General features: G+C 47.7%; 58 protein-coding genes, 1 other RNA gene and 2 other annotated features (1 of these 61 running past the window's edge). Of the genes, 44 read left to right on the top strand and 15 right to left on the bottom strand.

The features are described 5' to 3' along the window. From ruvB to aspS, 14 genes are all read left to right on the top strand, one after another. Window positions 1-926, top strand: the 3' portion of a protein-coding gene (gene ruvB / locus ACTRXF_RS12345; protein ID WP_298788075.1) for a Holliday junction branch migration DNA helicase RuvB. The gene continues 82 nt to the left of window position 1, outside the view; 926 of the gene's 1,008 nt are visible here — the last part of the coding sequence; the start codon falls outside the window, past its left edge; the stop codon is at window positions 924-926. Window positions 927-1,041: 115 nt separating this feature from the next. Then, window positions 1,042-2,085 (top strand): tRNA preQ1(34) S-adenosylmethionine ribosyltransferase-isomerase QueA, encoded by a 1,044-nt coding sequence (gene queA, locus ACTRXF_RS12340; protein WP_474279279.1) that lies wholly within the window; start codon window positions 1,042-1,044, stop codon window positions 2,083-2,085. Continuing rightward, window positions 2,082-3,221 (top strand): tRNA guanosine(34) transglycosylase Tgt, encoded by a 1,140-nt coding sequence (tgt, locus tag ACTRXF_RS12335; RefSeq protein ID WP_022793795.1) that lies wholly within the window; start codon window positions 2,082-2,084, stop codon window positions 3,219-3,221. The genes queA and tgt overlap by 4 nt, the downstream gene beginning before the upstream one ends. A 33-nt stretch (window positions 3,222-3,254) precedes the next feature. After that, window positions 3,255-3,506: a preprotein translocase subunit YajC gene (yajC, locus tag ACTRXF_RS12330; RefSeq protein WP_474261721.1), complete on the top strand. Its 252-nt coding sequence runs from the start codon at window positions 3,255-3,257 to the stop codon at window positions 3,504-3,506. Between the two features lie 110 nt (window positions 3,507-3,616). Continuing rightward, window positions 3,617-3,937, top strand: a complete 321-nt coding sequence (locus ACTRXF_RS12325; protein WP_474279277.1) for a post-transcriptional regulator — start codon at window positions 3,617-3,619, stop codon at window positions 3,935-3,937. A gap of 160 nt (window positions 3,938-4,097) precedes the next feature. After that, entirely contained in the window at window positions 4,098-5,399 is a 1,302-nt protein-coding gene (secD, locus tag ACTRXF_RS12320; protein WP_474279275.1) for a protein translocase subunit SecD, read from the top strand. After that, window positions 5,389-6,339 carry a protein translocase subunit SecF gene (secF, locus tag ACTRXF_RS12315; protein ID WP_474279273.1) on the top strand — a complete coding sequence of 317 codons (951 nt, stop codon included), beginning with the start codon at window positions 5,389-5,391 and terminating at the stop codon, window positions 6,337-6,339. The genes secD and secF overlap by 11 nt, the downstream gene beginning before the upstream one ends. Window positions 6,340-6,438: 99 nt before the next feature. Then, window positions 6,439-6,759, top strand: a complete 321-nt coding sequence (locus tag ACTRXF_RS12310; protein WP_474261725.1) for a LapA family protein — start codon at window positions 6,439-6,441, stop codon at window positions 6,757-6,759. A 163-nt stretch (window positions 6,760-6,922) separates the two neighbouring features. Further along, window positions 6,923-9,286 (top strand): single-stranded-DNA-specific exonuclease RecJ, encoded by a 2,364-nt coding sequence (gene recJ / locus ACTRXF_RS12305; RefSeq protein WP_474261726.1) that lies wholly within the window; start codon window positions 6,923-6,925, stop codon window positions 9,284-9,286. Further along, window positions 9,276-9,797: an adenine phosphoribosyltransferase gene (locus ACTRXF_RS12300; protein WP_474261727.1), complete on the top strand. Its 522-nt coding sequence runs from the start codon at window positions 9,276-9,278 to the stop codon at window positions 9,795-9,797. Before recJ ends, ACTRXF_RS12300 begins: the two co-directional genes overlap by 11 nt. A 200-nt stretch (window positions 9,798-9,997) precedes the next feature. Then, a complete protein-coding gene (locus tag ACTRXF_RS12295) occupies window positions 9,998-12,178 on the top strand; it encodes a RelA/SpoT family protein (RefSeq protein WP_322525709.1) in 2,181 nt (726 codons plus the stop codon). A gap of 30 nt (window positions 12,179-12,208) precedes the next feature. Further along, window positions 12,209-12,667, top strand: coding sequence for a D-aminoacyl-tRNA deacylase (gene dtd / locus ACTRXF_RS12290; RefSeq protein WP_474279271.1), 459 nt, complete (start codon window positions 12,209-12,211; stop codon window positions 12,665-12,667). 43 nt (window positions 12,668-12,710) lie between these two features. Further along, window positions 12,711-12,936: a binding site (T-box leader), on the top strand. 60 nt (window positions 12,937-12,996) lie between these two features. Beyond that, window positions 12,997-14,280, top strand: coding sequence for a histidine--tRNA ligase (hisS, locus tag ACTRXF_RS12285; RefSeq protein ID WP_474279269.1), 1,284 nt, complete (start codon window positions 12,997-12,999; stop codon window positions 14,278-14,280). Continuing rightward, the gene (aspS, locus tag ACTRXF_RS12280) at window positions 14,277-16,064 is read left to right on the top strand and encodes an aspartate--tRNA ligase (protein WP_474261731.1); all 1,788 of its coding nucleotides are present in this window, start codon (window positions 14,277-14,279) and stop codon (window positions 16,062-16,064) included. The genes hisS and aspS overlap by 4 nt, the downstream gene beginning before the upstream one ends. A gap of 4 nt (window positions 16,065-16,068) precedes the next feature. Here the strand turns inward: aspS and ACTRXF_RS12275 are convergent, their stop codons facing one another. After that, the gene (locus tag ACTRXF_RS12275) at window positions 16,069-16,365 is read right to left on the bottom strand and encodes a hypothetical protein (protein WP_474261732.1); all 297 of its coding nucleotides are present in this window, start codon (window positions 16,363-16,365) and stop codon (window positions 16,069-16,071) included. A 97-nt stretch (window positions 16,366-16,462) separates the two neighbouring features. On the opposite strand from ACTRXF_RS12275, the gene ssrS reads away from it, so the two are divergent. After that, window positions 16,463-16,645: non-coding RNA, 6S RNA (gene ssrS, locus ACTRXF_RS12270), on the top strand. Window positions 16,646-16,768: 123 nt separating this feature from the next. Beyond that, entirely contained in the window at window positions 16,769-18,952 is a 2,184-nt protein-coding gene (locus tag ACTRXF_RS12265; protein WP_474279267.1) for an ATP-binding protein, read from the top strand. Window positions 18,953-19,018: 66 nt separating this feature from the next. On the opposite strand, the gene ACTRXF_RS12260 is transcribed toward ACTRXF_RS12265, so the two are convergent. Continuing rightward, window positions 19,019-20,302 (bottom strand): replication-associated recombination protein A, encoded by a 1,284-nt coding sequence (locus ACTRXF_RS12260; protein ID WP_474279264.1) that lies wholly within the window; start codon window positions 20,300-20,302, stop codon window positions 19,019-19,021. Window positions 20,303-20,523: 221 nt separating this feature from the next. Between ACTRXF_RS12260 and cymR the strand changes: the two genes are divergently transcribed. Next, window positions 20,524-20,943, top strand: coding sequence for a cysteine metabolism transcriptional regulator CymR (gene cymR, locus ACTRXF_RS12255; RefSeq protein WP_027847299.1), 420 nt, complete (start codon window positions 20,524-20,526; stop codon window positions 20,941-20,943). A 92-nt stretch (window positions 20,944-21,035) separates the two neighbouring features. Then, window positions 21,036-21,758: a hypothetical protein gene (locus ACTRXF_RS12250; RefSeq protein ID WP_474261735.1), complete on the top strand. Its 723-nt coding sequence runs from the start codon at window positions 21,036-21,038 to the stop codon at window positions 21,756-21,758. Between the two features lie 34 nt (window positions 21,759-21,792). Here ACTRXF_RS12250 and ACTRXF_RS12245 read toward each other — a convergent pair whose 3' ends face one another. Beyond that, window positions 21,793-22,392 (bottom strand): hypothetical protein, encoded by a 600-nt coding sequence (locus ACTRXF_RS12245; RefSeq protein WP_474261736.1) that lies wholly within the window; start codon window positions 22,390-22,392, stop codon window positions 21,793-21,795. Window positions 22,393-22,554: 162 nt separating this feature from the next. On the opposite strand from ACTRXF_RS12245, the gene ACTRXF_RS12240 reads away from it, so the two are divergent. From ACTRXF_RS12240 to ACTRXF_RS12185, 12 genes are all read left to right on the top strand, one after another. Next, a complete protein-coding gene (locus ACTRXF_RS12240; protein ID WP_474261737.1) occupies window positions 22,555-23,709 on the top strand; it encodes a cysteine desulfurase family protein in 1,155 nt (384 codons plus the stop codon). Then, window positions 23,706-24,803: a tRNA 2-thiouridine(34) synthase MnmA gene (gene mnmA, locus ACTRXF_RS12235; RefSeq protein ID WP_474261738.1), complete on the top strand. Its 1,098-nt coding sequence runs from the start codon at window positions 23,706-23,708 to the stop codon at window positions 24,801-24,803. Before ACTRXF_RS12240 ends, mnmA begins: the two co-directional genes overlap by 4 nt. Before the next feature lie 100 nt (window positions 24,804-24,903). Further along, on the top strand, window positions 24,904-25,566 hold the full coding sequence (locus tag ACTRXF_RS12230) for a tetratricopeptide repeat protein (RefSeq protein WP_474261739.1): 663 nt from the start codon (window positions 24,904-24,906) through the stop codon (window positions 25,564-25,566). Window positions 25,567-25,575: 9 nt separating this feature from the next. After that, window positions 25,576-27,870 (top strand): SF1B family DNA helicase RecD2, encoded by a 2,295-nt coding sequence (recD2, locus tag ACTRXF_RS12225; protein WP_474261740.1) that lies wholly within the window; start codon window positions 25,576-25,578, stop codon window positions 27,868-27,870. Window positions 27,871-27,907: 37 nt separating this feature from the next. Next, window positions 27,908-28,112, top strand: a binding site (T-box leader). 64 nt (window positions 28,113-28,176) lie between these two features. Further along, entirely contained in the window at window positions 28,177-30,819 is a 2,643-nt protein-coding gene (gene alaS / locus ACTRXF_RS12220; RefSeq protein ID WP_474261741.1) for an alanine--tRNA ligase, read from the top strand. 138 nt (window positions 30,820-30,957) lie between these two features. Continuing rightward, on the top strand, window positions 30,958-31,227 hold the full coding sequence (locus ACTRXF_RS12215; protein WP_322525937.1) for an IreB family regulatory phosphoprotein: 270 nt from the start codon (window positions 30,958-30,960) through the stop codon (window positions 31,225-31,227). Next, the gene (ruvX, locus tag ACTRXF_RS12210; RefSeq protein ID WP_474261743.1) at window positions 31,224-31,649 is read left to right on the top strand and encodes a Holliday junction resolvase RuvX; all 426 of its coding nucleotides are present in this window, start codon (window positions 31,224-31,226) and stop codon (window positions 31,647-31,649) included. The genes ACTRXF_RS12215 and ruvX overlap by 4 nt, the downstream gene beginning before the upstream one ends. A 17-nt stretch (window positions 31,650-31,666) precedes the next feature. Continuing rightward, window positions 31,667-31,957: a DUF1292 domain-containing protein gene (locus ACTRXF_RS12205; RefSeq protein ID WP_091611995.1), complete on the top strand. Its 291-nt coding sequence runs from the start codon at window positions 31,667-31,669 to the stop codon at window positions 31,955-31,957. Window positions 31,958-32,067: 110 nt separating this feature from the next. Further along, on the top strand, window positions 32,068-33,168 hold the full coding sequence (gene mltG, locus ACTRXF_RS12200) for an endolytic transglycosylase MltG (RefSeq protein WP_474261744.1): 1,101 nt from the start codon (window positions 32,068-32,070) through the stop codon (window positions 33,166-33,168). Further along, window positions 33,153-33,860, top strand: coding sequence for an O-methyltransferase (locus ACTRXF_RS12195; protein ID WP_474279261.1), 708 nt, complete (start codon window positions 33,153-33,155; stop codon window positions 33,858-33,860). Before mltG ends, ACTRXF_RS12195 begins: the two co-directional genes overlap by 16 nt. Window positions 33,861-33,920: 60 nt before the next feature. Further along, complete coding sequence (gene greA / locus ACTRXF_RS12190; protein WP_474261746.1) at window positions 33,921-34,397, top strand: transcription elongation factor GreA; 477 nt, start codon at window positions 33,921-33,923, stop codon at window positions 34,395-34,397. A 184-nt stretch (window positions 34,398-34,581) separates the two neighbouring features. After that, complete coding sequence (locus ACTRXF_RS12185; protein ID WP_474261747.1) at window positions 34,582-35,400, top strand: YrrS family protein; 819 nt, start codon at window positions 34,582-34,584, stop codon at window positions 35,398-35,400. A gap of 56 nt (window positions 35,401-35,456) precedes the next feature. On the opposite strand, the gene ACTRXF_RS12180 is transcribed toward ACTRXF_RS12185, so the two are convergent. After that, on the bottom strand, window positions 35,457-35,672 hold the full coding sequence (locus tag ACTRXF_RS12180) for a DUF2536 family protein (protein ID WP_322525725.1): 216 nt from the start codon (window positions 35,670-35,672) through the stop codon (window positions 35,457-35,459). 80 nt (window positions 35,673-35,752) lie between these two features. Here ACTRXF_RS12180 and mtnN point away from each other — a divergent pair, with 80 nt between their 5' ends. Continuing rightward, on the top strand, window positions 35,753-36,442 hold the full coding sequence (mtnN, locus tag ACTRXF_RS12175) for a 5'-methylthioadenosine/S-adenosylhomocysteine nucleosidase (protein ID WP_474279259.1): 690 nt from the start codon (window positions 35,753-35,755) through the stop codon (window positions 36,440-36,442). A gap of 17 nt (window positions 36,443-36,459) precedes the next feature. On the opposite strand, the gene ACTRXF_RS12170 is transcribed toward mtnN, so the two are convergent. Next, window positions 36,460-37,077, bottom strand: a complete 618-nt coding sequence (locus ACTRXF_RS12170) for an NUDIX hydrolase (protein ID WP_474279257.1) — start codon at window positions 37,075-37,077, stop codon at window positions 36,460-36,462. An 88-nt stretch (window positions 37,078-37,165) separates the two neighbouring features. Here ACTRXF_RS12170 and ACTRXF_RS12165 point away from each other — a divergent pair, with 88 nt between their 5' ends. Next, window positions 37,166-37,363: a hypothetical protein gene (locus ACTRXF_RS12165; protein ID WP_462869288.1), complete on the top strand. Its 198-nt coding sequence runs from the start codon at window positions 37,166-37,168 to the stop codon at window positions 37,361-37,363. Window positions 37,364-37,444: 81 nt separating this feature from the next. Here ACTRXF_RS12165 and ACTRXF_RS12160 read toward each other — a convergent pair whose 3' ends face one another. The 10 genes from ACTRXF_RS12160 to ACTRXF_RS12115 form a co-directional block, all read right to left on the bottom strand. Then, window positions 37,445-39,427 (bottom strand): S9 family peptidase, encoded by a 1,983-nt coding sequence (locus ACTRXF_RS12160; protein WP_474279336.1) that lies wholly within the window; start codon window positions 39,425-39,427, stop codon window positions 37,445-37,447. Window positions 39,428-39,876: 449 nt separating this feature from the next. Further along, window positions 39,877-40,182, bottom strand: coding sequence for a HesB/YadR/YfhF family protein (locus ACTRXF_RS12155; protein ID WP_474261750.1), 306 nt, complete (start codon window positions 40,180-40,182; stop codon window positions 39,877-39,879). A gap of 121 nt (window positions 40,183-40,303) precedes the next feature. Then, the gene (locus tag ACTRXF_RS12150; RefSeq protein WP_022793829.1) at window positions 40,304-40,576 is read right to left on the bottom strand and encodes an HU family DNA-binding protein; all 273 of its coding nucleotides are present in this window, start codon (window positions 40,574-40,576) and stop codon (window positions 40,304-40,306) included. Between the two features lie 268 nt (window positions 40,577-40,844). After that, window positions 40,845-41,228 carry a monovalent cation/H(+) antiporter subunit G gene (gene mnhG / locus ACTRXF_RS12145; protein WP_474279255.1) on the bottom strand — a complete coding sequence of 128 codons (384 nt, stop codon included), beginning with the start codon at window positions 41,226-41,228 and terminating at the stop codon, window positions 40,845-40,847. Then, window positions 41,212-41,436: a Na(+)/H(+) antiporter subunit F1 gene (locus ACTRXF_RS12140; protein WP_474261874.1), complete on the bottom strand. Its 225-nt coding sequence runs from the start codon at window positions 41,434-41,436 to the stop codon at window positions 41,212-41,214. Before ACTRXF_RS12140 ends, mnhG begins: the two co-directional genes overlap by 17 nt. Window positions 41,437-41,498: 62 nt before the next feature. Continuing rightward, window positions 41,499-41,975, bottom strand: coding sequence for a Na+/H+ antiporter subunit E (locus tag ACTRXF_RS12135; RefSeq protein WP_474261752.1), 477 nt, complete (start codon window positions 41,973-41,975; stop codon window positions 41,499-41,501). After that, the gene (locus ACTRXF_RS12130; RefSeq protein ID WP_474261753.1) at window positions 41,975-43,462 is read right to left on the bottom strand and encodes a Na+/H+ antiporter subunit D; all 1,488 of its coding nucleotides are present in this window, start codon (window positions 43,460-43,462) and stop codon (window positions 41,975-41,977) included. Before ACTRXF_RS12130 ends, ACTRXF_RS12135 begins: the two co-directional genes overlap by 1 nt. Beyond that, window positions 43,455-43,796, bottom strand: coding sequence for a Na(+)/H(+) antiporter subunit C (locus ACTRXF_RS12125; protein ID WP_022793834.1), 342 nt, complete (start codon window positions 43,794-43,796; stop codon window positions 43,455-43,457). Before ACTRXF_RS12125 ends, ACTRXF_RS12130 begins: the two co-directional genes overlap by 8 nt. Next, entirely contained in the window at window positions 43,796-44,218 is a 423-nt protein-coding gene (locus tag ACTRXF_RS12120) for a Na(+)/H(+) antiporter subunit B (protein ID WP_474261754.1), read from the bottom strand. Before ACTRXF_RS12120 ends, ACTRXF_RS12125 begins: the two co-directional genes overlap by 1 nt. Further along, a complete protein-coding gene (locus tag ACTRXF_RS12115) occupies window positions 44,215-46,620 on the bottom strand; it encodes a Na+/H+ antiporter subunit A (RefSeq protein WP_474279253.1) in 2,406 nt (801 codons plus the stop codon). Before ACTRXF_RS12115 ends, ACTRXF_RS12120 begins: the two co-directional genes overlap by 4 nt. 365 nt (window positions 46,621-46,985) lie before the next feature. Between ACTRXF_RS12115 and ACTRXF_RS12110 the strand changes: the two genes are divergently transcribed. The 12 genes from ACTRXF_RS12110 to holA all read left to right on the top strand — a co-directional run. Continuing rightward, window positions 46,986-47,504, top strand: coding sequence for a YqeG family HAD IIIA-type phosphatase (locus ACTRXF_RS12110; protein ID WP_474279334.1), 519 nt, complete (start codon window positions 46,986-46,988; stop codon window positions 47,502-47,504). Then, window positions 47,501-48,604 (top strand): ribosome biogenesis GTPase YqeH, encoded by a 1,104-nt coding sequence (gene yqeH / locus ACTRXF_RS12105; protein ID WP_474279251.1) that lies wholly within the window; start codon window positions 47,501-47,503, stop codon window positions 48,602-48,604. Before ACTRXF_RS12110 ends, yqeH begins: the two co-directional genes overlap by 4 nt. Then, window positions 48,605-49,456 carry a shikimate dehydrogenase gene (aroE, locus tag ACTRXF_RS12100; RefSeq protein WP_474261757.1) on the top strand — a complete coding sequence of 284 codons (852 nt, stop codon included), beginning with the start codon at window positions 48,605-48,607 and terminating at the stop codon, window positions 49,454-49,456. After that, window positions 49,449-49,742 (top strand): ribosome assembly RNA-binding protein YhbY, encoded by a 294-nt coding sequence (gene yhbY, locus ACTRXF_RS12095; RefSeq protein WP_322525738.1) that lies wholly within the window; start codon window positions 49,449-49,451, stop codon window positions 49,740-49,742. The genes aroE and yhbY overlap by 8 nt, the downstream gene beginning before the upstream one ends. A 16-nt stretch (window positions 49,743-49,758) precedes the next feature. Next, a complete protein-coding gene (locus ACTRXF_RS12090; RefSeq protein ID WP_474261758.1) occupies window positions 49,759-50,334 on the top strand; it encodes a nicotinate-nucleotide adenylyltransferase in 576 nt (191 codons plus the stop codon). Next, window positions 50,321-50,884, top strand: coding sequence for a bis(5'-nucleosyl)-tetraphosphatase (symmetrical) YqeK (yqeK, locus tag ACTRXF_RS12085; RefSeq protein ID WP_474261759.1), 564 nt, complete (start codon window positions 50,321-50,323; stop codon window positions 50,882-50,884). The genes ACTRXF_RS12090 and yqeK overlap by 14 nt, the downstream gene beginning before the upstream one ends. 13 nt (window positions 50,885-50,897) lie before the next feature. Next, window positions 50,898-51,254 carry a ribosome silencing factor gene (gene rsfS / locus ACTRXF_RS12080; protein WP_474261760.1) on the top strand — a complete coding sequence of 119 codons (357 nt, stop codon included), beginning with the start codon at window positions 50,898-50,900 and terminating at the stop codon, window positions 51,252-51,254. A 67-nt stretch (window positions 51,255-51,321) separates the two neighbouring features. Further along, window positions 51,322-52,071, top strand: a complete 750-nt coding sequence (locus ACTRXF_RS12075) for a class I SAM-dependent DNA methyltransferase (protein ID WP_474261761.1) — start codon at window positions 51,322-51,324, stop codon at window positions 52,069-52,071. A 126-nt stretch (window positions 52,072-52,197) separates the two neighbouring features. Then, window positions 52,198-52,821: a helix-hairpin-helix domain-containing protein gene (locus ACTRXF_RS12070; RefSeq protein WP_474261762.1), complete on the top strand. Its 624-nt coding sequence runs from the start codon at window positions 52,198-52,200 to the stop codon at window positions 52,819-52,821. Window positions 52,822-52,893: 72 nt separating this feature from the next. Then, a complete protein-coding gene (locus ACTRXF_RS12065) occupies window positions 52,894-54,183 on the top strand; it encodes a homocysteine synthase (RefSeq protein WP_474261763.1) in 1,290 nt (429 codons plus the stop codon). A gap of 114 nt (window positions 54,184-54,297) precedes the next feature. After that, window positions 54,298-56,595 carry a DNA internalization-related competence protein ComEC/Rec2 gene (locus tag ACTRXF_RS12060; RefSeq protein WP_474261764.1) on the top strand — a complete coding sequence of 766 codons (2,298 nt, stop codon included), beginning with the start codon at window positions 54,298-54,300 and terminating at the stop codon, window positions 56,593-56,595. A 90-nt stretch (window positions 56,596-56,685) separates the two neighbouring features. Then, window positions 56,686-57,671, top strand: a 986-nt coding sequence (gene holA / locus ACTRXF_RS12055; RefSeq protein WP_474279249.1) for a DNA polymerase III subunit delta, incomplete at its 3' end; no start/stop codon positions are given.

Genomic DNA, 57,671 nt, shown 5'->3' with positions numbered 1-57,671 from the left:
AATATATCGGCCAGCGGAAAGTAAAGGAAAACCTCGAAGTGTTTATTGAAGCGGCGAAGCTTCGGGAAGAGCCGCTTGATCATACGCTGCTTTACGGGCCCCCTGGGCTTGGGAAAACGACGCTCGCCATGATTATCGCCCGTGAGATGGATGTGAACATCCGGACGACGAGCGGCCCTGCTATTGAAAGGCCCGGAGATCTGGCCGCGGTCATGACAGCTCTTGAGCCCGGTGATGTACTTTTTATCGATGAGATACACCGGCTCCCACGGGCGGTGGAGGAAGTCCTCTACCCGGCGATGGAGGATTTTTGTATCGATATCGTAATTGGCAAGGACAGCTCTGCTCGTTCTGTCCGCCTTGATCTTCCCCCGTTCACGCTGATTGGAGCCACTACGAGGGCGGGCCTGCTCTCCGCTCCGCTCAGAGACCGTTTCGGGGTGCACGCGCGCCTGGAGTACTACGTGGAGGAGGACCTGGCTGAAATCGTCCGGCGTTCGGGGGATTTGTTCCAGCTCAATATTGATAAAGGAGCAGCCTACGAGCTCGCCAGAAGATCCCGTGGAACGCCCCGGGTGGTGAACCGGTTGCTGCGCCGGGTACGTGATTTTGCGCAGGTGCAGGGAGACGGAAGCATCACGATGGAGCTGGCGAATCATGCACTCGAGCGGCTGCAGGTGGATAAGCTCGGTCTTGACCACATTGACCACAAATACCTGCTCGGCTTGATTGAAACTTTCCGGGGCGGTCCGGCTGGCGTAGAGGCAATAGCGGCGAAGATCGGGGAGGAGGCCCATACGCTTGAAGACGTGTATGAGCCGTATTTAATGCAGATCGGATTTTTACAGCGGACCCCGCGAGGAAGAAAAGCAGCTCCGCTTGCGTACGAGCATTTCGGTTATCCGTATCAGGAAGAAAATACATGAGATTTTTTAAGGAGCCAGCACTCTGCGGTGCTGGATTTCTTTCGTGCATAAAACAGTAAACTCCTATATAATAGCTTTTGGTTTTACGTGATTGAACGAATAGGAAGGGTTAGTCATGAATATAAATGAATTTGATTTTGAACTGCCGGAAGAGCTGATTGCACAGCAGCCGCTGAAAGAACGGGATCAGTCGCGGCTGCTTGTGATGAATACGAAGGAAGAGACAATTGCGCATGAACGCTTTCATCAAATTGAAGATCACCTTGAGGCCGGGGACTGTTTAGTGCTCAATAACACAAAAGTATGGCCCGCAAGACTAATCGGGGAAAAGAAAGAGACCGGTGCCGGGATTGAAGTGCTGCTGCTGCAGCAGGAGGGTGACACGTGGGAGACGCTTGTGAAGCCGGCGAAACGAGTGAAGCCTGGAACCGTAGTCACCTTCGGGGACGGACGTTTGACTGCAGAATGCACGAAGGTGCTTGAGCACGGGGGCCGGGAGATGGTGTTTACCTATGACGGTATTTTTCTTGAGATTCTTCAGGAGCTTGGTGAAATGCCGCTGCCTCCGTATATCAAAGAAAGGCTTGAAGACCAGGATCGGTACCAGACTGTGTATGCCGAGCATTACGGATCCGCTGCAGCCCCTACGGCAGGCCTTCACTTTACGTCGGAGCTGCTTGAACGGCTGAAAGCAAGAGGTATTCGTACGGCGCATGTAACACTGCATGTCGGACTAGGGACGTTTCGCCCGGTATCCGCCGAAACGGTGGAGGAGCATGATATGCATGCGGAATTTTATCATCTGCCGCAGGAAACAGCCGAAATTTTAAATGAAACGAAATCAGCGGGCAAACGTATAGTTGCAGTGGGGACGACGTCAGCGCGTACGCTCGAAACCGTGGCAGGCAAACAGGAAAATAAATTTATGGAAGCGAGAGGCTGGACGGATATTTTCATTTATCCAGGCTACACGTTCCGGGGAATTGACGCGCTTTTGACGAATTTCCATCTGCCAAAATCTACACTGGTGATGCTTGTGAGCGCTCTTGCCGGGAAAGAATTTCTTTTCCGGGCCTACGGGGAAGCCATACGCGAAAGGTACCGCTTTTTCAGTTTTGGGGATGCAATGCTTATACACTCGGGAGGAAATAACGAATGACCGCAGTAACATACGAACATATTAAGACGTGCCGGCAGTCAGGAGCGCGGCTCGGCAAAGTGCACACACCGCACGGGTCGTTTGACACTCCTGCCTTTATGCCGGTGGGGACGCTTGCCACCGTAAAAACATTAAGCCCGGAGGAACTGGAGTCGATGGGTGCAGGGATGATTTTAAGCAACACGTATCATTTATGGATACGGCCCGGCGAAGATATTGTGGAAGAAGCCGGCGGCCTGCATAAATTCATGAACTGGAATAAGCCAATTCTCACCGATTCCGGAGGGTTTCAGGTCTTCAGTCTAAGCAAGCTGCGGGATATTAAAGAAGAAGGCGTTCATTTCCGGAACCATATTTCCGGAGCCAAATTATTTCTCTCTCCGGAAAAAGCGATGCAGATCCAAAATTCTCTTGGTGCCGACGTGATGATGGCATTTGACGAATGTCCGCCTTATCCGGCCGAGGAAGAATACATGAAAGCATCTGTTGAGCGGACGACCAGATGGGCTGAACGGTGTCTTGAGGCACATGCCCGTCCAGAGGATCAGGCGTTATTTGGAATCGTACAGGGCGGGGATTACCGGCATTTGCGTGAAAAATCTGCAAAAGAGTTGATTTCAATGGACTTTCCGGGTTACGCTATAGGCGGATTATCTGTTGGAGAGCCTAAGGAAACGATGAACCGAGTGTTGGAATATACGGCCCCGCTTCTCCCTCAAAACAAACCACGCTATTTGATGGGAGTCGGGTCGGCAGATGCGTTAATTGACGGATCTATCCGTGGGATAGACATGTTTGATTGCGTTCTTCCAACAAGAATCGGCCGAAACGGAACGTGTATGACAAGCAAAGGCAGGCTGGTCGTAAGAAACGCTTCAAATGCCAGAGACTTCCGCCCGATCGATGAAGCGTGCGGGTGCTATACCTGCCGCAATTACTCGAGGGCTTACATCCGGCATCTGATCAAAAGTGAAGAAACGTTCGGCGTCCGGCTTACTTCGTACCATAACCTGTATTTCCTACTGTCTTTAATGCAGCAAGTACGCGAGGCTATCCAGCAAGATCGTCTGCTCGATTTTCGGGAAACTTTTTTCGAACAATACGGCTTTAACCGTCCGGATGCTAAAAATTTCTAGATCGGGGAAGCTAAAGGGACAAGGGGTGAAACAGTGAGTACAATTATCGTATTGGTTTTGATGTTTCTCATATTCTATTTCCTTTTGATTCGTCCGCAGCAAAAGCAGCAGAAGCGGATCAAGGAAATGCATGCGAATCTGCAGAAGGGTGACCGTATCGTTACTATCGGCGGTATACACGGCACCATCGATGCTATTGATGAAAACAAACTTATCGTGGAAGTAGACGGCAACATGAAATTGACGTTTGACCGTAATGCGGTCCGCGAAACAGTAAATGAATAGTTTGTACAGAATTCCCGTTTATGAATAAACGGGGATTTTTTCATCCTGTGAAAAAAGTATGTTTGCCACATCTTCATGGTTAAGTATAATGAAAAGCAGGAGGTGTTCTAATGGAAAAAGCCTGGGAAGAATGGAAGCTTGTTGTTTATCCGGTACTTGAGAGCAAAGTGAAGGAGTTTGAAACTCTGGGATACAAAAACATACATATAGACGAAATCTGGGAAATGAGCATAAGCAAAATGAAAAAGCGTCAGGCAGAGCCGGCATTACATACAATTGTGCAAACAATACTGCATATGAAAATGCACGATTACATGCAGCAGAAAACGATCGAATCGTATAAAAAGATTGAACAAAAGAAAAACTATGATGAAGCACTGGAGGAAATACTGGCCCAGGTCAGCGGTAATATAGCAGAAAAGGTCGATTGACATTTAATTCTGCGCATACGTATAATTGCTTTTGTTTGAGAAACACTGAACGGCACGGATACAAAAGAGATGGACCAGGCGGCACGCTCCGCTCTGGTTTATTTATGGGAGCGGAAGTATCATATAACGGCGGATCGAAGCACGGAAGGATGAACCTGTAATGGTAAAGAAATCAAGGATTGTTTATTTCTTTTTAATTATTTTTGCGCTGGCGGCGTTAATGATCCCAACGTCGGAGAAAATTGTGAACGGTATCGACCTCGGGCTTGATCTTCAGGGCGGATTTGAAGTGCTCTATGAAGTGGAGCCTCAGGAAGAAGGACAGGAAATTACAGATGAAACTTTGCAGAACACGGTAGCTGCGCTGACGCAGCGGGTGGACATTTTAGGTGTCTCCGAACCGAATATTACCATTGAAGGTGACAACCGTATACGGGTGCAGCTCGCTGGTGTTGAAGATCAGCAGTCCGCACGGGAGCTGCTTTCTACAGAAGCGAACCTGAGCATCAGGGACGTGGATGATAATGAACGGCTCTCCGGAAGTGATATCCAGGAAGAAAGTGCTTCGGTAAACTTTGACGATTCAAACAACCCAATCGTCACAGTTTCCTTAAGAGACGGGGACCAGTTTGGACAAGTAACGGAAAATATTATTAATGAATACCAGCCTCCAAACAACCGGCTGGTCATCTGGCTGGATTACGAAGAAGGGGATTCCTACGAAGAGGAAGCCATGAAGGATGATCCAAAATTCATCTCTGCTCCGGCAGTGAGCGAGCCACTGTATACACAGGACATCCAGATTGAAGGCGACTTTAGTGTCGAAGAAGCGGAAAATCTTGCGGATATTTTGAATTCGGGGTCGCTTCCTGTAGATCTCGAGGAAGTATATTCGAACTCGGTTGGTGCTTCGCTGGGTGAACAGGCCATGGATAAAACCATTTTTGCCACGTTTATTGGCGTTGGGCTGATTTTCTTATTCATGCTCGTGTTTTATCGTTTTACTGGATTTATCGCTGTTTTAACGCTCAGTACCTACATTTATTTTGTACTTGCGATGTTTAACTTTATCCAGGGAGTGCTCACACTCCCTGGCATAGCGGCACTTGTCCTTGGGGTCGGCATGGCTGTTGATGCGAATATTATTACGTATGAACGGATTAAAGAAGAGATCAAATACGGCAGATCCATTTTATCGGCGTACCGTTCAGGAGCAAGAAGGTCTCTCGGTACAATTATCGACGCGAACGTCACAACCCTGATTGCTGCCGGGGTGCTTTTCTACTTCGGAACAAGCTCGGTTCAGGGCTTTGCCTTGATGCTGATCGTGAGCATACTGGTAAGCTTCATTACGGCAGTGCTTGGTACAAGGCTGCTTCTCGGTCTATGGGTGAACAGCCGGATCTTTAATAAAAAACCAAAGGTGTTTGGCGTAAAGGAGCGTGACATCCATGAACCTTAATAACAGCAGGAAGATCTTAAAACGGGTGATTCCTTTCGTCAAATTCCGGAATGTTTTTTTTCTGATTACTCTCGCCTATGTTCTTGCCGGAGCCATACTTTTGTCAACGATCGGCTTGAACCTGGGCATCGACTTTCAAAGCGGATCAAGAGTAGAGGTCTCTGCAGATGAGCCATTAACTGAAGAACAGGTTCGCGCTGATTTTGAAGAGGTGGAAGGGAATTTGGAGCCGGACGATATTACACTTGGCGGAGATAATAATACAATTGCTTCCGCACGGTTTATCGGAGAGCTTTCCCAGGAGGAAATAGCTGCGGTGCAGACGTATTTTGAAGAAGAATACGGAAGCGTTCCAAATACGGGCACCGTTTCTCCTCAGGTCGGCCAGGAGCTGGCGCAGAATGCATTTATATCTGTGCTGATTGCTTCGCTCGGACTGATAATTTATATCACGATCCGCTTTCAGTTTTTATACGGAGTTGCTTCGATTATTGCCCTTCTTCACGATGCCTTCTTTATTATTGGCTTTTTCAGCCTGCTGCAGGTGGAAGTGAATGTGCCGTTTATTGCAGCGGTTCTCACGATTGTAGGTTATTCCATTAACGATACGATTGTGACGTTTGACCGGATCCGGGAAAACATGCCCCCGGCTGAGGAAATTGAATCGTTTGAAGATCTTGCAGAAGTAGTGGATGTCAGCCTGAACCAGACGCTCACCCGCTCCATCAATACTGTGCTGACAGTAGTATTTGCGGCAGCGGCACTGTTTATGTTCGGAGGCGAAGGCATACGGTCCTTTTCTCTGGCCCTGCTTGTCGGCCTGGTAGCTGGAACGTATTCCTCCATTTTCCTGGCTGCCCAGGTGTGGGTGATCTGGAACTGGAAAAAAATTAAACGGGCCCGTGAAAAGGCGCCGGCAGAGGAAGAGCCGGAGTCCTGAACAGAAAGCTTCCCTTTTTGAAGGGAGGCTTTTTATGGTTATTTTTGCAATTATACGGGTATAATAAAGGAGAACACAGATTGTGAAGGGAGTGAAAAAATGAAAGCACAAACAGGTTTAATCATGGGACTTATTTTAGCACTTATTATCGCTGTTTTTGCCGTGATTAATGTAAATAGTGTAGAAGTGAATTTATTGTTTGGCACAGGAGAATGGCCGCTGATTATTGTCATTTTGGTTTCTGTATTGCTTGGAGCGATGGTGGCAGGATTTCTCAGCATGTTCCGTATCTATAAGCTGAAAGCAGAAGTGCGCCGGCTCCGAAAAGCTACGAATGATCACAGCGCTGCTGTCGGATCAAGAACAGCCGGCACCACGCATGAAGATAATGATAAAGACAAATCGAGCCGTTCATCATAAATGCAGTAAATTTCGCTTCTTTTCCCTTTCCCGGGAAAAGAAGCTTTTTTTATGGAAGGTGGTGCAGATAAAATAGCTTTTATCCCGCGAGTATTTTCGATACAATAGTGAATGCAGATTAGGATCGTTTGAAACGCTAAAGCAAGAAAAGAGGAAGAGATATATGCTGCAGTCACGAACAAGATGGCATCAGCCCGATGTGGACGAACGTCTTGCAGAACAGCTTAAAAAAGAGCTGAATGTAAGTGTAATATCTGCGCGGCTTCTTGCTGCAAGAGGATTTGAATCAGCAGAGAAAGTCCGGCAGATGATTCATAATGACTGGTCTATTGTACATAACCCGTATTTGCTTGATGGAATGGAAGAAGCTGTCCGCCGTATTCAGCAGGCGGTTGAAAATAAAGAACGTATTCTCGTTTTCGGAGATTACGATGCGGACGGAGTGTCGAGTACCACTATTATGATCCGGCTCTTAAGCGAACTTGGAGCTTCGTTTGGCTGGTATATTCCTAACCGGTTTACGGAAGGATATGGACCGAACGTTCCGGCTTTTCAATCGGCTCATGACGAAGGAGCCTCACTTATTATTACCGTGGATACGGGCATCGCGGCGGTTAATGAAATCCAGGCCGCCAATGATTTAGGCATGGATGTTATTATTACCGACCACCACGAACCACCTCCGGAGCTGCCGCCTGCGTACGCGATTATTAACCCGAAGAAACCGGGCTGCGCGTATCCGTTTAAAGAGCTTGCGGGGGTCGGGGTCGCCTATAAGCTAGCGCATGCTCTTCTTCCCGAGGAGCCTGTTCACTGGCTCGATATTGTCACGCTTGGCACGATCAGTGATCTTGTACCGCTCGTGGAGGAAAACCGGCTGTTCGTGCAGTGGGGACTCGACCTGTTAACGAACAGCAAACTCCCCGGCATTCAGGCGTTAAAACGAATATGCAGCATTGAAGGGGAGCAGCTTGAAGAAGACCATGTCGGCTTTGCAATGGGTCCGCGCTTGAATGCAGCGGGCCGTATGGAAGAAGCAGATCCCGCTGTGCATCTTCTGACTGCAGCTACGCTTGACGAAGCAGAATCGTGGGCGGAAATGATCGATGACCTGAATAATGAACGCAAATCGCTTGTTGAAAGTATGACCAAAGAAGCGGTGGAAGAGGTGGAAACGAACTTTCCCGTGGAAGACAATCCATTCATTATTGTGGCAGGAGAAGGATGGAACGCCGGTGTAATTGGCATTGTGGCAAGTCGTCTGGTGGAGAGGTATTACCGCCCGGTAATCGTTATGAGTATTGACGCTGCAAGTGGGGAGGCCAAAGGCTCGGCAAGAAGCATTGAAGGCTTCGATATGTTCCAGGAGCTTTCGAAAAACCGCGACGTGCTCCAAAAGTTCGGAGGGCACCCAATGGCGGCGGGCATGTCTTTGGACCCTGCCGATATCGACACCCTGAGAACCCGCATGGTCAGCCAGGCAAAAGAAACGCTGAGCAGCGAACTGCTTGTTCCGGCGACGCACATTGACGTGCATGTTTCGGTAAGTGACATTACCATTGACGCGGTCGAAGACCTGCGGAACCTTGCGCCGTTTGGCGTTGGTAATCCAAAGCCGGTTTTCCGGATTGAAAAAACGGTTCTCGAATCAGTGAAAACGATAGGCGCATCGAAAAATCACTTGAAGATGGCACTAGCTGCTGGCGGGAAAAAACTTGATTGTGTCGGATTTCATCTCGGGTATTTATCGGAAAGCCTGACAGAAAATGAAGAGGTCTCCGTGGTGGGGGAGCTGAGTATTAATGAATGGAACGGCTTCCGCAAGCCTCAGCTATTTTTAAAGGATGCGAAGGTGGAGCAGATACAAATATTTGACCGCAGAAAAGAAAAGCGGGTGACGTTTGCGGACAATACAGATACGGCAGTTCTGGCTTTCACAGAAGAACAGCGGAAAGAGCTGGCGGCATCTGCGGGACATGCTGCCGTTCTTAACGGTACCGATATGGAAGGAAGGACTCATCACGCTGCGAATGTAGTGATAGCGGATATGCCGGCCTCTCTTGAAACACTGAAGCAGGCACTTGCGGTGTTCCCGCAGGCGGCGAACATTTATGTATACTTTCAGGGAAGAGAAAAAGCGTATTTTCATTCGATGCCTTCAAGAGAGCAGTTTAAATGGTATTATGCTTTCCTGAAAAAGCGCGGTTCGTTTGATCTGAACAGTCAGGGCAGGAAACTGGCCGAACATAAACAGTGGAAGACGGAAGATTTGTTTTTTATGAGCCAAGTGTTTTTTGAATTAGGTTTTGTTAAAATGAAAGATGCGGTTGTCTCGGCAGAGGAAAAGCCTGCGAAAAAAGATTTAACTGACTCCTCCTCCTACCAGGAAAAAATGGAGGCGAGAAATGTCGAGCAGGAATTGATGTTTACTCCATTTCCGCAATTAAAAAAACGGCTCCTTTCCTGGCTGCCGGAAAAGGAAGAAACTATATTAGATATTAGGAAGAAGGTAAACCATGGACTTTAAAGATTACATAACAGTGATCGAAGATTTTCCTGAACAGGGAATCCGGTTTAAAGATATTACAACTCTTATGCAGAACGGCCCGGTGTACCGGCAGGCGATCGACAACATGATCGAATTTGCCGGAAAGCATGATGTTGATGTAATTGTTGGACCGGAGGCAAGAGGGTTTGTAGTCGGGTGCCCGGTTGCTTATGCAATGGAAAAAGCATTTGTACCGATCCGCAAAGAAGGCAAGCTGCCACGGGAAACCATTACGGAAGATTACGGCCTGGAATACGGGGAAGCGAGCCTCTCGATTCATACAGACGCCATTAAGCCCGGCCAGCGTGTGCTTATCACCGATGACCTGCTTGCTACTGGAGGCACCGTAAGAGCTACTGTGCAGCTGGTGGAAAAGCTGGGGGGAGTTGTAGCCGGCCTCGCATTTTTTATTGAGCTTTCCTATCTGGATGCAAGAAACAACAAAGAATTGAATGACTACAATATCTATTCTCTAGTCACGTTTGATTAATAAGAATATTTGTCTTAAGCCCCCTGCCAACCAGTGGTTCGGGGGTTATTATTATACCTGGAAGAGTCTGCGGCGGAAAAAAGGCCTGAGGCTTGAAATTAGAGTCAATTAGCGTTATATTTCTTCATATTCAGATATTTATATCCGGTAGGTGTACCGTGTATCTATTATAAGGTGGAAAGGCGAATAAGGGTGATTCCATGACGATTGATGAAGTAATGGAAAAAGCGGGCGTTTATTTATCCGAAGCGAATGTCGCTTTTTTGGATAAAGCTTATCATTATGCAGAAAAAGCCCATCAGGAACAATACCGGAAGTCAGGCGAGCCTTATATCCTGCACCCTATTCAGGTAGCCGGTATTCTAATAGAACTGCAGTTGGATCCTGATACGATCGCAGCTGCTTTTATGCATGATGTGGTTGAAGACACAGAAGTGACCGTCGAAGATCTCGAACGGGAATTTAACAGCGAAGTTGCCATGCTTGTGGACGGCGTCACGAAGCTGAAAAAAATTAAATACAAATCGAAGGAACAGCAGCAGGCGGAAAACCACCGCAAGATGGTGGTCGCAATGGCCAAGGATATCCGGGTGATCCTGATTAAGCTTGCGGACCGCCTGCACAACATGCGGACCCTGAAGCATCTTCCACCGGAAAAACAGCGCCGCATTTCTAATGAAACATTGGAAATTTTTGCCCCGCTTGCTCATCGATTAGGTATTTCCACAATCAAATGGGAGCTTGAGGACACGGCGCTCCGTTACCTCGAGCCCCAGCAGTATTATCGCATTGTGAATTTGATGAAACAAAAGCGTGCCGAACGGGAAGAATACATTGACCAGGTGATTGATAACATTCAGGAAAACGTGAATGATTTAAAAATCAATGCCGAAATGTACGGACGGCCTAAGCATATTTACAGCATTTACCGAAAAATGGTGAAGGATAAAAAGCAGTTTAATGAAATTTATGACCTGCTGGCTGTACGTATTATTGTTGACAGCATTAAAGACTGTTACGCCGTGCTTGGAATCATTCACACCTGTTGGAAGCCGATGCCGGGCCGGTTTAAGGACTATATCGCCATGCCGAAGGCTAATATGTACCAGTCCCTTCATACGACCGTCATCGGGCCGAACGGTGAGCCCCTTGAAGTACAGATACGCTCCAGGGAAATGCACCGTATCGCCGAATTTGGTGTAGCAGCCCATTGGGCGTATAAGGAAGGCAAAGACGCGCAGAACAAACAGTCCCTTGAAGACAAGCTCACCTGGTTCCGTGAAATTCTGGAATGGCAGGATGATACGCCGGACGCCCAGGAGTTTATGGAATCGCTCAAGATCGACTTGTTTTCCGACATGGTATTTGTGTTCACGCCAAAGGGCGATGTCATTGAGCTTCCGAGAGGCTCAGTCCCGATTGATTTCGCCTACCGGATTCATACGGAGATTGGCAACCGGTCGATTGGGGCAAAGGTGAATGGCAAAATGGTGCCGCTCGATCATGAGCTGACTACCGGCGATATTGTGGAAATGCTTACGTCCAAGCATTCCTACGGCCCCAGCCAGGATTGGCTGAAGCTGACGAAAAGCTCTCATGCCAAAAACAAAATTAAGCAGTTTTTCAAAAAAGAACGGCGTGAAGAAAACATTCAAAAAGGCCGTGAAATGGTGGAGCGCGAGCTGCGGGCGCAAAACTACGAGCCAAAAGAGATATTAAACGAAGAGAACCGGCAGGAAACAGCTGACAAATTCAGCTTTTCCAACGATGAAGATATGTTTGCGGCAGTAGGATATAACGGGGTCAGTCCGAAGCAGATCGTTACAAGGCTGACTGACCGGGCCCGCCAGGAGCAGGAGCAGGCCGCTGAACAAAAGTCTGTAGCTGAAGCCGTTAAAGACGTACAGCCTGCAACGCCGACGAGAAAGACTGGTGCCGGAGTTAGAGTGAAAGGCGTCGATAATCTGCTCGTGCGCCTATCGCGGTGCTGTAACCCGGTTCCCGGCGATGAAATTGTAGGCTTTATTACAAAAGGCCGGGGTGTTTCCGTGCACCGTAGCGACTGTCCAAATATTAAAAACGAAGATTCAGAACCACGTCTGTTGTCTGTGGAATGGGAAGGCGCAGCTGAGAAATCGAAAAACTATAATGTAGATATTGAAGTGACCGGCTATGACCGTCGCGGGCTTTTAAACGCTGTACTGCAGGCGGTGACTGAAACGAAAACCAACATGAGTGCTGTCAGCGGCAAAGCAGATAAAAACAAAATGGCTATTATTCACGTAACAGTAAATATCAGCAATACCGATCATCTGCGCCGGGTCGTGGATAAAATTAAGGGACTTCCTGACATTTATTCCGTACGGCGGGTGATGCATTAACGATTTGCAGGAAAGAAAGGGTCGTTCAGCGTGAAAGTGGTACTGCAGAGAAGCAAAGAGGCGGCGTGCCGCGTCGGGGATGAAATAACAGGAGAAATATCTTCAGGACTGGTGCTTTTTGTAGGCATTCACGGAGAAGATACGGAAAAGGACCTGGCGTGGATGGCCGAGAAGGTGAGTAATCTCCGCGTATTTGAAGACGAAGCGGGGAAAATGAACCGGTCTGTGCTCGACGCGGGAGGCCGCGTGTTATCTATTCCTCAGTTTACGCTCTATGGTAATACGCAGAAAGGACGCCGGCCGAACTTTATGGAGGCGGCCCCGCCGGAGCAGGCCAAAGCGTACTACCTCCAGTTTAACGACCTTCTCGCAGAACAAAGTGTTCATGTGGAAACAGGAGTGTTCGGCGCGGATATGGATATATCTCTTACGAATGACGGCCCGGTGACACTCATCCTGGATTCCCCGAAAAGCCAGGGAAATGGTTGACAATCCCCGGGAAGATTCGTAAGATTGTTTTACAGAAGAACAGCTAAAGCCGATGATAAAGAAAGTAAACAGCGCGGCAGACTGCCAGAGAGGAAGGACCTGAGGCTGGAAGTCCTTCTCTTTCTCCCCTGTTGAAAGACACTTTATAGGTTTTATTTCGAACGCTGCCAAGCAGCCGGTAGGAATAAACGTACGCCTTCGTTACAGGCATAAAGTGGAAACGAGTGTCGTTTCAATTAGGGTGGCAACGCGGATCAACCGTCCCTCATGATTCATGAGGGACGGTTTTTTTATGTGGAAAGATTGAACATATTAAGGGAGGAAAGAGCATGGCTTATCGAATTCCAAGAGGAACCCAGGATATACTGCCGGGCGAGTCGGAAAAATGGCAGTTTATTGAACAAAAAATAGACGATATCTGCAGCCGGTTCAACTACAGTGAAATAAGAACCCCTGTTTTTGAACAAACCGAGCTGTTTGCACGGGGAGTGGGGGACTCCACGGATATTGTACAAAAAGAAATGTACACGTTCGAAGACAAAGGCGGAAGACAGCTCACACTCCGCCCGGAAAATACGGCATCTATCGTGCGTTCCTATGTAGAAAACAAAATGTACGGATGGGCTGGACAGCCGGTGAAACTGTATTACACCGGGCCGATGTTTCGCTATGAGCGTCCGCAGTCCGGACGTATGAGGCAGTTTGTGCAATTCGGTGTGGAAGCGATCGGAAGTGCGGATCCTGCGATTGATGCAGAAGTTATCGGACTTGCCATGCAGTTTTATGAAGAAATGAATCTCAAGGGCCTTAAGCTGGTTGTCAACAGCCTTGGGGACAAGGAGAGCCGCACGGCTCACCGTGAGGCGCTTGTTTCTCATTTTGAGCCCCGTATCGGAGAATTCTGCAGTGACTGCCAGGAGCGCCTGCATACCAATCCGCTCCGGATTCTGGACTGCAAAAAGGATAAAGACCACCCGCTGATGGCAGATGCGCCTTCTATTCTTGATCACTTAAATAAAGAGTCAAGCAGCTATTTCAACCAGGTGAAAACAATGCTTGATGAAATGGGCATTCCTTACGAGGTGGATGCGAACCTTGTACGCGGTCTTGATTATTACACCCACACGGCCTTCGAAATTATGATTGAAGGAGAAGGCTTTGGCGCGATTACAACGCTTATGGGCGGTGGCCGCTACAATGGGCTGATTGAGGATATTGGCGGACCGGACACGCCTGGTATCGGCTTTGCGCTTAGCATTGAGCGGCTGCTGATGGCACTCAATACCCAGAACGTTGAACTGCCGGCAGAAAAAAACCTGGACTGCTACATTGTAGCAATGGGAGAAGAAGCCAAAAAGCGCTCCGTTTCCCTGGTGCATGAGCTCCGGAGGGCAGGCGTCAAAGCCGATAAGGATTACATGGACCGTAAAACAAAAGCCCAGTTTAAAGCCGCGGACCGTACAAACAGTACCTTTACCGTGGTCATTGGCGACGATGAGCTGGAAGCAGAAGCAGTTAACATTAAAAATATGGAAACCGGCACGCAGGAAGAAGTGCCGCTGTCGGCATTTATTACTACTATGCAGGAACGTACAGGGAGGAAAGCACAATGATAGGACGGACGCATCATTGCGGAGACATTCAGGAAGCGCTGATAGGCGAAAAGGTAAGATTGAAGGGCTGGGCCCAGACCCGCCGGGACCTGGGCCAGGTGGTATTTATTGATCTCAGGGACCGTTCGGGGATCGTGCAGATAGTAGCGACTCCGGAACAGTCCCAGGAGGCACTGAACGCAGCGGAAAGGGTCCGCAGTGAATACGTGCTCGACGTAGAAGGAATTGTCGTACAGCGCGATGAAGAAACGTACAATGAAAAAATCCCCACCGGAAAGGTGGAAGTCCGGGTTGATAAGCTTTCAATTATGAATGCCTCAAAACCACTGCCGTTTCAGATTGAAGCAGATACTAATGTTTCTGAAGATGTCCGGCTCCGCTACCGCTACCTTGATCTTCGGCGTCCGGACATGCAGGAGACGTTCAAACTCCGTCATCAGACAACCAGGTTTATCCGCCGTTTTCTCGATGACCGTGATTTTTTCGATATGGAAACACCGATGCTCACCAAAAGCACGCCTGAAGGCGCAAGAGACTATCTGGTGCCAAGCCGGGTCCACCCCGGGGAATTTTATGCTCTGCCACAGTCCCCGCAGCTGTTTAAACAGCTTTTAATGGTCTCGGGATTTGAGCGTTATTACCAGATTGTACGTTGTTTCCGGGATGAGGACCTGCGGGCTGACCGGCAGCCAGAATTTACCCAGGTGGACATTGAGACGGCCTTTCTGGACACAGAGGACCTGTTCTCCATGATGGAAACAATGATGGCCGGGCTGTTAAAGGAAACGCGCGGTGTCGACATTGAAACACCATTCCCCCGTATGACGTATTATGAAGCGATGAACCGCTACGGATCCGACAAGCCGGAAACAAGATTTGGCATGGAGCTTGTAGAGCTGACCGATGTTTTGAAGAACAGTGATTTTAAAGTATTCAAAAATGCTGCGGCTTCGGGAGGCATCATTAAAGGACTGAACGTCAAAGGCGTGGCTAACCAGATGTCGCGCAAGGAAATTGACGATCTGGCAGAATTTGTGGCTGCCTACGGGGCGAAAGGGCTTGCCTGGCTGAAGGTAGAGGAAGAGGAACTGAAAGGCCCGGTTGCGAAGTTCTTAAGCGATGAGGAAACAGCATCGCTCCGGGAAGCGATGGGAGCAGAAGCAGAAGATCTACTGTTCTTTGGAGCAGACAGCCACCAGGTGGTTTGGGATTCTCTTGGTGCCCTGCGCCTGAAATTCGGAAAAGAGCTCGACATGATTGACCGCAGCACCTTTAATTTCCTATGGGTCACAGAATTTCCGTTGATGGAATATAACAAAGACGAAGACCGCTATGTAGCGATGCACCATCCATTTACACGGCCGGTGGAGGACGATGCCCACCTGCTTGAAACAAAGCCGGAAGATATCAGAGCCGAGGCTTACGACCTCGTGTTGAATGGTTATGAAATTGGCGGGGGATCGCAGCGTATTTATGAAAAAGATCTGCAGGAGAGAATGTTTACGGCTCTTGGATTTAATAAAGAAGAGGCGAAAGAACAGTTCGATTTTCTTATGGAAGCCTTTGATTACGGTGCACCGCCACACGGTGGCATAGCGTTTGGCCTTGACCGGATTGTCATGATCCTCGCAGGCAGAAATAATCTGAGAGATACGATCGCCTTCCCGAAAACGGCGAGCGCAACCGATCCATTAACTCAGGCGCCTGGGAAAGTCAGCAGCAGACAGCTTGATGAACTTCATCTTAAGCTCGATGTGTTTGAAAAAGACGAGGAAGACGAATAAAAAGCTATAAATGGTCAAGCTGATGAAACTTTTCAACAAAAACACCGGGGTCTGAATTGATCTGAAAAGTGCGGATGCCCTGAATCGTGTGAATGTAAAGAAAACCTATTTTTCCAGGTTCATAGCGGTATGATACGTCGAGCACTTCCTTGAGAGGGTAAGAAATCTCCTGATCGTGGCCGTAGGCGATATGATCTTCTTTCAAGCAAAGAGGGATTTCCACAGGGACCCGTTTTTTCTGAAAATCCTCAATTACGTGTTCTGTATACGTTGCATTAAGCCTGGCTAGTGTTTCTGTCATCATCTGCTCCTTTTAAGGCTCTGGCCACCTTGGAATGTTGTAGTAACGTTCTTGACCGAATTATACGAAAGTGCTAATATATAATCAAACAATGTGAAGAGTCCTGAGGTGTTCGTGAAGCACTGATCGTTTTGAGCCAACACATTCACATTGGGAGCCTGTCGTCTTGTTCTGGAGTACAAGCCTCAATGTTTGGGGAAGTATGAACGAACAAGCAAGGCACCCACCTGCCATGAGCAGGTTCAAAAACAAGTTCGTTTGACGGCACATTGGGACTCTTCCTGTTTTATTTAAATTGTTATGCATCCTCCGGCGCGTGAACAGTGCACCGGAGGTTTTTTACATAAATCCGGCGAAACTGGTGAATTGTTACGGCAGTAAGAGAAACGCAGGTGAACATACATTGAGAAAACTCCGCTCTAAGCTTCTGGTAATCACCTTAATTATAACAGCGCTTCCGCTGTTAATCTTTGGGGTGGTTTTGTTCGAATCCCAGCGTTCAGAAATGGAATCCCAGCTTGAGGGTTCTTTATTTTCGTTGTCCAATAATCTGTCGTTAACGATGGAAAGTGTTCTGTCGGAACGAATGAATGATCTGGATATGATGACGATGAATCCCGTTTTGCAGGATGAGAATGCAGAGCCTTCCGATATACGAAACGAGCTTGAACAAATGGTGGAAGCGGAAAATTTATATATGGGCATTGTTTACATAGATACGAATGGAGATATTGTTACGTCCACCCGGGATGAAGTGATAGGCAAAAACGTCTCCGACCGCGTATGGTACCAGAAGGCACGCGAGGGAAATCCAACGCTTGAAGAAGCGTTTATAGATCCAATTTTAAAGCAGCCAATTATTCCTCTCGCAGGACCGGTGGAAAATGATGCAGGAAATGTGATGGCTGTCATCTCCCCCTCAATTAATGAAAATGCGCTGTGGGAAGTGCTCTGGCAGCGCCTGAATAAAATGGGCGAGCATGAACGTTTTTCCGGTCAGGCCTTTGTCGTTAATAATGAAGGAGAATACATTGCTTACCCGAACTCGGGCTACGTGCTGGAGGAAAGCTTTCTTAAAGAGCAGGGAATGGAAGAAAATTCTATCGAAGAGCTGATCGCGGGGCAGGAGGATCAGCTGATTGAGCACGGAAATGATGTTTCCGTAGTTACCCCGGTGGAGAACGTTGGAAGTCTGGCAAATGAATGGTACGTCGGCTATACGGTACCAAAAAGCGGGTTCTACGCGAATCTCCGGCAGCTTGTCTACAGCTACTTGTTTGTTTTCAGCATTGTTTTGATTATTACGGTATTTGCCGTTTTTAAGCTGTCCAAATACATTGTGCATCCTGTCGAGCGCCTTGCAGAAGCGACAAGCCGTTTTGCAATAGGTAAAAAGGTGTTTCCGCTGCAGACCAATGCCTACGAAGAAGTGGACGTGCTGACTAATACATTTAATCATATGTCAGAACAGCTTGAAGAAAGAGAGCGGGGGCACCGCCAGTCCACGATGATTCTGGAAACGACAGATAACGGGGTAATAGCTGTTTCCAGAGATTTTACGAATATCACCACGTTTAATGCTATGTGTGAAAAGCTGTTTGGACTCGACCGGAAAGAGGCACTCGGACACTCCGTGCAGCAGGTAATGCAAAAATCTGAAGACTTCCGCATGTTCGCACAGGAAATAGAAGCACACCGCCTGAATGACATGCAGCTGGAAATGAAAGAAATCGAAGCCCCAATCAATGGAAAAAACCGTACTTTCTTAGTGAATATGACAGTTCTCCCTCCCGTGGATTCCCGGGAGTCCTCTGAGGGCATTGTACTTATATTTAACGATATTACAGAAAAGAAGGACATGGAAAATGAGCTTGTCCGAAGCGAAAAGCTGAAAATGGTAGGGCAGCTGTCTGCAGGTTTTGCACATGAAATCAGGAACCCACTCACCACTATCAAAGGATTCGTTCAGCTGTTCCGCCAGGCGGCGAAAAAAGAAAAGGATATTCAGCATTACGATTTAGTACTGAACGAAATTGACCGGATGAACAGCATTGTGGAAGATCTGCTTGGTCTTGCCAGACCTACCAGCTCCGGCGATGAACACAGTATTCAGGTGAACAGCCTGCTTGAAGAACTGCTCGAGCTTTACAGCCAGCAGGCTGTAAAAAACAAAACGTTCATTTATACGAATTTTGATGATCTTCCGGAAATCATCGGGGACCGCAAGAAATTATCCCAGGTGTTTGTGAATCTGATCAAAAACGGTCTGGAAGCGATGCCGGACGGAGGCGTGCTGCGGGTGGAAACATCCATGCACTGGACCGGAGAGCCATATTATGAAGTGAAAATAAAGGATACTGGAAGCGGTATGAGTGAAGAGCAGCTGCAGAAAATCGGAAATCCTTTTTATACGACCAAATCAAACGGAACCGGTCTCGGGCTGATGACCGTGTTTCAAATTGTGGAGGATTTTAAAGGAACGCTGGAGGTCGATTCCGCTCCTGGAAGCGGAACCGAATTTAACGTGCGGCTCCCGGCGCAGCTGGCCGGGGAAACGACGAGCAGTGAGAGCCAAAATGTAAATTAAAGACGCCTGTACTTAAGGCGTCTTTTTGGTGTAAACCCCGATTCGACAGGCGGCACAGCAGGCCGCTTATGTTTTCTTCTTTGCTGGTTTGATCTGGTAGTACACGTCCGCCAGGGCTTTTTCAAATTTGCTGTTGTTTTTCGGTTCGTAATACTGCTCGTTTTTAAGCTTGTCTGGCAGGTACTGCTGCGGCACCCATCCCCGCTCGTCATTATGCGGGTACTCGTACTCGCTGCCGCGGCCAAGAGCACCGGCCCCTTTGTAATGGGAGTCCCGGAGATGGGAGGGAATACCTGGCGTGCCTGCTTTCAGCATCGCCTCCCGCGCTGCATCAAGCGCTTTATAAGCGCTGTTTGATTTAGGGGAAAGGCAGAGCTCTATGACGGCATCCGCAAGCGGTATTCTTCCTTCCGGGAAGCCCAGCCGCTCGGCAGCTTCAACAGCAGCAAGGGCCCTCGGACCCGCCTGGGGGTTTGCCAGCCCGATGTCCTCATAGGCAGTGACGATAAGCCGGCGGCCGATGCTGATTAAGTCCCCGGCTTCAATTAAACGGGCGAGGTAATGAAGCGCGGCGTCAGGGTCACTGCCCCGAATGGATTTTTGGAAGGCGGAAAGCACATCGTAATGGTGGTCGCCGTCTTTATCGTGAGTGAAACGCTTCTGTTGAATGCATTCCTCCGCCACCCTTTGAGTAATGCGGATGATTCCGTCATCGTCCGGCTTCGTGCTGAGCACGGCAAGCTCAAGCGCGTTAAGCGCAGCACGCACATCGCCGCCGCCCGCTTCGGCCAGATGCGTGTGTGCCTCCGTGGTTATTTCTGTCTGGTACGCGCCCATCCCATTCTTTGGATCACGGAGACTGCGTTCGATCAGCTGCTTCATTTCTGGTATGGAAAGCGGCAGCACCTCAAATATATGTGTGCGGCTGCGTATTGCCGGGTTAATAGCGTGGTAGGGATTGGCAGTAGTAGCTCCAATCATGATAATCAATCCGCTCTCAAGGTAGGGAAGCAGAAAGTCCTGTTTTGTTTTATCGAGCCGGTGCACTTCGTCCATAATGACAATCAGCTGGTCTGACATTTTGGCTTCCTGCACGGCGAGTTCCATATCCTTTTTATTGTTCATAACGGCGTTCATTTTTTTATAGGCAATATCTGTACTTCCTGCGATGGCAGAGGCGATCGATGTTTTTCCTGTGCCCGGCGGGCCGTATAAAATCATGGAGGAAAGTTTCTTTGTTTCCACCATACGCGCAATCATTTTGCCTTCCCCGAGAATATGCTCCTGGCCGGTGACTTCTTCGATAGAGCCAGGACGCATCCGGTAGGCAAGAGGCTGTTTGGATGACATGTAGTTTCTCCTTTCGTAAACAGTTCACGTTGAAATTGTATCATGTTTTCTCTTATAGGAGGATGAACAGCACACCGCAGTTATGATATACTAACATTAATTCCAACTGTTTTTATCAGCATTAGAAGCTGGGCAGCCAAATGACAAAGCAACTAACCAATCAGCAGAATCATTGAAGATGTAACAGGTACTCACAGGCCTGACAGGAAGGGATGACGGCATTGAAAATTTCAACTAAAGGCAGATACGGACTGACGATTATGATGGCGCTTGCGAGAAAGCATGGGAGCGGCCCTACATCCCTGAAATCCATCGCACGGGATCATAATCTTTCCGAGCATTATTTGGAGCAGCTGATTGCTCCGCTTCGAAACGCCAGCCTCGTGAAGAGTGTGAGGGGGGCCTACGGTGGCTATATGCTTTCTAAAGAACCGGCTGACATAACGGCGGGCGATATTATCCGTGTCCTTGAAGGCCCAATCAGCCCGGTCGAGGTCCTCGATGACGAAGAGCCGGCTAAACGGGACCTATGGCTGAAAATCCGGGATGCTGTGAAGGATGTCCTCGATAGCACTACGCTTGATTATCTGGCGGAGTATCAGGGCGACGAAGAACAGGAAAATTATATGTTTTATATCTAACTCTTGAAGGTATGAAAAGTATACATGCGAAATCTCCACGCCGCATCCGGCATGGAGATTTTTTTATGATAAATTTTTCAGGGGGAATGGCCGTGGCCGTAGAAAATATTATCGTTGTTGTAATCTTTTTACTTATCCAGCTATTCGCAGATAAATTAATATCATCCGAAAAGATCGGTCGTTTCAGCTGGCTGTCATTTTCCGGAGGGGTGGCCGTCGCGTTTATTTTTGTGTACATACTTCCGTATCTGCATGATGAACAAAGCAAATATGGTGAAAGTTCTTTTCGGGGTTTGACGTTTGAGTCGGAATTTTATCTGCTCAGCCTGGTGGGACTTATCATTTACTTTGTTATTCACAATATTGCGGTGCGGGCCTATCATTCTACGAGCAGAGGGGAGGGGCAGTTTTTCTGGATTCAAATTGCCTTTTTTGCCCTGTATAATAGTATGGTCGCCTACACAGTGTTCGGATCCGACGTTCAGGGACTGCAGACAGTTTTTTACGGGGTGGCAATTGGGCTTCATTTTATGGCTATCTCGCATGATCTGCACCGGGAAGATGCGGGCAGGTATAAGCGGGGAAGGTATTATCTGGCAGGAGGTATTTTATTTGGCTGGATATTTGCCATTGTGTTTACGCTGCCGGAAATTGTACTGGCTATTACGTTTGCGGTCATTGCAGGCGCGATGATATTTAATGTGCTGAAAAAAGAAATGCCGACAGAAGAATCCGCTCATCTGCCGACCTTTTTATGGGCAGCATTCATCTATACTGTCGTAACAGAAATATTGAAGCTGCTGTTTAATTGGTAAGCGCGGCTGCATATAAAAAAGCAAACATTTCTAATTAAAGATCGTATTTAAGCGCAAGCTCGGCCGCCCGTAGCCGGGTATCGACCGTTTGATGCTCTTCAAGCATCTCCCTGACCGTTTCAATCGCTTTGCCCTTCAGCACACCGCCGCTGATAAACGCTACATCAAAAATGATTTCATTCAGCACATCGAGGTGGTGGGTTAAGTCTGTGATGGTTTTTGGCGAGCGGAGGGAGGCCTGCAGCTCTTTACTGAAATCATTGCGGTTAAGCGGCTCTTTGTTGAAAAACCAGCTGACGGTCTTCTGATGGGGATAGCCGAGGCCCTTTTTCTGGTTATCAACGTTTGGGACATAAATGTACTGCGAGGTGACCGTGCAGAAATATACGTCACGGTTGTTGTCGTCCGGCACAATCACGAGGTCGTCCAGTTTCATCTGGGAAATAAAATTGTACACATTCGTGGCTCCCTCATCCATATCAAAGCGGGCCAGTTCCTTTTTGATTTTTTCATAGCTGAGGCCATTCAGGGATTTTCCGATGGAATATCCAATAGCGATAAAATCATACTCTAAAAAATTATGCAGCTGGTTGGTGCCGTTAGGTAAAGGCCGGAGCATCCAAACATTTTTCACTCACACATCCCGCACTTTCATAAAATAATAGGAAACAAAATACATATTACACGGGAAACGAAAGCGCAGGCAAGGAAATAGACAAAAAAACTCCTATTTGTTAATGTAAAAAATAATGTTATTCCGATTATATGAAATAACTCCATTAGGAGGAGAAGAAATATGCCCGCTATATATGCAGATCATGCGGCCACTACGCCGCTTCATCCAGAAGTGGCTGAAGCTATGATCGATTCTATGAAAAAGCCGGCAGGAAACCCTTCGAGTGTCCACGAGTACGGCCGCGGGGCCAGGAAAAGACTCGACGGGGCCCGCCGTACGGTAGCGTCATCTATAAATGCAAGTCCGAAAGAGATTGTATGGACGAGCGGAGGCACAGAAAGTAACAACCTGGCGCTCCGCGGTTTTATGCATGCCAACCAGGAAAAAGGAAACCACCTGGTGACAAGTGCCATTGAGCACCATGCTGTATTGCATACGGCTCAGGCGCTTGAGAAAGAAGGATTTCAGGTCACATACGTACACCCCGACGAGCAGGGCATCGTTTCGGTGGAAAAAATTATGGCAGCAGTGACTGAGAAGACGGTACTGGTTTCATTAATGTATGTGAACAATGAAACAGGAGTGGTCCAGCCTGTCCATGAAGCTGCTGAAAAGCTTTCGGAAAAAGGTGTTGCCTTCCATACTGATATGGTGCAGGCCTATGGACAGCTGCCGTTTGACGTAAAAGAAACACCGGTAACGATGGCAACCATGACGGCTCATAAAATTAACGGTCCTGCAGGAGCAGGAGGTTTATTCGTTCGTCAGGGCACCAAAATTCGTCCGGAATTGACGGGCGGGGAACAGGAAAGAAAACGCCGGGCAGGCACGGAAAACGTAGCCGCCGTCGAAGGTTTTGCCAAAGCCGCTGAGCTGCAGATGAACAGTCTGGAGAAACGCCGGCAGGAGCTGGAATCGCTCAGTGCGGCATTTTTAGCTGAGCTTGACCGCAGCGGGGTCTTTTATCAAATTAACGGCGGGCATGCAGAAAAAAGTCCGCATATTTTAAATGTGTATTTCCCAGGAATTCAGCTCGAATCATTTCTTGTGCAGATGGATATGGAAGGCGTAGCCGTTTCAAGCGGTTCGGCATGCACTGCCGGGACTGTAGAACCGTCTCACGTCCTTGAAGCAATGTACGGCAAAGACGCACGTATCTATGAATCCGTCCGGTTCAGCTTTGGGTACGGAAACACCGTGGCAGATATGAAAACCACGGCGCAGGCAGCTGCGAAAATAAGCCGGAAAATGAAGGAAAAGGAGGCTTTGAAATGACCAATGAAGAGACACGGATTGTGGTAGGAATGTCCGGGGGAGTGGACTCCTCCGTTACGGCCGCTCTATTAAAAGAGCAGGGCTATGAAGTGATAGGTATTTTCATGAAAAACTGGGATGATACAGATGAGTCGGGAATGTGTACGGCAACGGAAGACTATGAAGACGTAATTGCGGTATGCAACCAATTAGACATCCCCTATTACGCTGTGAATTTTGAAAAAGAATACTGGGACCGGGTCTTTACGTACTTTCTGGAAGAATACAAAGCCGGCCGTACCCCGAATCCTGACGTGATGTGCAACAAAGAAATTAAGTTCCGTGCGTTTATCGACCACGCGTTTAATCTCGGGGCAGACTACGTCGCGACCGGGCACTATGCACGCGTGGACCATACCGGGAGCGGAACGTATCTTCTGCGCGGCGTGGACAGCAACAAGGACCAGACGTATTTTTTGAATCAGTTAAGCGAAGAGCAGCTGAGCCGTGTGCTGTTTCCACTCGGAGAGTATGACAAATCCGAAGTCCGGAAAATGGCGGAAGAGCGGGACCTTGAAACGGCTGGAAAGAAAGACAGCACCGGGATCTGCTTCATTGGAGAGCGGAATTTCAAGGATTTCCTGCAGGAGTATCTTCCAGCCCAGCCGGGCGACATGGAGAGCCCTGAAGGAGAAGTGAAGGGCCGCCACGACGGGCTGATGTACTACACGCTCGGCCAGCGCCAGGGGCTTGGTATCGGCGGCTCCGGGGAACCATGGTTTGTCGTGGATAAAGACATGGAACGTAACGTTCTGATTGTCGGACAGGGCGGCAATCATAAGCGATTGTATTCCGAGCAGCTGACTGCCTCTGAGCCTAACTGGATTCATGAGCCGGAAGCCTTTCCATTTTCCTGCACTGCGAAATTCCGGTACCGCCAGAAAGACCAGGGCGTTACCGTCCATCAAAAAACAAATGGAGAACTGCTCGTAGAGTTTGATGAACCGCAGCGCGCAGTGACTCCGGGACAGGCTGTAGTCTTTTATGACGGGGATGTGTGTCTTGGAGGTGCAACAATAGAAGAAGCGATGATGAAGGAAAGCGTTGCAACGTAACGTTTTCCTTTTTCTTGGTTCTTGCTGTTTGCCGGTAAGGCTTTTCAATCACCCGGGATCGTGAAATAATACAGAAACAAGACATGAAAAGGATGATAGTATGGATAAAAATCAGCAGGCAATGGAGCATTTGCAAAACGGGGATTTTGAAGAAGCAGCAAGGCTTTTGAATGAGCAGATGGAATCGGAACCGAATGACCCTGTCGCGTACATAAACTTCGGTAATCTGCTTGCAGAAGCCGGTGAAGATGATAAAGCCATCCGTTTTTTCACGAAAGCACTGCAGATTGATGAAACAGCAGCCACAGCCTACTACGGGGCTGGGAATGTATTATATAACCGGGAAGAGTACGCTGAGGCCATTACGATGTACAAAGGAGCCCAGCAGCAGGGACTTGAAGACTCTAGTCTGTTTTTCATGCTCGGACTGAGCTACCTGCAGTCCGACCGTCTTCCGTATGCGATTGCTAATTTCAAGCGCTCGGTGGAGCTCGACGAATCGGATGCCGAAGCCAGATATTATTACGCCCTGTCGCTTGCCCAGCAGGAGGAAGTTGATCAGGCGGAAGCAGAATTTAAAAAAGTGGTGGAGCAGGATCCGGATCATGCCGATGCCCACTATAATCTGGGAGTGGCTGCTCTGTTTAATGAACGGGCGGAGGAAGCTCTCAGCTTCTTCGAGAAAGCACTTGAAGCAGAGCCTGAACACGCATTGGCAGAGAACGGCAGACAGCAGGTTCAACAGCTGCTAAGCGAAAAGTGAGGTTGTGCTATGGAGAACGGACACGATGAACAGGAACTGCTCGAGCCCTACGTCCTCGGAACGGTGCAGCACGTTATATTTCGGAATGAAGAAAATGGCTACACAGTAGCGAAAGTGAAAATTAAAGAATCGATACCTGCCTTTGAAGAAAGTACAACGACCATCGTCGGCATTCTTCCAACGGTGGAGGCAAATGAACGGTATCGTTTTAACGGCGAGATTAAACAGCATCCGCGGTTTGGCACCCAGTATCAGGTCATCTCTTATCAAAAGGAAATACCGACCGAACGCTCAGCGTTAATCGACTATTTATCGAGTGACCGCTTCCCGTACATCGGGCCAAAGACAGCGGAAAAATTGGTCGACCGCTTTGGGGCCAAAGTAATTGATGAGGTTCTCGAGCGCCCGGAAGCCCTCGAAAAAATTCCCGGACTGAATGAAGAGAAACGCAGACAAATCCGCACCGCCATGCTCGAAAATCAGGGCATGGAGCATGCGATGACGCTTCTTGTACGATACGGATTCGGTACGGATCTTGGCGTGAAAATATACAATCAGTACCGCGAACGGACCCTTGATATTATTCAGCATGATCCCTACCAGCTCGTCTGGGATGTGGAAGGGGTCGGCTTTACAAAAGCGGACCGGCTCGGAGAAAACACCGGCATCCAAAAAAATGACCCAAGCCGTCTGAAGGCGGGAGTGCTGTTTGAACTGTATGAACGGACGATGCAGGACGGCCATGTGTATATCCCGAAGCAGCAGCTTCTTGACAGCGCAGAGCAGCTGCTTGCCGACCCTGCCGTTACTATTGATCAGCAGGAGCTGAAGCTCGTCCTGCAGGAGCTTGTAAATGAAGAACGGGTGCGTATTGACGATGATCGTGTTTATATCGCCTCTTTATATTTTGCGGAAAAAGGGTTTGCTGGCAGGGTGCATAAACTGCAGGAAGAAGCGGAAGAAAAAGAATATTCCCAGGCGGACCTGCTGCAGGCTCTCGGAGAAGTAGAAGAAAAGTTTGATATTGAGTATGCCGAACAGCAGAAGGAAGCAATCCAGACGGCTATGGAAGAGCCGGTAATGCTGCTTACAGGCGGACCGGGGACCGGAAAGACCACGATCATCCGGGCTATTGTGGAAGTGTACGCCTCGCTCTATGATGTTTCTCTGGACCCTTCCGAATATTCAGGCAAGAAGCCCTTCCCTGTACTGCTTGCTGCCCCGACCGGCCGGGCGGCGAAGCGGATGAAGGAGTCCACCGGCCTGCGTGCAGTGACAATTCATAAACTGCTCGGGTTTAGCGGGGAAGGAGAAAACGAGCTGTTTGAAAAGGATGAATATGAGCCTCTCGAAGGGGAGCTGCTGATTGTCGATGAAGTATCGATGGTGGACATGTGGCTGGCCAATCAGCTGATCCGTGCGGTCCCGAAAGGAATGAAGGTCGTGTTCGTTGGGGATGAGGATCAGCTTCCTTCGGTAGGGCCGGGCCAGGTGCTTGGAGATTTGCTTGAAGCCGGTACTATACCGACTGTAAGCTTGTCGGTTGTGTACAGGCAGACGAATCAGTCCTCGATTGTAGAGCTGGCCCATGCAATGAAGGAGGGCGGGCTGCCGGACGATTTTGAACAGCCGTTTGAAGACCGGCGGTTTTTCCCATGCACGAAAACTCAGGTTGCCGATGTGGTGGAGAAAACGTGTGCCGGTGCCATTCGCAAGGGCTACGATCCGATGGATATTCAGGTGCTTGCCCCGATGTACCGGGGAGAGGCAGGAATTCACGCCTTGAATGAACGGCTGCAGGAAATGTTTAACCCCCGGACGCCTCAAAAACGAAGTGTAACCTTCGGAGACGCTGTTTACCAGAAGGATGATATCGTTCTTCAGCTTGTAAACAACGGCGAGGAAGGTATATATAACGGGGACAAAGGTGTACTCGAAACGGTCTTTGAAGCAAAAGAAACTGTTGATAAAGAAATGCAGATTGTGTTTTCCTTTGACGAAAAGGAAGTCAGCTACACACGCCAGGATCTTAAACAAATCACTCTTGCCTACTGCACTTCTATTCACAAGGCGCAGGGAAGTGAATTTCCCATCGTAGTCGTACCGATGCTGATGTCCTACCGGCGGATGCTGCGCCGTAATTTATTGTACACAGCGATCACACGGGCAAAGGACTATTTAATTCTCTGCGGGGAAAAAGAAGCATTTATGTATGCCGTAAAGCAGGAGTCAAAAAATGAACGCTATTCGCATCTTCGGGAACGCCTGAAGAACCGGGAGGAAGATCCGGAGGAGCAGGCTTGACAGAAAATACGGTTTCCTATATAACTGAAACAGAATAACAAAAACAGTGATGGAACGAGTACGGTGGATATATTCTCACAGAGACCGGCAGCAGCGGCTGAAACTGCCGGAGAACAACCCGCCCGAACGCTGCTCCGGAGTGCAGGCAAACCCTGCCGGATCATCCACGTTACGGATGCTGAGTTGGCCGTGTTTTTTTATGCGGCAACCAGGGTGGTAACGCGAGTACACTCGTCCCTGTTTTCAGGGGCGGGTTTTTTTATTGAGATTTAAACGAAATGAAAACTCACGGGAGGCTGATCAATAATGCCAGCATTAACATCTACTGAAGTCCGGCGGCGCTTTTTAAACTTTTTTGAGGAAAAAGGACATACAATTGAGCCGAGCGCCTCGCTCGTTCCGCATGAGGATCCGACGCTTTTATGGATCAACAGCGGGGTAGCTACGATGAAAAAATACTTTGATGGACGGGTGATTCCTGAAAATCCGAGACTTGCGAATGCGCAAAAGTCCATCCGGACCAACGATATTGAAAACGTTGGAAGAACGACGCGCCATCACACATTTTTTGAAATGCTCGGAAATTTCTCGATTGGCGACTATTTTAAAAAAGAAGCTATCGAATGGGCATGGGAATTTTTAACGTCAGAGCGCTGGATAGGCTTTGATGAAAATAGGCTGTCGGTTACCGTTCATCCGGAGGATGACGAAGCATACCAGTACTGGAGAGAAATTATCGGCCTTCCAGAAGAACGGGTTATCCGTCTCGAAGAAAACTTTTGGGATATCGGCCAGGGACCGAGCGGGCCAAATACGGAAATCTTTTATGACCGTGGAGACAGCTGGGGAGATGATCCCCGGGATCCTGAGATGTATCCGGGAGGAGAAAATGAGCGTTATTTAGAGGTATGGAATCTCGTATTTTCCCAGTTTAATCATAACGCTGATGATACGTACACCCCTCTTCCAAAGAAAAACATTGATACTGGCATGGGGCTTGAACGGCTAGTCACCCTCGTTCAGGACGTGCCGACCAATTTTGACACCGATCTTTTCCGGCCGATAATCCGAAAGGTAGAAGAAGTATCCGGAAGAACGTACGGGGAAAATGAAGAGCAGGACATTGCTTTTCGTCTGATTGCCGATCACGTCCGGACTGTCAGTTTCTCCATCGGGGATGGGGCCCTCCCGTCCAATGAAGGACGCGGATACATTCTGCGCCGTCTGCTCCGCCGTGCGGTACGCTATGCCGGCTGGCTCGGTCAGGAGGAGCCGTTCATGCACAGACTGATAGGTGTCGTGGGCGAAATTATGGAAGACTATTATCCAGAAGTCCGCGAAAAGCAGTCCTTTATTGAACGTGTGGTAAAAACCGAAGAAGAACGTTTTCATGAAACGCTGACCGACGGGCTGAAAATGCTGAGGCAGGTAACAGAAAAAGCCCGTAATAAAGGTGAAACAGTGATTTCCGGTAAAGATGTTTTCCGCCTGTATGATACGTACGGCTTCCCGCCTGATTTAACGGCAGAATACGTAGTAGACGAAGGATTCGCGGTAGACAATGAAGAATTCGAAGTGGAAATGGAGGCCCAGCGGAGCCGGGCCCGTGCGGCGAGAAAAGACAGCGGTTCGATGCAGACTCAGGAGTCACTTCTGACAGATATCGACACAGAGAGCACATTTGTCGGCTACGAGCATTTTGACGTGGAAACAAGCGTTCAGACGCTGATTCACAATAAAGAACTCGTGGATACGGTCGGCGCCGGAGAACAGGTGCAGTTTATCCTGGAAAAAACCCCGTTTTATGCGGAAAGCGGCGGCCAGGTGGCAGACCGCGGCACGATCGTAAATGAAGCCGCAGGAATGGAAGCGGTAGTGGAAGATGTCCAGAAAGCTCCGAACGGCCAGCATCTTCATACGGCACGAATTGAAAAAGGCTCGCTTCGCAAGGGAATGCATGTAAGAGCGTCCATCGAAGAAAATACGAGAAGAAGTATTATTAAAAACCATACGGCGACCCACCTGCTGCATCAGGCTCTTAAAGATGTGCTGGGTGAGCATGTCAATCAGGCAGGGTCGATTGTGACAGATAACCGCCTCCGTTTTGACTTTTCCCATTTCGGACAGGTCACCGAGGAGGAAATAAAGCGGATCGAGCACCTTGTAAACGAAAAAGTGTGGTCCAACGTGTCGGTGCTGATTGAAGAAAAAGGAATCAATGAAGCGAAGCAGATGGGGGCCACTGCATTATTTGGTGAAAAATACGGGGAAAGAGTTCGCGTAGTACAGATCGGCGACTACAGCGTTGAACTGTGCGGCGGCTGCCATGTCGGCAGCACCTCCGAAGTCGGGGTGTTCAAGATTACAGGAGAATCCGGAATTGGCGCCGGTACCCGCCGCATCGAAGCTGTTACCGGCCAGTATGCGTATGAATACTTTGAAAGCAGAATGCAGCTGCTTGAAGAAACAGGCAGCATCATCCGGGCCCGTGCCATCGAAGATATTCCGCAGCGTGCAGAAGCTTTGCAGGAGCAGATTAGAAGCCTTCAAAAGGAAAATGAATCGCTGTCGCAGAAGCTGAGTAATCTTGAGGCCGGGGATCTTGCAGACGCGGCAGAAGAAATAAACGGTATTCCGGTGATTGCCAAAGAACTTCCAGGAGCAGATAAAGATACACTGCGGCAGACGGTGGATGAACTCAAACAGAAGCTTGGAAGCGGTATTGTCGTGCTTGGAACGTCGGAAGGGGAAAAAGTACAGCTTATTGCCGGAGTAACGAAAGATCTTACTGAACGGTACAAAGCAGGAGATATTGTGAAAAAAGCAGCGGAAGTATGCGGAGGCGGCGGAGGCGGCCGCCCGGATATGGCTCAGGCAGGAGGGAAACAGCCTGAGAAGCTTGGGGAAGCGTTAGAAGAAGCGAAGAACTTTATCTTAACCCTTTCCTAAACACCCCTATCTCATGTACAATATAATCGTCTATACAGTAATCGTATTAATTACCACAGTATAGGAAGGGAGCTTCTCCTCCCTTCTGCTTTTTATGAAATGATCTTTCGTGAAAAGTCATCCGAGGAGGTGGAGGAATTGGATACGAACGACCGGACCGTACGTTTTAACCGAGAAGAAGATTCTTCCGACCCGAAGGCCGAAGAAGTTCTGCTCAGCGTGTATGAAGCGCTTGAGGAAAAAGGGTATAATCCAATCAACCAAATCGTGGGATATTTGCTTTCAGGCGATCCGGCCTATATCCCCCGTCATAAAGAAGCAAGAACGATCATCCGCCAGCTCGAGCGGGATGAATTAATTGAAGAATTAATTCGACACTATTTGAAGGATCACCAATCATCCTCGTGAAAAGAGCGCTTGGTATCGATGTCGGAAAGAAAAGAATCGGGATTGCCATCTCCGACGCGCTGGGCTGGACAGCCCAGGGTGTAGAAACGATTCATTTAAAAACGACAGAGCCGGACGAAGCTTTTCCGCGTATTCTTGAGCTGGTTAAAGAAAATGAAATCGAGCAGCTTGTAGTCGGCCTTCCTAAAAATATGGACGGAACGATTGGGGGCAGGGGGAAGGAATGTCAGGCATTCGCAGAGAATCTTGAAGAATTTTCCTCACTGCCTGTAGCCTTGTATGATGAGCGATTGACAACGAAGGCGGCAGAACGCACACTGTTACAAGCAGATGTCAGCAGAAAAAAGCGCAAAAAAGTCGTAGATAAAATGGCAGCTGTGATGATTTTGCAGAGTTATTTGGACCATCAATCAAACTTATAGCAAAGAGGTGAAATAAAATGGCTGAAGAAGAAGAAAAAGAAAGAATTGTCATACCCGATGAGGATGGCAATGAACATTTATTTGACATCCTGTTTACATTCGACGCAGATGAGAGTGAGCAGTCCTACATTGTAGTGGTTCCATCAAGTGAAGCTGACAATGACGAAGTAGAGGTTTTTGCTTTCCGCTATGAGGAAGAAGGCGAAGGGGACGAGTCGGATATAAACCTTTTCCCAATCGAATCTGACGAAGAATGGGAAATGGTCGAAGAAATGGTGAACACTTACAGTGCTAACGAGATGGAGTAGAACCTGTTCTAACCGTAAAGGAAGCACACCGGATCTTCTTCCGGTGTTTTTCTTTATCATTATATCTGCCCTGCAGCTAAGTGAGGCAGTTAAGAGGAGAACATCCATTCATGAAAACGCTCATATATTCATATGCCGGGCGCCGCACTTCTAAAAAGAAAAAAGGAAAGGCGGCACTTTATTTCCTGGGGGCAATATTTTTGATGAGTGCCGCTTCGGCTCTCATATATGTGCTGTACATGCTTTTTCCGGCAGCGGAAAATGACGGGGAAAAACAAACCGTCGTTATTGAACAGGGCGCCTCCACGGAAGCTGCGGCTGAGTATTTGGAAAAGCAGCAGCTGATCAGAAACTCTGTTGTGTTTCAATACTACAGTTACTTACGGCCGGACAGCCTGAAAGCCGGTACATACCGGCTATCTGCTTCGATGAGTGCCGTAGAAATTGCCCGTACACTTGAAGCCGGGCAGCAGGCACAGGAACCGGTAGTTTCCATCACTATTCCGGAAGGCCGGTCTCTGGAGCAGATAGCACGAATCAGTGCGAAGAATGCTGATTTTTCAGAAGAAAAGTTTATGGAAACCGTCACCGATGAGGCGTTCATTCGTTCCCTAAGTGAATCTTATTCATTTATCAGGGAGTCAAATAATGAAAATGGCGTGCGCTACACACTGGAAGGTTATTTATCCCCACAGACGTATGAATATTATGGTGACTCCCCGGGTACCGAAGCAGTAGTGAAGGATATGATTGAACGAACAAACGAAACTATGGTAGAATTTTCGAATCAAATCACTAACAGCCCATGGACTGCCCGTGAAATATGGACCATTGCTTCTATTATAGAACGGGAGGCGGGACGGGCAGAGGACCGGGCTCCGATTGCCGGAGTGATCGAAAACCGGCTTGGGAAAAATATGCGTCTTGAGATGGATCCTACGGTGGCATATGCGCTCGGTGAACACAGGCTTCGTACTTCCTTCAATGACTTGCAGGTGACTTCGCCGTACAATACCTACCGAAACCGGGGCCTGCCGCCTGGGCCAATTGCAAGCCCGGGTATACAGTCGATCGAGGCAGCTTTGAATCCTGAAAATACGGAGGCGTTATATTTTTATGCCCGCCCGAACGGAGAAGTTATTTACAATGAAACGTACGAGCAGCATACACGCACCCAGAGAAAGTATGAAAGCGAATGGGAGAATCAATAGCTAAGAAAGCGGGCGAAAAAATGCCGGACATAAACAACCACTTTTATGAGTACCGGAAAGAGTTGGGTATCGGGCCGCCGACGTGGTTTGAAGAAATGATTGAAGAAGCGGAACGCGACCGTGTGCCGGTTATGGATGAAGAGGCCCTGCAGTTTATGATCGAACTTCTTCAGTTAAAAAGACCGGCATCGGTTCTCGAGATTGGCACGGCGATTGGTTATTCTGCTTTGCGAATGGCAGCTGCCCTTCCCGAAACGTCCATAGTATCGGTGGAAAAAGACGAAGAACGCTACAGGCGTGCAGCTTATTACCGGGCTAAAAGCCCCTGGCAGGAGCAGACTACGTTTGTTCTTGGTGATGCTTTAAACCTGCAGGAAGAATTTTCAGAAAAAACGACGTTTGATGCGGTATTTATAGACGCTTCCAAAGGCCAGTACCAGCGGTATTTTCAATTGTGCGAGCAGCTGCTGGCTCCAGGAGGGCTTATTATTAGTGATAACGTTTTATTCCGCGGTTTGGTCGCTGACCCGAAAGCAGATATACCTGAACGATTACAGCCGATGGTGCAAAAAATTCGGGCGTACAACCGCTGGCTGGTGGAAAGAAAAGACTTTCACACCAATATTTTCTCTGTCGGTGACGGCGTGGCAGTAAGTGTTCTGCTTCCGGAAGCAGCCGGTAGTATAACGTAAAATACTATAAAAATAAGCCGAAATATGATACATTTTTATACTGAATAGAGGAGTGAAAATATGCCAGAAGAAAAACAGCATTTTATGACAGAAGAAGGCAGAAAGAAGCTTGAAGAGGAACTGGAATATTTAAAAACGGAGCGGCGCCAGGAAGTCGTAGAGCGCATAAAAATTGCAAGAAGCTTTGGCGATTTGTCCGAAAACTCGGAGTATGATGCTGCCAAAGATGAGCAGGCCTTTGTAGAAGGACGCGTAAGCCAGATTGAGCAGATGCTCAAAAATGCTGCTATCATTGAAGAAGACACAGGTAATAACTCCGTAGTGTCGCTCGGAAAATCAGTACGGTTTAAAGAACTGCCAAACGGCGATGAAGAAAGCTATACGATTGTTGGAAGTGCAGAATCTGATCCGCTGGAAGGAAAAATTTCCAACGATTCCCCAATGGCCCAAAGTCTGCTCGGACGCCAGATTGGTGAACAGGTGACGGTTTCGACACCGGGCGGGGACATTGAAGTCGAGATTATTGAAATCGCCTAAAAGCCGTTCGGCAGCAATGAAAATTTAAGCACAGCGCCCTGCTTTGAGGATGTAAATCATAGGTCTATATTCCCTCGTTTTCCGAAAATATTTCCTTTATGATAAGACATGTTACGTTCTCTCTGCAGGGCGTGTTTTTGTACTACAAAAGCAATACATATGATAGGGGCAGGTGACTCATAAGATGTCGAACAACAATTATAACGACGACTCCGGCTCGCGCTTTCAAAAGAAAAGAAAAAAGCGGATGAATAATGTTTTAAATGCTGCTATTGGTATTGTAGCAGTCCTCATTCTGTTCTTTGGGATTCTGTTATTGTTTTTTAACAATAATAATGAACAGGCTGAAGATAACGGGGAAGAGATGGCAGATTCAACTAATACCGAAGAAGAGCAGAATGAAAGCGGACCGGAGGACAACCCGGACACTTCTTCTACAGAAGAAACCCCGGAAAACAATGCAGATGAAGAAGGTACAGAAGAAGAAACTTCAGAAGAAGCAGAAGAAACCTCTGAATCTGATTCTTCCTCTGAGTCCGATTCTTCTACAGAAGAAGATCCGGCTGCTTTTTCAAACGATGAAGCCGAAAATGACTCCTCTGAGGAAAGCACGACCAGTGAAGACTCGTCAGAAGAAGAGAACAGCAGTACTTCCGACTCGGAAGGCAGTGACAGTGCTGATACGGAAACGACTCAGGAAGACGGAGAATACGAACCGGTGGGCACTGAACAGGAAAGCTTTCAGGCTGACTTTACGCAAGGCGGTCAGAACTGGGAAGAAATGGAGAACGCTGTAGAAGCAGCCACTGGGCTTAGATCGACAGAAGGTAACAGCACAGTGCTCTGGAGACTCGAAAACGGAGGATCGCAGGATACGGCAAGAGCGGTTATCAGTGAGGACGCCAGCAGTGAAAACCCATACGAAGTACGCATGGAATGGGTGGACGGCGAAGGCTGGAAACCAACAAGCGTAGAGCGTCTTGACAGTAACCCGTACAACTAAAGAAAAACCGGCTTTCCTTGGGGAGGCCGGTTTTTCTTTATATTATTCTGATGAAATTAAGGGGTGGGGACAGCGCGGAAATGAACGACAGCGGTGTAAATTGAACGCCCGTTCTCTGAACGGGTGTGCACATGGTGCTGCACGTGATGAACCCCGAGCATCAGAGCTTCGTTTTGTTCGATCTTTTTTTGAATATCTGCTTCAAGCTGTTCAAGGGACGACGATTCAAAAAATTCGACCTTGTCCCGGATTGTTTGCAGGTTTAAGGACATATGTATTCTCCTTTGCGTTATAATGTACAGGGTAGTTTTACCAGTAATAATAATTGTAAATGATAAAGGTGGGTCCGCCAATGCGTTTAGGCATTATTGGAGCAATGGAAGAAGAAGTTGAATATTTAAAAAGCTTAATGGTAGATATAGAAGAAAAAGAAACCGGCGGCTGCTTTTTTTCTTTTGGGCGCTTAAATGGCCATGAGGTAATTCTTTTGCAGTCGGGTATTGGAAAAGTGAATGCCGCTATCGCCACCTCGCTTTTAATCGGGCTGTACAAGCCCGAAGCTGTAATTAACACAGGCTCAGCCGGAGGATTCAACCCGGACCTTTCTGTTGGCGATGTGGTGATATCCACAGAGGTGCGTTATAACGACGTGGATGCGACAGTGTTCGGATATGAATTCGGGCAGGTGCCAAATATGCCGGCAGCTTATCCTGCAAGCCGTGAATGGATAGAGAAAGCAGAAGCCGCCGCTTTGCAGGTGGACTTGAATACGCGGACGGGGCTGATTTTGTCCGGAGATTCGTTTATGAGTAAGACGGAGCAGGTGGACGCCTTAAAAGCTCATTTTGACGAACCTCAGTGTGCGGAAATGGAAGCAGGGGCAATTGCCCAGGTATGCTATCGGTTTTCCTGCCCATTTGTAGTTATCCGTTCGCTCAGCGATATTGCAGGCAAAGAAGCAAAGCAGTCCTACGATGAATTTTTAAAGCATGCTTCGAAGCAGTCAGCTGACATGGTTATTGCTCTTTTGGCCCAGGCATAAATCCATCGGAAAAGTGGTTAACGAAGAAGAGATACGGTGTGGCGGATAATTTGAGCCGTCAGCCCCCAAATAACAATATCCTGATAATGATACACAAACTGGGGCAGCGTTGTAGTGTTTGTCCGGTACGTTTCTTCATTTGGTATTAATGAAGTAGGAAACGTGTCTGAAAAACGCATGCCCATGTATACATTATGCTTTTCGGGTTCGTTCTTTAAAAAGAAATCAAGCGGCACGGTGAACAGTTCATCCACCTCCGACGTATTAGGTGAAAAATCACCGGCATAGTCAACTTCTCCAATATAAGGATAGACTATTCGCTGAAACGGCTGGACAACAACGTCCAAAGCTCCCCATACATCCATCGCTTGAGAGGGGATACCGGTTTCTTCTTCGAATTCCCGAAGTCCTGCAGCAAGAGGAGTAGGATCAGAGGCATCGATTTTTCCGCCCGGAAAACATATTTCTCCCGGCTGGGACTGCAGCGACCATGCTCTGCGCTCAAACATTAAATGATATTCATCGTGCAATGAAAGCAGGGGTACTACTACCGCTGCTTTTCGCATATGCTCTTCGCCCATTATAGCGGCGGAACGGGTGCGAATTCTATTTTTCCAATACCGGGCATTGTTCATAGTATCCTCCTTCTGGGGTATCATTGTTTTTTCTTCTTTCGAATGTGGTATATATATTTACAGGTACTACATTACAGGAGGGATCAAGATGTCAGAATCAGAACGTCTTAAAAATAAAGTAAAAAAAGAAAAAAAGCAGGAACCGGATAAAAAGCCGGGAAATGAAGAGCCGCCAACGAGCAGTGAAGATCCAATTCCGCTGGCAGATATGAAATACGAAGAAGAAGAAAACAGAAAAAAACACCATACTAAGAAGCGCTCCGGCAGTGAAGACAAAGATGGATGACGCTGGCCGGCGCGTAAATGAAATCCCGCTTCTACTGAAGCGGGATCATTTTATGCTGCACAGCGCCAAAAAACTGGAATATTATTTTTCGATATAATGGTTAAACCAGTCGATCATATGAACCAGCCGTTCAATCCTCAGAGCGGGAGGGCCGGAGCGGCTCAGTTCATGATTGGCTCCTGGAAAACGGAGAAAGGAGACCGTTTTGTTTAAATATTTCATGTTAATAAACAATTGTTCCGCCTGTTCAATCGGACAGCGGTAATCGTTTTCGCTGTGCATGATCAGCAAAGGCGTATGGATATCTTTGACGTAGCGGAGAGGAGAATGGTGCCAAAGCTTTTCCGGATCCTGATGGAGCGGTACGCCGATCTCCCAGTCTGTAAAGAAAAAGCCGATATCACTCACCCCGTAAAAGCTGAGCCAGTTTGAAATGGAACGCTGGGTAACGGCTGCTTTAAAGCGGTCGGTGTGGCTGATCATCCAGTTTGTCATAAAGCCGCCATAGCTTCCACCGGTCACACCCAGCCGATTACGGTCGACGAACTCATAGCTGTCGACTGCATAGTCCAGAATCGCGAGCAGATCCCCGAAATCCTTCCCGCCATAGTCTCGGCGGCAGGCGTCGGCGAAAGCCTGGCCATAGCCGTGGCTTCCCCGTGGATTGCTGAACAGGACACCGTAGCCCTCCGCGGCAAGCAGCTGAAATTCGTGAAAGAACGTGTGACCGTACATAGCGTGAGGTCCTCCGTGGATTTCCAGAATCAGCGGGAAGGTCTGTCCTTCTTCGTAATCAACAGGATACATAATCCATCCGTGTACATCCCAATGATCGCCTGTACGGACGGAAAGAGTTTCGGGGAGGGAAAGATCTACCTCCTTCAAAAAGCTGGCGTTTACGTCTGTGAGGCGGACACGGCGTTTATGCTCAATTCGCCGGCTGTAGAAATCACCAGGGTTGGAGGGATCACTGATGCCGAGCACAAACTGCTCGTTTTTAGGGTGAAAGGAGAACGAAAAGACGTGGTTGTCCTCATCATGAACAGCGGTGATTTCATTATGCATATCCATTTGATACAAACCAACTTTTCCGTTCTCACTTGCCAAAAAGTAAATATGCTCCTGATCGCTCGACCATACTGGCTTATCAGAGGTATGGCCGGTTCTGATATCGCCGATCATGTAGTCACCTATTTGGACGTCCCACTTTAACGTCATTCCTTTTCGTTCTTTTGTTAATGGATTGACCAGCCAGATTTGATTAATCGTAGCGCTTTTATATTCCAATTCGTGACCAGTGCATGCTATCCAGGAGCCGTCCGGCGACCAGCTGGCATTAGTAAACGTACCGGAAGAATCCGTCAGTCTGGAAATTTCTTTTGTCTCAATATTGAGTGTATACAGGTCCTGTACTGGAGAAATGTCTTCATCGCTGTTTCTGTTTGCCGTAAACACGATAAACTGACTGTCAGGAGACCAGTCAGGAGAGTGGTGATCGTAGCTGCCGTTTGTAAGCAGGGTAGTGTCTTCCCGGTCGAATCGGAATAAACCAATGTGGGCGCGTCTGCCATGGTGAAAGCCCCGGCTGTCTGATTTATAGCGGAGACGGTCGATTTTTACAGCAGAAGAAGGCTTGGCCGAAGAGTCCACCTCCGTGGTGAAGATGTCTTCTTCGGCGGCCTGTTCCGTCTCAAACAGCAGTTTTTGGCTGTCCGGCGACCATACTGGATTGGAGGCGCCGTGTTTAACAAAAGTAATCTGCTTTGGTTCTCCTCCTGAAGTACTCATCATCCAAATTTGGTTAAGGCCTGAGCGGTCAGACACAAAAGCAAGGCTGGAGCCGTCCGGGGACCATCGCGGCGAAAAATTTGTATAAGATCCAAACGTCCACTGAACAGGAACGTCGTCTGTTAAGTACTGCGTGTATATATTTGAATAGTAGCTGCCCGCATCACTCTGAATAGACTTTTGTACAAACGCATACCGCTCGCCGTCTGAAGAAAGGCGGGCATCATCAACAACGTGAATACGTTCTAAATCTGCTGCAGTTAAAGGTCTTTTCATAGACAAGGTAATGTCCTCCTCGTAGTATACCTGTGAGCCTGTTCGTTATGGAAAGGTTTCACGTATGTAGGGTGCTTTTTTAGTATAGTAAAACGTTTCGCAAAAAACAATCAAACCGCGGAAGGAAAGCTTCAGGAAAAAAGAGTGGAAGAACATCTGACATACATAATGAAAACCCTGCAGCAACTATGTACACTAATAAATAACAGGAGGCAGATGCTTCGTTCCAACATTTACATTGTTACCTTTCGCAGGAACAATCGAAATGGATCAGCCGTTATGGCTTTTCATTTTGGAGCAAATCATTTCCTGTAAGCCGTGAATAACAGGCTCTCCTTTAGGCATCACTCTCTCTCCCTTTGAAGCTGCGGGTATTTATGCCTGCAGCCCTTTTTTTATGATCAGGGCCTTTTGTGGCAGGTAAGGATAAAAAAAACGCAGAGTAGAAATTACTCTGCGTCACCGCTTTCATTGTATTCAAATACAATCGTATCGTGTTTTCGGCTGAAACTGACATGCAGGTTATGCGCGCGCAAATACCAGCTGTCTGCATCCTCTACAAAAAAAGTGAGGCCTTCTTCCTCTGTCGATACTGCCGGTTTCTCCGGTTCATCAAGAGCGATACCCATAGAAAAGCCGGGATAAAGCTGCGGAGAACCGCCATAACGAACGTAAAATCTTACAGTATCGCCGCTCTCAATGTTGAGTTCTTCCTTCATCCATTTAACCGCGGGACGGGTAATTGTTATATCCATAAACAAGCTCCTTCAAAGAATGATATGTAATTGTTCCCTTATTCGCATTGGAAGAAACACTAAAGAACTCCAAGAAAAAACAGCCCTTCTAAATCAGAAAGGCTGTTTTTAAATATTTATGTTAGTTTACAGCGTCTTTCAGCTGCTTGCCTGGACGAAATGCAGGGTTTTTCGTGGAAGGAATCTTAATTTCTGCACCCGTTTGTGGATTACGTCCTTTACGAGCGGCACGCTCGCGTACTTCAAAGCTTCCAAATCCAACTAACTGGATTTTGTCGCCTTTTTTCAAAGTTTCTGTGATGCTGTCGAATACAGCGTCTACAGCTTTGGAAGCGTCTTTTTTCGAAAGCTCAGCCTGGTCTGAAACTGCGTTGATTAAATCCGTCTTGTTCATGAAAATACTCCCTTTCATTCCATAAATTTAGAGTCTTTCATACCAAATTAACTCATGAAAAGCCCGGTATGTCAACCCTTCCATTTATTTTTGTAGGTTTCTAAGAAGAAAAGCCAGAAAAAATGCAAATATATTTTAAAAATACTTCCATTATTCTGGTTTTTTTCTTAAACCCTATCATAACAAGGGTTTGATAAGAATTCCAGTATTTATGAGAAAAAGATTGAATATCAAAAAAACTGGACCAGATAAAAGGTCCAGTTTTTTCTTAATGGTTATTATCGGTTTTTTCTTCGTGGTAGGATCGGTTCTTTTCCCTGGAACGGCTGAGAGCATCTTGCGAGCTCCCCTCCGCCAGCGGAACGCCGGAATTATACGCTGCTCTTGCGATCAAGTGGCCACCCACAGGTGCCGTCACAAATACAAATACAAGGGTCAGCACGAAGCGGAGACTGAAGGTTTGTGTGTGTACCATGAAAAACAAAAAGGCACCAAGAACAACGCACAGCACTCCTAAAGTAGCCGCCTTTGTGGCAGCGTGAGAGCGTGTGAAGATATCCGGCAGGCGAGTCAGACCGACAGCGCTTATGATGCTGAAGGCCGCTCCAAAAAGGGCGAGCAGTGCTACAATCCAGTCAACGATCTCGGTCATGCTCAATGACAACACCCTTTTCGATATATTTGGCGAAGGCTACCGTGCCGATGAAGGCCAGGATTGCAAGCAGCAGCATAACTTCGATGAACGCTGTCGTATTCAAAATAATGCAGAAGAGAGCTGTTAGGCTAATCAACTGAATGCCGATAACGTCGAGAGCAATAACGCGATCCGGCATCGATGGCCCTTTAAACACCCGGTACATTGTGACCAGAATGGATATAGTGACGAGCGTTGCTGCTGTGATATAAATCGCATTTAATATCATTATCTGCTTACCTCCCTAATCGCTTTTTCGAATGAATTGCGGATTTCCTCTTGAGCCGCTTCCACACTCTGCAGGTCCATCGCATGGATAAACAATGAACGGTTATCCGGAGCAACTTCGACTACCAGCGTTCCCGGCGTAAGAGTAATTAAAAGCGACAGCAGTGTTATTTCCCATTCGTGCTCCAGAGTGGTTTCCATTTCAAAGATCCCGGGACTGATGTTTAGTTTAGGACTCAGGATCTGCCGGGCGACAGAGAAGCTGGACAGAATTAATTCTTTAAAAAAGATAAGCATCAGCACGAGGGCCGCATAGACCCGGTGGAAATACAGTCTCTCCCGGAAAAAGCCCCGCATGAAATACAGGACAAGAAGACCAAGAAAAAAGCCGCTGATAAAGGATGCAAACGACCATGCATCATTAATAATCATCCAAAGCAGAGCCATAACAATATTGATCATAATCTGAAACGACATTATGAATTCCCCCCTAACACAGCTTCAACATAAGCACGGGGATTGATCAGCGTTTCTGCGGCACTTTCCACAAAAGGATACATAATTTCGGCACCAAAGCCCATGAATGCAGACAGCGCTACGAGAAAGACGATTGGAGGCATCTGTGCTTTAATACTGCCGTACTGTTCTGCGTGGGTAAGCATTGGTTCTCCCAAAAAGCCCTGAAGGAAAATGCGTATTACAGAATAAAGTACAAGCAGACTTGCAATCATCATAACTGCTACGACAATATAATGACCGGCTTCAGCACCACCGACAACAAGCATCAGCTTGCCGGGAAAGCCCCCAAGAGGAGGAACGCCGGCAAGAGCGAGAGCAGAGATGAAAAACATCCAGGTGAGAAGCGGGTGGTGCTTAATAATTCCCCCCATACCTGAAAGCTTACTGGTGCCGGCTGCAGTAATCAGTGCCCCAATAATCAGAAAGAGTGCTGCTTTAATAACGATATCGTGCAGCAGGTAGTATATGGCCCCTACAAACGCATCGCTGTTTAATGAAGCGACACCGAAGAGGATAAACCCAACAGCTACAATAACATTGTATACTAAAATCAATTTAACATCTCTGTAAGCAATTGCACCGATAACACCAATAATCATCGTTACTGCTGAAAGGACGAGAAGGATGGTATGTGTAATGGCCGTATCTTCAGTAAAGATAACAGAGTAGGTTCTAAAAATGCTGTAGATGCCGACCTTGGTCAAAAGAGCAGCAAATATCGCCCCTATGGCTGTTGGAGGTACTGAATATGATCCTGGCAGCCAGAAGTACAGAGGGAATAACGCTCCTTTTAATCCAAACACGATTAAAAACAAAATGGCAATAACCGTGATAATCGGTTCAGAGCCTGCTTCACTGACCCGCTCGCTGAGCTGGGCCATGTTCAGGGTGCCTGTGACGGCGTAAAGGTACGCCACGCCAATAACGAAAAAAGCGGAGGAAACGACGTTTACAATAACGTAGTTAAACGATTCCTTCAGCTGTGTTTTTGTACCGCCGTGGCCGATTAAAGCGTAGGAGGCTAAAAGAAGAACCTCGAAACAGACAAACAGGTTGAAAATATCACCAGTCAGAAAAGCTCCGGACACTCCGGCGATTAAAAACTGGAAAAAGGCGTAGTAATAATATTTTTCCCGCTCCACTCCGATGGTGCTGAAGGAGAAATAAATAATGGGCAGAGCCACAAGTGCCGTAGTCGTCGTTAAAAGCACGGCTAACGAATCTCCTACCAGAACAATGCCAAACGGAGCTTCCCAGCCGCCGAGTTCAAGAGTCATGATTCCGTTGGCCAATATGTACGTAAGCAAAAAGATATTGACGCCAATCAGAATCAGGCTCGTAATAAATGCCCAGGTACGCTGGGCGGTGACATGCTTTGGAAAAAACAAAGCTACGATCCCTGCGATGAGAGGGATAAGGACCGGAAGGATCAGCCAATTACTCATCAGTATCAGTTCCTCTCAGTTGGTCAGTCTCAGCCGCCCCGGTCACTTTGTACGTACGGTATCCTAAAACGAGAATAAAAGACGTTACTCCAAAGCTGATAACGATAGCTGTCAGTATAAGAGCCTGGGGAAGCGGGTCTACATAAGTGTCAGCTTCAAGACCAAGCAGTGGGGGGGCCCCAGTCTTCAGCCCCGCCATGGTCAAAAGCAGCAAATGGGCTCCGTGGCTTAAAACTGAGCTGCCAATAATAATGCGGATTAAGTTTTTCGTCAGTATTAAATACAAACCGACAGTAAATAAGAAGCCGGCAAGGATAGACATAATTATCTCCACTATTTATCCTCTCCGATCGTTTGAATAATAGTCATAGCCGTTCCAATAACGACCAGATAAACACCCAGGTCGAAGGCGAGGGTCGTCGTCAGTTCCAGTTCACCCAGTACGGGAAAATGAAAATAACCGAAGGTTTGTGAAAGAAACGGTACCGAGAAGAAAAACGAGCCTACGCCGGTACCGACAGCAAATACAAGGCCGATGGCGGTCATAAGTTTGTAATCAATCGGAAGGGCCCGGCGGATTGTTTCCATATCGAAGGCGAGAAGCAGAAGAACTAGTGCAGCGCTTGTCATCAGTCCTCCGATAAAGCCGCCTCCGGGCTCCTGGTGGCCGTTGAAAAAGATATAGACTGCAAACAGAAAGATGAGAAATGAAATGAATTTCGTTACTGTCTGCAAAATGATGTCGTTGTACTTCATTTATTCTCACCTCCTGCCAGCCGTAATTTAATTAAGGAGTAAACTCCGAGGGAGGCGATAGCTAATACGAGAATCTCAAGCAGGGTATCAAATCCCCGGAAATCCACTAGGATAACGTTTACGACGTTATTGCCGCCTGCTTCTTTGTAGCTGTTTTCCAAAAAGTAATCAGATATTGCCGGAAACAGTCTGGTGCCGCTGGCGGAAAGGCCGATTAATGTAACAGTGAGTCCGACTGCAGCTGAGATAACAAAGTTGACTGCATGAAATTTCGTTTCTTTCAGAGCATCGAAGATTTGAGGGAAATGATAGAAACAAAGTAAAAATAACGTCACCGAAACGGTCTCAATCGTCAGCTGCGTTAATGCCAGATCCGGTGCCCGGAATAATACGAAGAACAATGCCACCGTGTAGCCGAGCACGCCCAGAGAAATGACCGCCTTCAACCGGGACCGGGTAAACATAAGAATAAGGGAAGACCCTACCAGTACCAGAGAGAGAACGGCTTCATAAGGACTAACCGAAACCATATTTTCGAAATCGATAGTAAATGCTCCAGTACCGAAAAGTGAGAAAAGGAGCAGTACTACGGTGAAAGAGAAAATATATATAAAGTAATCTCTCACGAGCCCGGTCATATGCCAGGACATTAAGGCGTGAGAAGAGCGGTCAAGCCCTTCAAGAGAACGGTTGTACGCCTGATTAAACAGACGGTTTTCCGGAAAGATGGCGTGCATTTTATTCCATTTTTGCAGCGCCAGGAATATGGCCGTACCAAGCAGGACAACTCCGATAGTCATAAACAGTTCAAGGGAAAAGCCGTGCCAGAAGTAAATGTCCACCCCAAACGATCCTGTCTGGGCAAGCTCAGGCATAATAGACGCCATTGCCGGTTCGATAATCGTTGGCACGAGTGTGTTCGGGAAAAAGCCGATAAACAACACAAGAGCTACGAGAATGATGGGAGACAAAAGCATGCCAAGCGGAGCTTCATGTGGTTTGGTTGGAAGCTTTTCCTTCTGAAGCTTCCCGGTAAAGGTCCGGAAAATAATCATCATGGAGTAAACAAAAGTGAAAATACTCGCTGCCCAGGCGACGATTGGAAGCAGAATACCAATGGAATCTGCGCTGTACTGCGGGAAGTGAGTAATTTCAACCATGGACATGAAAAACATTTCTTTACTTAAAAATCCGTTGAATGGCGGCAGGCCAGCCATCGAAAATCCACCGATGACGGCAATGGTAAAGGAAATCGGCATTAATGTCATGAGACCGCCAAGCCGGCGGATGTCCCGTGTGCCTGTTTCGTGATCGATGATACCTACCATCATAAACAGGCTGCCTTTGTAGGTGGCATGGTTAATTAAGTGAAAAATGGCAGCTGCCACTGCAATCGTGTAGGCGTTGTTGTCGATACTGTCATAGTGAAGCGCTGCAGCCCCGGCGCCGAGCATCGACAAAATCATTCCGAGCTGACTGACCGTGGAGTACGCGAGAATGCCTTTTAAATCGGTCTGTCGTATTGCAGAAAGGGATCCCCATATGAGAGTAAGAAGCCCGAAGCCAGTGACAAGCCAGAACCAATAGGCACTGACCGCAAACAGGGGGGTCATGCGGGCGACTAAATAAATGCCCGCTTTAACCATTGTCGCGGAGTGCAGGTAGGCACTGACCGGCGTCGGTGCCTCCATTGCGTCCGGCAGCCAGATGTGAAACGGAAACTGGGCCGACTTTGTAAATGCCCCAAGCAGAATCAAAAGCATTGCCGGCAAAAACAGCGGACTGTCGGCGAGCTGATCCGAAGCTTCCAGGATGCCGCGAATGCTGTAGGTGCCGGTTACAGAAGCGATCAGCACAAAACCAACTAAAAGGGCAAATCCGCCCATAACGGTGATAAGCAGTGATTTCAATGCCCCGTAGCGGGATTTTTCTTTTGTATACCAATAAGAAATCAGCAGAAATGATGAAATGCTCGTAATTTCCCAGAAAGTATATAAAACGATTAAATTATCTGACAACGTCAGGCCCAGCATGGCCCCCATAAAAAGCATCAAATATGTATAAAAATTATTTAACTGCTCCTTATGCTTGTCCAGGTAATAGATGGAGTACAGAACTACGAGAGCCCCGATCCCTGTAATCAGCAGGGCAAATAAAAGGCCGAGACCGTCCACATAGGCAATATAATTAATGCCCAGGGAAGGGATCCATTCGAATGTTTTCATGACGGAGCCCGTGCCGGAAACGTCCGGAAGGTAGCTCAAAAAGTAGCTGAAAAGAATAATAGGAACAATAAGTACGAACCATCCTGTATGGATACGCGGAATAAATTTATACAGAAGAGGCACCAGCACAGCAGCCAGAAACGGTACAATGATGGCAAGGTGTAAAATAGTAAACATGAAGAACCTCCTTGTTAGTTTCGGTCGCCACTGAATTCTTTTCACATTATAGCGTATATCTAAACGCCTTGCATTAGAAGCGAATCCCGGAAACAGCAATCATTTCAAACACATATATAGGAAGAGACGGGGGCGCTTTTCACAATTTTTTTTCAATATTGCATGACGTCTCTAAAGAAAATTGAAAAAAAAGCTTCTGACGTTTATACTTGCTGTTTGTACGGCTTATGACGGAAAACAACGCCAGGTTATTGCGATATTTGAATAAGGGTTTGTTAAAATAGAAGAAATAAGTGCGTTTTATATTACAGTGAGCTGCAGGCCGGAAGTTAAAGCGGGCCTGCTTGAAGGGGGACGGGATTTTGATTAAGCGATTTATGCCGAATGAATACTTGCCGAGTGTTTTAGATCTCGATTTAGAACACCTGCGTGAAAACAATATTAAAGGTATTATCACTGATTTGGATAATACTCTGGTAGAATGGGACCGGCCGGATATAACAAACGAGCTTGATGATTGGTTTTTCTTTTTACAGGAGCAGGGTTTTCAGGTAACTATTGTTTCCAACAACTCGGAGCACCGTGTGCGCTCGTTTTCAGAGCCAAACGGTATCCATTTCATTCATTCGGCTAAAAAACCGATGGGCAGGGCGTTTCGAAAAGCGACCAGACGGATGGGACTTAAAAAGCGTGAAGTGGTTGTAGTCGGTGACCAGGTTCTGACGGATGTATTCGGAGGAAACCGGGCCGGATTTTACACGGTGTTAGTTGTGCCTGTAGCCCAAAGCGATGGCTTTCTGACAAAAATTAACCGGAAGATAGAACGCCGGTTAATGAAGCGGTTAAAAGACAGAGGACTAATTCAATGGGAGGATACACAATGACCGAAGAGCTGTACTGCACCGGATGTGGGGCGCCTATTCAAAATGAGGATAAAAATAAAGCCGGGTACGTCCCGACATCAGCGCTAGTAGACAGAGCGACAGTGATCTGCCAGCGTTGTTTTCGTTTGAAGCATTATAATGAAGTTCAGGACGTGGACATGGAAGATCAGGATTTCCGTGATAAGCTGCATGAGCTCGGCAGAAAAAAAGCACTTATTGTAAAAATTGTTGATGTGTTTGATTTTGAAGGCAGCTGGATTCCGGGATTTCAAAGATATGTCGGTGATAACCCGGTGCTTTTGATGGTGAACAAAACAGATCTGCTCCCGCACTCTTTAAATGAAAATAAGCTTCTCCACTGGATTCGCCGTCAGGCAAAGCAGCAGGGATTAAAGCCAAAAGACGTTGTTTTGCTGAGTGCCAAAAATAAACACGGGATTAAAAAAGCTGCTTCAAGCATTGAAGAGCTAAGAAATGGCAGAGACGTGTACGTCACCGGGTGCACTAACGTTGGTAAATCTACATTTATTAATGCACTGATTGCTGAATTCGGCGAAAATGAAGAACAGGACATTACTACTTCTCATTTTCCGGGAACGACGCTTGACATGATTGAAGTCCCTTTAGATGAACAGGCGAGTCTTTACGATACTCCCGGACTTATCAACGATAAGCAGTTCGGGCGCACACGGAGTCTTAAGGAACGGAAAGAGTTTATTCCTGAAAAGGAATTAAAGCCGAAAGTGTACCAGCTTGAAAGCGGACAGACGATATTTATCGGCGGTTACGTGCGCATGGATTTTGTTGAAGGCGATCCTAATTCATTTGTTGTGTTTATGTCTAACCGGCTTCCGGTGCACCGCACCAAGCAGGATAACGCTGACCGCCTCCACCCGGACAGGGTCGGAGACGTATTAAAGCCTCCGTACAGTGTGGAAGATGCGCCGGAATTAACGAAGCACCGAATTGAAATTAAAGAGGAAAAAACAGATATTGTTGTGCAGGGCCTCGGATGGATTACGGTAACAAACGCCCGTGCTTCCGTGGATATTTACGTGCCGGTTGGTACAGGAGTATCAAAACGGGAGGCGGTGATTTAATTGCCAAAAACGCTGCTTGGCTTAATCGGCCATCCGCTCGGTCATTCGCTGTCGCCGCAAATGCATAATGAGCAATTCGGAAAACTAAGCATAGACGGGTACTACCATTTGTTCGATATGCCGGAAGAAGAGCTGCAAAAGGGTGTACAGGCGCTTCGGCAGCTAGGGGCTGCCGGCTTCAACATTACCATTCCCCACAAAGTACGGGTGATGGACTATATCGATAAGCTTGACCCCTCAGCCGAAAGAATCGGCGCGGTGAATACGGTCGTAAGAGAAAATGATGCGCTTGTCGGATATAATACGGACGGGGAAGGCTATCTGGAATCTTTACTGGCTGTACGTTCATTGGATCAAATCAAAAATGCAAACATTCTTGTGATTGGAGCGGGCGGGGCAGCGCGGGCCGTATGCTACGCGTTAAGCCTGCGGGGCCCTGAGAGCATTACTATTGTGAACCGCACGCAGGAAAAAGCAGAACAGCTGAAAAAACATCTGGAAGATATAGCAGCTATCAAAGTAGCGGCTAAAGAGGAAGCGGAAAGCAGGAACCATGAGTACGACATACTAATTAACACTACTTCGATTGGGATGAGCCCTGAGATAAACAATTCCCCCTGGAGCCTCAAAAATGTAAAAGCTTCTGCATTATGCAGTGACCTTATCTATAACCCTTGGGAAACCAGGTGGTTAAAGGATGCCCGGCAGGCAGGGGTCGACACATTGAATGGAAGTGGAATGTTTGTTAATCAGGGAGCGCTTGCGTTCAAGTACTGGACGGGGACGGAACCGGACCGTAAAGCAATGCAGGCACTTGTCGAAGACCATCTAAAAGGAGAAAACAATGCTTAATAATAAACAAAAGCGTACTTTGCGAAGAGAAGCACATTCGTTAAAGCCACTTTTCCAAATTGGAAAAGAAGGTATGAATGAACAAATTATTACACACGTAGATGAAGCGATTGAAAAAAGGGAAATTCTGAAGGTGAACCTTCTGCAGAACTGCATGGAAGACAAGCATGAAGTGGCGTCTGAGCTTGCTGAAGGTACTGGCTCTGAAGTTGTACAGGTAATCGGAAATACGATCGTATTGTACCGGAGATCGAAAGACAATCCTGGGATTGAACTTCCAAAGTAAACAAGGAGAAGCTATTATGAATGAACGTATCGGCCTGTTCGGAGGCACATTTGATCCGCCGCATTTAGCTCATCTGATTATGGCGGAAGAGGCAAAAAATGCATTAAATCTGGATGAAGTCTGGTTTATCCCAGTCCACACACCGCCACATAAGCAGAGGGAGAAAATGATTTCCGGGGAAGAACGTCTAAGGCTTGTAGAAGCAGCGATTGAGGATAATCCCGGATTTCGAACGTCCTCCGTGGAGATCGAACGTGGCGGACCTTCGTATACAATTGATACAGTACGCTATTTTAAGCAGCAGGCGCCCGAAACGGAGTTCTTCTTTTTGATCGGCGGCGATATGGCAGACCAGATGGATAAATGGAAGGATATTGAAAAGCTTCGCAGGCTGGTTGAATTTGTATTTGTAAACCGGCCCGGCTACAACGGCCGCAAGCCTTCATGGCTGACCCAGGTGGAAGCTCCTGTGATGCACGTTTCTTCTTCGATGATACGCCGCCGGCTCAGGGACGGCGAAACCGTCCGCTATATTGTGCCGGGTAATGTATTAAAAGAGATTGAGAGGAAAAAACTGTATGGACAAAAATGAAGCTCTTCAAATCGTTAAAAAACAGTTGACGGAAAACAGATACAAGCACACACTCGGTGTCCGGGAGACCGCTTTATATTTGGCAGAACGGTTTGATATCGATTATAATAAAGTAGAGATAGCAGCTATTTTGCATGACTATGCTAAATACCGTCCTGTCGAAGAAATGCGTGAACTGCTCCGTGGAAAAGAAGAAGCCGGCAGGTTTATCGCCTACGGGGACGAATTGCTTCATGCCCCGGCCGGTGCTTATTTCATTCAGACAGAAGCCGGGATTGCAGACGCGGATATTGTTTCTTCTATTTACTGGCATACGACCGGAAAGCCCAATATGACAGCTTATGAAAAGGTGCTGTTTTTAGCGGATTATATAGAGCCAAACCGCACATTTCCTGGAGTGGAAAAAGTCCGGGAGGCGGCAGAATCAGATATAGACGCTGCCATCATCATGGCTCTTGGAAACACGATTCAATTTTTAATTTCAAAAAATGTTCCTGTATTTCCAGATACGCTTGCCGCTTACAACGATCTGGTGATGGAGCACAAATAATGGAGGCCTGTAGATGAACGAAAAGGAACTGCTTGAATTAGCGGTACAAACTGCTGACAGCAAAAATGCACACGATATCGTAGCACTTGATATGAGAGGGGTTTCACCGATTGCAGATTATTTTGTTATCGGGCACGGCACTTCTGAAAAGCAGGTGCAGGCGATTGCCACAGAATTGAAAAAGGCTGCGCACAAGCAGGGTCTCGACGTACAGAGGCTTGAAGGCTATAACGAAGCCAAATGGGTGCTGATCGATCTCGGGGATGTCGTTGTACACATTTTTCATGAAGACGAAAGAAATTATTACAACCTTGAAAAATTATGGGGAGATGCCGCATACGTGGAACTCGAAACGGTGCTTTCCCAGTAACAATGTAAGCCAGAAAGGCCTGAAAAATCAGGCCTTTTTTCTAATTTAAAATGAAGGGAAGTGCAGCATGGCCCACTCAATGTATAACGGCTTTGCCGAAGTGTATGACCGGCTGATGGCTGAAGCTCCGTATGACGCCTGGAAAGAAACCGTCATAAAAGAAGTCCCGGCCAATAATCCCAAAATGCTTGAACTTGGATGCGGAACCGGAGAGATCATGAAACGTCTCTATAACGAAGGATTTCATGCTGACGGCATGGATCTTTCAGCAGACATGCTTGCAGTGGCAGCGCAGAAATGGAGTGCTTCACGGGAAAGACCTGTATTGTTCCATCAGGATATGAGGTTTTTGGACGCGCCGGATACGTACCAGCTCATTTTTTGTTTTTGTGATTCCCTGAACTATTTAACAAAGCCGGAGGATGTTAAAGCTACCTTTGCCGGTGTGTATAATCATCTTGAAGCTGGTGGTGCCTTTATGTTCGACGTTCATTCCATTCACTACATAGAGGATATTTTGTCTGAGGTTTCCTTTGCGGACAATGATGAAGAGATTTCTTTTATATGGGATGTGTATCCTTCAGAACAAATCTGGGAGGTTGAGCATGAGCTGACTATTTTTTCGAAAAATGCAGATGGCACCTACAGCCGGTTTGATGAAGATCATGTACAGCGTACATTTGCCGTTAATGAATACAAAGAGTGGCTCGAGGAAGCGGGTTTTTCGACTGTCCGTATCACAGCTGACTTCACAGCGGATTTTCCGGATGAAGAAAGCGAGCGCATATTCTTTTTGGCGAAAAAAACAGACAAATAGTGTAAAATATTGTAATATATAGAAGTGAACACTCTCCTCTTTTATACGGGGGCCCTGCTCCCTTCCCCTCCTGAATTTTCCCTTTACTAATTAAACAAATAAAAGAATCTGGAGTTGATGCTTTCTTTGACGAGCCGTTGGAAATTAATTGCAGTCAGCGCCGGCGGAGCCGTGTGCCTTGGAATTATGTTTCTATTATTTTGGAGCGGACTACCCGGGAAACAGGCGGAAAAGCAGGAATCTGTTCCATGGGAAAATCAATCGGACGAAACAGTGCAGGAAGAGGCCTCCGGAAGTGGTTCTGAGCAGGAAGCTGAAGAACCCGGTGGAGTGGTCCAGGTCGATGTGAAAGGGGAAGTGCATGCCCCGGGCGTTTATAAACTTCAGTCAGATGAGAGAGTCGAAGAAGCGATCCAGAAGGCGGGCGGAATTACGGACAAAGCGGATATGCTTCAGGTGAATCTTGCAGAAAGAGTAGAGGATGAGATGGTTATTCATATACCTGGGGAAGGGGAGGAAACAGTTACTGGCCCGCTCGAAGAAAGCAGTGAGGAAGGGTCTGTGGTTAATGTGAATGAGGCGGAGCAGGTGGATTTAGAAACTATACCTGGAATTGGCCCGGCAAAAGCCGCAGCTATTTTAAGCTACCGGGAAGAGAACGGTTCCTTTGAAACGATAGAAGACTTATCCAATGTGAGCGGAATAGGTGAAAAGACAGTGGAGCAGCTCCGGGATTACATTTCTCTCTAATATTTACTTTTCGAAATAGTCTGATAAAGTTAAGAAAGGAATACTATTGTTTTTAGAGAAAGGAGCTTTCCTGTGGAAGAACATAAAGACTGGAAACTTGAAACACTTTCTGTGCATGCGGGCCAAACTCCCGATCCGGCCACTAACGCAAGAGCGGTGCCTATTTACCAGACAACATCCTATGAGTTTAATGATACCGACCATGCCGCTGATTTATTTGGCCTTCAGGAATTTGGGAACATTTACACCCGAATCATGAACCCGACCTCCGATGTTTTTGAAAAACGAATGGCTGCGTTGGATGGAGGTATCGGTGCGCTTGCTACTGCAAGCGGCAGCTCCGCTATTCATATTGCCGTATTGAATATTTGCAGCGCCGGAGATGAAATTGTCGCTTCGAGCGGCTTGTACGGCGGCACGTACAACATGTTTATGCATACGCTTCCGAAAATGGGTATCCAGGTTCATCTGGTGGATGGTACGGACCCGCGGGCGTACGAGGAAAAGATAAATGAAAATACAAAATTAATATTCAGCGAAATTATTGGAAATCCCAATGGCAATGTACTTGATATCGAAAAAATTGCCGGGGTGGCTCACGATAACGGGCTGCCTTTAATAGTGGACGCTACGACAGTTACGCCTATTCTGTGCCGGCCCATTGACCACGGCGCGGATATCGTCGTACATTCGGCAACAAAATTTATCGGCGGACATGGCACGACGATTGGCGGCGTGATTGTGGACAGCGGAAAATTCAACTGGGATAATGGCAAATTCCCAGGGCTTACAGAGCCGGACCCGAGTTATCACGGTGTCGTATTTACCGAAGCGGTTGGAGAAATGGCCTATATTTTAAAGGCACGTGTGCAGCTGCTGCGTGATTTAGGACCAGCTATTTCTCCAATGAACTCATTTTTGCTTCTCCAGGGGCTTGAAACGCTTCATCTGCGAATGGAGCGTCACTGTGAAAACGCCGAAAAGACAGCGTCATTTCTGGAGCAGCATGAGCTGGTGGACTGGGTGAACTACCCCGGACTTTCTTCACATGAGACGCATGCTACAGCGGAAAAGTATCTGCCGAAAGGAAAAGGGGCCATCCTGACCTTTGGCATCAAAGGTGGTCTCGCCGAAGGGAAAAAATTTATCGAAGCCTGCAATCTGCATTCGCACGTAGCGAATGTCGGAGACGCAAAGTCGTTAGTTATTCATCCGGCAAGCACCACGCATCAGCAGCTCTCTGAGGAAGATCAGCGTGCGGCAGGGGTATCGGCAGACCTTATCCGGGTTTCCGTTGGCATCGAACATATAGACGACATTCTTCGCGATTTAGAAGAAGCCCTCCAGGAAAGCCAGAAATAAACCACGAACGACAAAGCCTGCCTCGCTGGGCAGGCCCTTTCTTTTTCTTTTTCCTATCTTAATATTTAACATTTGGGGGTGAACACGATCCCCGTCCTATGGATACTTATATCTATGACAGCCCCAGTCGGAATGCTGCTCCGTGGAGATTTCTGGATGTGGGGGATTATTTGGCTTTGCTTCGGCGCCGGTTTTATCATATTGCGGCGCTTTCGGGTATTTGCTGCCGGTGCAGTATTAACACTGATCTTTGCCGGAAGCTCCTGGTACTGGGTGGAACACAACGATTCATTTTTTAACGGCACCGAATCAGAAATTACTGGTACCGTAGCCTCGCCTCTAACGTATGACGGCGGAAGGGCCCGTTTTGAACTTCGTACGGATACGGGGGAGTTCATACCGGTTACATGGTGGTTTGACACTGAAGAAGAAATACAGCAAAGCAAAAGTCTTCTTCCGGGAGAACAGTGCCGGTGGAACGGGGAAATGAAGGCACCGTCGACCGCTGGTAATCCCGGCGGATTCAGCTACGAGACTTATCTGTACTGGGAAAAAATACATTGGCTGTTTACGGTGGATAATAGTCAGAACGTTGAATGCTTTGCACGCTCAACGGGAGCCGTTGACACCCTCCAGCGGATCCGGGCCCAGCAGATGCAGCGTATTGAAAGGTTCTTTCCGCAACAGGCCGCTGGTCTGGCGGGCTCTCTGCTGTTTGGGGACCGTGCGTCAATGGCCGGCGAGGTGGAGGAAGCATACCGCTCGCTTGGTCTCGTGCACGTGCTCGTCGTTTCCGGCATGCATGTTGCCATTATTAGTGGGGCTGTATTTTTTCTGCTGAAGCGAATCGGGGTGACGAAGGAACGCTCCTATACGGTGATTCTCTGCCTTTTGCCCGTATATGCTGTACTGACCGGTGTAGCTCCCTCGGTGCTTCGTGCGGCCCTTGCTGCAGGATTTTTTATCGGCTGGCAGAAATGGGGGCCCCGCGGGCGGCATATGGATCCGGTAATTATTCTTTTGATGGTGATGGGGGTTATGCTCATTCTCAGTCCGGGCTATCTTTTTCACATCGGTTTTCAGCTCTCCTTTTTATTAAGCGCCCATCTGCTTCTGTGCAGAAAAAGAATGGCAGCCGCCGGGAAATGGATGAATATGGTCTGGGTTGCCGGTTCGTCAATGCTTGTTTCTCTACCTGTAATACTATGGAACTTCTATCAATTTTCTCTATGGAATGTACTGATTAATTTTTTGTTCGCCCCGGTTCTTCTATTCCTCGTTCTCCCCTTTTTGTTTTTGAATTACCTTCTTTCCTTTTTTATTGCTTCTCCTCCCGAAATCTTTTCTTTGGTTTTTTCAGCAATTGATTGGATGCACGAACTTTTTATCTATCTTGCCGGTATGCCGTGGTCCACAGTACTTCTCGGAAAGCCGGGTCCTGTTTTTATCGTTGTATATGCGGCAGGATGCATGGTGTTTATTACAGCGTGGAACAAAAACATGCGAAAGACAGCTATGTTTCTATCAGCAGCAGTCATGCTCGCGGCAGCAGTCTGGCAGTGGACGGCTCCTTATACAGATGGTCGGGGAAGAGTGACCTACCTTGACGTCGGGCAGGGAGACAGCACAGTCATTGAACTGCCTTACAGGCAGGGCGTGATGGTTGTTGATGGGGGCGGACGGGTAAGCTTTAACGACGAAGAGTGGAAGGAACAGGAGTCTCCCTTTGATCCCGGTGAGGCCGTCGTTGCTGAATATTTAAAATACCGGGGAATCCGCAAATTGGACACGGTAGTTGCGACGCACGGGGACGCTGACCACGTGGGCGGCCTGAAATACGTGGTGGAGCATGTGCCCACAGACGAACTATGGTATGGCAGAAGCGCCCAGTATGAGCCCGGGGAACGGGAGCTTTTGGCAGCGTTTGACAAACATACAGATATTAGGATCGTCGAAGGCGGGGAAAGTCACCATATTGGGAATACGCCTTTTTATGTTCTGCATCCCGGGGGTGAATCGGAGGATAAAAACGATCGTTCTGTTGTGTTGTATTTTGAGCTTGGCGGAAAGCGCTGGCTGCTGACCGGGGACGTTTCCACCGAACAGGAAAAACAGATAGTGCAGGCTTATCCTGGGCTGCAGGTGGACGTTTTAAAAACGGGTCATCACGGCAGCAGAACATCCACGGCCAAAGATTTTGTGGCAGCGGTTCAGCCGGAGCATGCGGTTATATCAGCAGGCTACTGCAACCGTTTTGGCCACCCTCATCCGGAACCTCTCGAAATACTTGAAAAAGCGGGCGTAAATATATGGCGTACGGATCTTCAGGGAGCTGTCCAGTTCATCACTTCTTCCCGGGAGACGCCTGGTATACTTACGGCAAGAGAGGAAATGCTTCCGGTGTGCAATTAAGTCAGGGTTTCTCGTAGGAATAAAAAAGAAAATAAGATAAAATAGAAAGAGAATACGTTCGGAAAGTGTGAGCAGATGGATTATATAACGATGGAAAAGCAGATACAGCAGGAGGACGTACAGCCGTTTTACCTTTTGCAGGGTGAAGAAGGCTATATGATTCAGGATATTCAGCAGAAAATTATTGGAAAAGCACTGGCGGAAGAGGAGAGAGAATTCAATCTGTCTACATTCGACATGCGTGAGACACCGGTGGAAATTGCTGTAGAGGAGGCGGAAACTCTCCCTTTTTTCGGAGAGCGGCGGGTGATCGTGCTTAAAAACTGCTACTTTTTAACGGGGGCAAAAGAGAAAGAGAAGGTGGAGCATAAAATCGAAGCGCTTGAAACATATGCCAGGAAGCCGAATCCTACTACTGTGTTAATACTGTCCGCGCCTTATGAAAAGCTCGACGCCCGGAAAAAGGTAGTTAAGGAAATTAAAAAACAGGCTGTGGTACTAGAAGCAGCCGCCGCCGGAGAAGAGACGATGAAAAAATGGATGCAGCAGTTTAATCAGGCCCACCAGCTTACAATGAGCCGCGAAGTCATGGACCGTTTTATTGTTCTTGCCGGGAAAGACCTTCTGATGCTTGCCGAAGAAGCGAAAAAGCTGCAGCTTTATACGGGGAGCGGGGAAGTGATGATGGAAACAGTGGATAAACTGGTGCCGCGCTCGCTTGAGGACAACGTGTTTGAACTGGTGGACGCCGTAGTCAAAGGCCAGGCAAAGACGATGCTGCGCATATATTACGACCTGCTTAAGCAGGGAGAAGAGCCGATCAAGATTCTGGCTCTGCTTGCCCGTCAGATCCGTATTATTTATCATGTAAAAAACCTGAAGCAGCAGGGCTATTCGCGAAAACGCATGGCCGGTTCGATTAAAGTCCATCCGTATGCGGTACAGCTTGCTGAAAAGCCGGCGGCGGCATTTTCGCATTCGTACCTACAGGACGCTCTGAAGCTGCTTAGTACTACGGATTACCAGATGAAAGCCGGGAAAATGGATAAGCAGCTCGCCCTCGAGCTCTGTTTTAT

It is taken from the genome of Marinococcus sp. LNHM3E3-2.2 (genome assembly GCF_056034385.1).
Note: the sequence above shows the minus strand (reverse complement) of the source record. Positions and strands in the feature narration are given on the sequence as shown.

Coding starts and splice junctions, on each gene's coding strand:
- ACTRXF_RS12150 (WP_022793829.1), bottom strand. CDS start 40,576: ATGAACAAGACGGATTTAATCAACGCAGTTTCAGACCAGGCTGAGCTT.
- ACTRXF_RS12120 (WP_474261754.1), bottom strand. CDS start 44,218: ATGAAGTACAACGACATCATTTTGCAGACAGTAACGAAATTCATTTCA.
- rsfS (WP_474261760.1), top strand. CDS start 50,898: ATGAACGAAAAGGAACTGCTTGAATTAGCGGTACAAACTGCTGACAGC.
- secD (WP_474279275.1), top strand. CDS start 4,098: ATGGTAAAGAAATCAAGGATTGTTTATTTCTTTTTAATTATTTTTGCG.
- ACTRXF_RS12185 (WP_474261747.1), top strand. CDS start 34,582: ATGTCGAACAACAATTATAACGACGACTCCGGCTCGCGCTTTCAAAAG.
- ACTRXF_RS12240 (WP_474261737.1), top strand. CDS start 22,555: ATGCCCGCTATATATGCAGATCATGCGGCCACTACGCCGCTTCATCCA.
- queA (WP_474279279.1), top strand. CDS start 1,042: ATGAATATAAATGAATTTGATTTTGAACTGCCGGAAGAGCTGATTGCA.
- ACTRXF_RS12115 (WP_474279253.1), bottom strand. CDS start 46,620: ATGTTTACTATTTTACACCTTGCCATCATTGTACCGTTTCTGGCTGCT.
- mtnN (WP_474279259.1), top strand. CDS start 35,753: ATGCGTTTAGGCATTATTGGAGCAATGGAAGAAGAAGTTGAATATTTA.
- ACTRXF_RS12260 (WP_474279264.1), bottom strand. CDS start 20,302: ATGTCATCCAAACAGCCTCTTGCCTACCGGATGCGTCCTGGCTCTATC.
- yqeK (WP_474261759.1), top strand. CDS start 50,321: ATGGACAAAAATGAAGCTCTTCAAATCGTTAAAAAACAGTTGACGGAA.
- greA (WP_474261746.1), top strand. CDS start 33,921: ATGCCAGAAGAAAAACAGCATTTTATGACAGAAGAAGGCAGAAAGAAG.
- ACTRXF_RS12140 (WP_474261874.1), bottom strand. CDS start 41,436: ATGTACCGGGTGTTTAAAGGGCCATCGATGCCGGATCGCGTTATTGCT.
- ACTRXF_RS12310 (WP_474261725.1), top strand. CDS start 6,439: ATGAAAGCACAAACAGGTTTAATCATGGGACTTATTTTAGCACTTATT.
- recJ (WP_474261726.1), top strand. CDS start 6,923: ATGCTGCAGTCACGAACAAGATGGCATCAGCCCGATGTGGACGAACGT.
- ACTRXF_RS12075 (WP_474261761.1), top strand. CDS start 51,322: ATGGCCCACTCAATGTATAACGGCTTTGCCGAAGTGTATGACCGGCTG.
- mnhG (WP_474279255.1), bottom strand. CDS start 41,228: ATGACCGAGATCGTTGACTGGATTGTAGCACTGCTCGCCCTTTTTGGA.
- ACTRXF_RS12130 (WP_474261753.1), bottom strand. CDS start 43,462: ATGAGTAATTGGCTGATCCTTCCGGTCCTTATCCCTCTCATCGCAGGG.
- ACTRXF_RS12160 (WP_474279336.1), bottom strand. CDS start 39,427: ATGAAAAGACCTTTAACTGCAGCAGATTTAGAACGTATTCACGTTGTT.
- ACTRXF_RS12135 (WP_474261752.1), bottom strand. CDS start 41,975: ATGTCGTTTCAGATTATGATCAATATTGTTATGGCTCTGCTTTGGATG.
- secF (WP_474279273.1), top strand. CDS start 5,389: ATGAACCTTAATAACAGCAGGAAGATCTTAAAACGGGTGATTCCTTTC.
- ACTRXF_RS12300 (WP_474261727.1), top strand. CDS start 9,276: ATGGACTTTAAAGATTACATAACAGTGATCGAAGATTTTCCTGAACAG.
- ACTRXF_RS12090 (WP_474261758.1), top strand. CDS start 49,759: ATGAATGAACGTATCGGCCTGTTCGGAGGCACATTTGATCCGCCGCAT.
- ACTRXF_RS12230 (WP_474261739.1), top strand. CDS start 24,904: ATGGATAAAAATCAGCAGGCAATGGAGCATTTGCAAAACGGGGATTTT.
- tgt (WP_022793795.1), top strand. CDS start 2,082: ATGACCGCAGTAACATACGAACATATTAAGACGTGCCGGCAGTCAGGA.
- recD2 (WP_474261740.1), top strand. CDS start 25,576: ATGGAGAACGGACACGATGAACAGGAACTGCTCGAGCCCTACGTCCTC.
- mltG (WP_474261744.1), top strand. CDS start 32,068: ATGAAAACGCTCATATATTCATATGCCGGGCGCCGCACTTCTAAAAAG.
- yqeH (WP_474279251.1), top strand. CDS start 47,501: ATGACCGAAGAGCTGTACTGCACCGGATGTGGGGCGCCTATTCAAAAT.
- ACTRXF_RS12165 (WP_462869288.1), top strand. CDS start 37,166: ATGTCAGAATCAGAACGTCTTAAAAATAAAGTAAAAAAAGAAAAAAAG.
- ACTRXF_RS12325 (WP_474279277.1), top strand. CDS start 3,617: ATGGAAAAAGCCTGGGAAGAATGGAAGCTTGTTGTTTATCCGGTACTT.
- ACTRXF_RS12155 (WP_474261750.1), bottom strand. CDS start 40,182: ATGGATATAACAATTACCCGTCCCGCGGTTAAATGGATGAAGGAAGAA.
- ACTRXF_RS12060 (WP_474261764.1), top strand. CDS start 54,298: ATGACAGCCCCAGTCGGAATGCTGCTCCGTGGAGATTTCTGGATGTGG.
- ACTRXF_RS12205 (WP_091611995.1), top strand. CDS start 31,667: ATGGCTGAAGAAGAAGAAAAAGAAAGAATTGTCATACCCGATGAGGAT.
- ACTRXF_RS12180 (WP_322525725.1), bottom strand. CDS start 35,672: ATGTCCTTAAACCTGCAAACAATCCGGGACAAGGTCGAATTTTTTGAA.
- ACTRXF_RS12170 (WP_474279257.1), bottom strand. CDS start 37,077: ATGAACAATGCCCGGTATTGGAAAAATAGAATTCGCACCCGTTCCGCC.
- aspS (WP_474261731.1), top strand. CDS start 14,277: ATGATAGGACGGACGCATCATTGCGGAGACATTCAGGAAGCGCTGATA.
- mnmA (WP_474261738.1), top strand. CDS start 23,706: ATGACCAATGAAGAGACACGGATTGTGGTAGGAATGTCCGGGGGAGTG.
- ACTRXF_RS12195 (WP_474279261.1), top strand. CDS start 33,153: ATGGGAGAATCAATAGCTAAGAAAGCGGGCGAAAAAATGCCGGACATA.
- ACTRXF_RS12295 (WP_322525709.1), top strand. CDS start 9,998: ATGACGATTGATGAAGTAATGGAAAAAGCGGGCGTTTATTTATCCGAA.
- alaS (WP_474261741.1), top strand. CDS start 28,177: ATGCCAGCATTAACATCTACTGAAGTCCGGCGGCGCTTTTTAAACTTT.
- yhbY (WP_322525738.1), top strand. CDS start 49,449: ATGCTTAATAATAAACAAAAGCGTACTTTGCGAAGAGAAGCACATTCG.
- hisS (WP_474279269.1), top strand. CDS start 12,997: ATGGCTTATCGAATTCCAAGAGGAACCCAGGATATACTGCCGGGCGAG.
- ACTRXF_RS12275 (WP_474261732.1), bottom strand. CDS start 16,365: ATGACAGAAACACTAGCCAGGCTTAATGCAACGTATACAGAACACGTA.